This window comes from Streptomyces sp. P1-3 (assembly GCF_050613155.1).
GTDB lineage: Bacteria > Actinomycetota > Actinomycetes > Streptomycetales > Streptomycetaceae > Streptomyces.
Genome location: NZ_CP192512.1, coordinates 850,265 through 907,935, shown reverse-complemented (window position 1 = coordinate 907,935; position 57,671 = coordinate 850,265). Strand labels below are relative to the sequence as shown.

37 protein-coding genes (2 of these 37 running past the window's edge) are annotated in these 57,671 nt (G+C 72.7%); 14 read left to right on the top strand and 23 right to left on the bottom strand.

Features of this window, described 5'->3' with window-relative positions:
• The 4 genes in view from ACQUSR_RS03770 to ACQUSR_RS03755 are tightly spaced (at most 37 nt apart) and all read right to left on the bottom strand, a layout consistent with a single transcriptional unit that may run on beyond the window.
• On the bottom strand, nucleotides 1–792 hold the 5' portion of the coding sequence (locus ACQUSR_RS03770) for a DUF2797 domain-containing protein (RefSeq protein ID WP_431041091.1). It extends 108 nt beyond the left edge of the window; only the first 792 of its 900 coding nucleotides appear in the window; its start codon is at nucleotides 790–792; the stop codon falls past the left edge of the window.
• A 37-nt stretch (nucleotides 793–829) separates the two neighbouring features.
• On the bottom strand, nucleotides 830–1,111 hold the full coding sequence (locus ACQUSR_RS03765) for a DUF6332 family protein (RefSeq protein ID WP_431041090.1): 282 nt from the start codon (nucleotides 1,109–1,111) through the stop codon (nucleotides 830–832).
• Between the two features lie 3 nt (nucleotides 1,112–1,114).
• Complete coding sequence (locus ACQUSR_RS03760; protein WP_431041089.1) at nucleotides 1,115–1,627, bottom strand: DUF4442 domain-containing protein; 513 nt, start codon at nucleotides 1,625–1,627, stop codon at nucleotides 1,115–1,117.
• Between the two features lie 22 nt (nucleotides 1,628–1,649).
• Entirely contained in the window at nucleotides 1,650–2,435 is a 786-nt protein-coding gene (locus ACQUSR_RS03755) for a maleylpyruvate isomerase family mycothiol-dependent enzyme (protein WP_431041088.1), read from the bottom strand.
• A gap of 135 nt (nucleotides 2,436–2,570) precedes the next feature.
• Between ACQUSR_RS03755 and ACQUSR_RS03750 the strand changes: the two genes are divergently transcribed.
• Entirely contained in the window at nucleotides 2,571–3,788 is a 1,218-nt protein-coding gene (locus ACQUSR_RS03750) for an ROK family protein (protein ID WP_431041087.1), read from the top strand.
• A 75-nt stretch (nucleotides 3,789–3,863) separates the two neighbouring features.
• Entirely contained in the window at nucleotides 3,864–4,271 is a 408-nt protein-coding gene (locus ACQUSR_RS03745; protein WP_431041086.1) for a PPOX class F420-dependent oxidoreductase, read from the top strand.
• A gap of 24 nt (nucleotides 4,272–4,295) precedes the next feature.
• On the opposite strand, the gene ACQUSR_RS03740 is transcribed toward ACQUSR_RS03745, so the two are convergent.
• The 6 genes from ACQUSR_RS03740 to ACQUSR_RS03715 all read right to left on the bottom strand — a co-directional run bounded on the left by ACQUSR_RS03740 (nucleotide 4,296) and on the right by ACQUSR_RS03715 (nucleotide 8,067).
• Nucleotides 4,296–5,225 (bottom strand): phosphotriesterase family protein, encoded by a 930-nt coding sequence (locus ACQUSR_RS03740; RefSeq protein ID WP_431047355.1) that lies wholly within the window; start codon nucleotides 5,223–5,225, stop codon nucleotides 4,296–4,298.
• Nucleotides 5,219–5,803, bottom strand: coding sequence for a DUF4865 family protein (locus tag ACQUSR_RS03735; RefSeq protein ID WP_431041085.1), 585 nt, complete (start codon nucleotides 5,801–5,803; stop codon nucleotides 5,219–5,221). Before ACQUSR_RS03735 ends, ACQUSR_RS03740 begins: the two co-directional genes overlap by 7 nt.
• A 20-nt stretch (nucleotides 5,804–5,823) precedes the next feature.
• A complete protein-coding gene (locus ACQUSR_RS03730; RefSeq protein ID WP_431041084.1) occupies nucleotides 5,824–6,222 on the bottom strand; it encodes a (R)-mandelonitrile lyase in 399 nt (132 codons plus the stop codon).
• A 14-nt stretch (nucleotides 6,223–6,236) separates the two neighbouring features.
• Nucleotides 6,237–6,827: a TetR/AcrR family transcriptional regulator gene (locus ACQUSR_RS03725; protein ID WP_431041083.1), complete on the bottom strand. Its 591-nt coding sequence runs from the start codon at nucleotides 6,825–6,827 to the stop codon at nucleotides 6,237–6,239.
• A gap of 158 nt (nucleotides 6,828–6,985) precedes the next feature.
• Complete coding sequence (locus ACQUSR_RS03720; protein WP_431041082.1) at nucleotides 6,986–7,543, bottom strand: ATP-binding protein; 558 nt, start codon at nucleotides 7,541–7,543, stop codon at nucleotides 6,986–6,988.
• Nucleotides 7,544–7,731: 188 nt separating this feature from the next.
• Nucleotides 7,732–8,067, bottom strand: a complete 336-nt coding sequence (locus tag ACQUSR_RS03715) for a hypothetical protein (RefSeq protein WP_431041081.1) — start codon at nucleotides 8,065–8,067, stop codon at nucleotides 7,732–7,734.
• Between the two features lie 162 nt (nucleotides 8,068–8,229).
• On the opposite strand from ACQUSR_RS03715, the gene ACQUSR_RS03710 reads away from it, so the two are divergent.
• Nucleotides 8,230–9,360 carry a PLP-dependent cysteine synthase family protein gene (locus tag ACQUSR_RS03710; protein WP_431041080.1) on the top strand — a complete coding sequence of 377 codons (1,131 nt, stop codon included), beginning with the start codon at nucleotides 8,230–8,232 and terminating at the stop codon, nucleotides 9,358–9,360.
• Nucleotides 9,361–9,379: 19 nt separating this feature from the next.
• Here ACQUSR_RS03710 and ACQUSR_RS03705 read toward each other — a convergent pair whose 3' ends face one another.
• From ACQUSR_RS03705 to ACQUSR_RS03695, 3 genes are all read right to left on the bottom strand, one after another.
• Nucleotides 9,380–9,862 (bottom strand): SRPBCC family protein, encoded by a 483-nt coding sequence (locus tag ACQUSR_RS03705; protein WP_431041079.1) that lies wholly within the window; start codon nucleotides 9,860–9,862, stop codon nucleotides 9,380–9,382.
• 44 nt (nucleotides 9,863–9,906) lie between these two features.
• On the bottom strand, nucleotides 9,907–10,251 hold the full coding sequence (locus ACQUSR_RS03700; protein ID WP_431041078.1) for a hypothetical protein: 345 nt from the start codon (nucleotides 10,249–10,251) through the stop codon (nucleotides 9,907–9,909).
• A 90-nt stretch (nucleotides 10,252–10,341) separates the two neighbouring features.
• On the bottom strand, nucleotides 10,342–11,190 hold the full coding sequence (locus tag ACQUSR_RS03695; protein WP_431041077.1) for a DeoR/GlpR family DNA-binding transcription regulator: 849 nt from the start codon (nucleotides 11,188–11,190) through the stop codon (nucleotides 10,342–10,344).
• Between the two features lie 247 nt (nucleotides 11,191–11,437).
• Here ACQUSR_RS03695 and ACQUSR_RS03690 point away from each other — a divergent pair, with 247 nt between their 5' ends.
• Complete coding sequence (locus ACQUSR_RS03690) at nucleotides 11,438–13,867, top strand: hypothetical protein (RefSeq protein WP_431041076.1); 2,430 nt, start codon at nucleotides 11,438–11,440, stop codon at nucleotides 13,865–13,867.
• On the opposite strand, the gene ACQUSR_RS03685 is transcribed toward ACQUSR_RS03690, so the two are convergent.
• Nucleotides 13,837–16,257 carry a right-handed parallel beta-helix repeat-containing protein gene (locus ACQUSR_RS03685; protein ID WP_431041075.1) on the bottom strand — a complete coding sequence of 807 codons (2,421 nt, stop codon included), beginning with the start codon at nucleotides 16,255–16,257 and terminating at the stop codon, nucleotides 13,837–13,839. The genes ACQUSR_RS03690 and ACQUSR_RS03685 overlap by 31 nt on opposite strands.
• Nucleotides 16,258–16,377: 120 nt before the next feature.
• Nucleotides 16,378–17,001 carry an Rv1733c family protein gene (locus tag ACQUSR_RS03680; protein WP_431041074.1) on the bottom strand — a complete coding sequence of 208 codons (624 nt, stop codon included), beginning with the start codon at nucleotides 16,999–17,001 and terminating at the stop codon, nucleotides 16,378–16,380.
• A gap of 86 nt (nucleotides 17,002–17,087) precedes the next feature.
• On the opposite strand from ACQUSR_RS03680, the gene ACQUSR_RS03675 reads away from it, so the two are divergent.
• Nucleotides 17,088–17,264: a DUF6126 family protein gene (locus tag ACQUSR_RS03675; protein ID WP_431041073.1), complete on the top strand. Its 177-nt coding sequence runs from the start codon at nucleotides 17,088–17,090 to the stop codon at nucleotides 17,262–17,264.
• Nucleotides 17,265–17,321: 57 nt separating this feature from the next.
• On the opposite strand, the gene ACQUSR_RS03670 is transcribed toward ACQUSR_RS03675, so the two are convergent.
• Nucleotides 17,322–19,700 (bottom strand): phosphoketolase family protein, encoded by a 2,379-nt coding sequence (locus tag ACQUSR_RS03670; RefSeq protein WP_431041072.1) that lies wholly within the window; start codon nucleotides 19,698–19,700, stop codon nucleotides 17,322–17,324.
• 164 nt (nucleotides 19,701–19,864) lie between these two features.
• On the opposite strand from ACQUSR_RS03670, the gene ACQUSR_RS03665 reads away from it, so the two are divergent.
• Nucleotides 19,865–20,317, top strand: a complete 453-nt coding sequence (locus ACQUSR_RS03665) for a Crp/Fnr family transcriptional regulator (protein WP_431041071.1) — start codon at nucleotides 19,865–19,867, stop codon at nucleotides 20,315–20,317.
• A gap of 136 nt (nucleotides 20,318–20,453) precedes the next feature.
• On the opposite strand, the gene ACQUSR_RS03660 is transcribed toward ACQUSR_RS03665, so the two are convergent.
• Entirely contained in the window at nucleotides 20,454–20,945 is a 492-nt protein-coding gene (locus tag ACQUSR_RS03660) for a DUF6643 family protein (RefSeq protein ID WP_431041070.1), read from the bottom strand.
• Nucleotides 20,946–21,169: 224 nt separating this feature from the next.
• On the opposite strand from ACQUSR_RS03660, the gene ACQUSR_RS03655 reads away from it, so the two are divergent.
• The gene (locus ACQUSR_RS03655) at nucleotides 21,170–22,495 is read left to right on the top strand and encodes a TerD family protein (RefSeq protein ID WP_431041069.1); all 1,326 of its coding nucleotides are present in this window, start codon (nucleotides 21,170–21,172) and stop codon (nucleotides 22,493–22,495) included.
• A 39-nt stretch (nucleotides 22,496–22,534) separates the two neighbouring features.
• Here ACQUSR_RS03655 and ACQUSR_RS03650 read toward each other — a convergent pair whose 3' ends face one another.
• The gene (locus ACQUSR_RS03650) at nucleotides 22,535–23,701 is read right to left on the bottom strand and encodes a glycosyltransferase (protein ID WP_431047353.1); all 1,167 of its coding nucleotides are present in this window, start codon (nucleotides 23,699–23,701) and stop codon (nucleotides 22,535–22,537) included.
• A 192-nt stretch (nucleotides 23,702–23,893) separates the two neighbouring features.
• On the opposite strand from ACQUSR_RS03650, the gene ACQUSR_RS03645 reads away from it, so the two are divergent.
• Both ACQUSR_RS03645 and ACQUSR_RS03640 read left to right on the top strand, forming a co-directional pair.
• Complete coding sequence (locus ACQUSR_RS03645) at nucleotides 23,894–24,694, top strand: glutamate racemase (RefSeq protein ID WP_431047351.1); 801 nt, start codon at nucleotides 23,894–23,896, stop codon at nucleotides 24,692–24,694.
• Between the two features lie 13 nt (nucleotides 24,695–24,707).
• The gene (locus ACQUSR_RS03640) at nucleotides 24,708–25,271 is read left to right on the top strand and encodes a hypothetical protein (RefSeq protein WP_431041068.1); all 564 of its coding nucleotides are present in this window, start codon (nucleotides 24,708–24,710) and stop codon (nucleotides 25,269–25,271) included.
• A 117-nt stretch (nucleotides 25,272–25,388) separates the two neighbouring features.
• Here the strand turns inward: ACQUSR_RS03640 and ACQUSR_RS03635 are convergent, their stop codons facing one another.
• Nucleotides 25,389–26,402 carry an O-antigen ligase family protein gene (locus ACQUSR_RS03635; RefSeq protein ID WP_431041067.1) on the bottom strand — a complete coding sequence of 338 codons (1,014 nt, stop codon included), beginning with the start codon at nucleotides 26,400–26,402 and terminating at the stop codon, nucleotides 25,389–25,391.
• 193 nt (nucleotides 26,403–26,595) lie between these two features.
• On the opposite strand from ACQUSR_RS03635, the gene ACQUSR_RS03630 reads away from it, so the two are divergent.
• Nucleotides 26,596–27,075 (top strand): NUDIX hydrolase, encoded by a 480-nt coding sequence (locus ACQUSR_RS03630; protein ID WP_431041066.1) that lies wholly within the window; start codon nucleotides 26,596–26,598, stop codon nucleotides 27,073–27,075.
• A gap of 759 nt (nucleotides 27,076–27,834) precedes the next feature.
• Nucleotides 27,835–50,490 carry a non-ribosomal peptide synthase/polyketide synthase gene (locus ACQUSR_RS03625; protein WP_431041065.1) on the top strand — a complete coding sequence of 7,552 codons (22,656 nt, stop codon included), beginning with the start codon at nucleotides 27,835–27,837 and terminating at the stop codon, nucleotides 50,488–50,490.
• Between the two features lie 141 nt (nucleotides 50,491–50,631).
• On the opposite strand, the gene ACQUSR_RS03620 is transcribed toward ACQUSR_RS03625, so the two are convergent.
• Nucleotides 50,632–52,035 (bottom strand): S10 family serine carboxypeptidase-like protein, encoded by a 1,404-nt coding sequence (locus tag ACQUSR_RS03620; protein ID WP_431041064.1) that lies wholly within the window; start codon nucleotides 52,033–52,035, stop codon nucleotides 50,632–50,634.
• Nucleotides 52,036–52,061: 26 nt separating this feature from the next.
• On the bottom strand, nucleotides 52,062–53,282 hold the full coding sequence (locus ACQUSR_RS03615) for a phosphatidylserine decarboxylase (RefSeq protein ID WP_431041063.1): 1,221 nt from the start codon (nucleotides 53,280–53,282) through the stop codon (nucleotides 52,062–52,064).
• 238 nt (nucleotides 53,283–53,520) lie between these two features.
• Between ACQUSR_RS03615 and ACQUSR_RS03610 the strand changes: the two genes are divergently transcribed.
• Complete coding sequence (locus tag ACQUSR_RS03610) at nucleotides 53,521–53,943, top strand: hypothetical protein (protein ID WP_431041062.1); 423 nt, start codon at nucleotides 53,521–53,523, stop codon at nucleotides 53,941–53,943.
• Between the two features lie 77 nt (nucleotides 53,944–54,020).
• Here ACQUSR_RS03610 and ACQUSR_RS03605 read toward each other — a convergent pair whose 3' ends face one another.
• Together ACQUSR_RS03605 and ACQUSR_RS03600 are read right to left on the bottom strand one after the other, a co-directional pair.
• A complete protein-coding gene (locus ACQUSR_RS03605; protein WP_431041061.1) occupies nucleotides 54,021–55,298 on the bottom strand; it encodes a Tm-1-like ATP-binding domain-containing protein in 1,278 nt (425 codons plus the stop codon).
• 76 nt (nucleotides 55,299–55,374) lie between these two features.
• Nucleotides 55,375–56,295, bottom strand: a complete 921-nt coding sequence (locus ACQUSR_RS03600) for an aminoglycoside phosphotransferase family protein (RefSeq protein ID WP_431041060.1) — start codon at nucleotides 56,293–56,295, stop codon at nucleotides 55,375–55,377.
• Between the two features lie 117 nt (nucleotides 56,296–56,412).
• On the opposite strand from ACQUSR_RS03600, the gene ACQUSR_RS03595 reads away from it, so the two are divergent.
• Entirely contained in the window at nucleotides 56,413–56,997 is a 585-nt protein-coding gene (locus ACQUSR_RS03595) for a TetR-like C-terminal domain-containing protein (protein WP_431041059.1), read from the top strand.
• A 26-nt stretch (nucleotides 56,998–57,023) separates the two neighbouring features.
• On the top strand, nucleotides 57,024–57,671 hold the 5' portion of the coding sequence (locus tag ACQUSR_RS03590) for an alpha/beta fold hydrolase (RefSeq protein WP_431041058.1). 213 nt of this gene lie beyond the right edge of the window; the window shows 648 of its 861 coding nt (coding positions 1–648); its start codon is at nucleotides 57,024–57,026; its stop codon lies beyond the right edge, outside the window.

Genomic DNA, 57,671 nt, shown 5'->3' with positions numbered 1-57,671 from the left:
CAGCAGGAGCCCCCGTCCGTCCGCCGCGCGCAGATACACATCCGGCCCGGCCACCGCCTCGACCTCGCCCGCCACGGTGCGGCCCGCGGCGAGCGCGAGCACCCCGTGGGCCGGGGCCGCGCCACGCACCCGGTCGAGGTGGAAGGCCGCGTCGTGGTGCACCGGGGCGAACGGCGCCGCGGCCAACGACTCAGGCAGCCCGGGCAGCGCCCGCGCCATGCCGTACAGCGCGGCCAGTTCGGCGGCGCGCGCCTCCCGCTCCAAAGGATCCCGCCGCGCGGCGCGCTTGGCCGCGTACGGGAACCTGTCCGGCACGCCGAGCCCCGCACCCAGCACGGCCTCTGCCCGCCGCGCGGCCATCAGCGGTCCGCGGCCCAGGAGCGTGAAGGAGAGCGCGGCCTGCTCCAGCAGCCGGGCGCCCTCACGCTCGGCCGCCGTGATGCCCACCTTGATCAGGCCGGGGGCGAACCAGGCGAGATAGACGTCGTAAGGGCGCGGGTCGTCGGCGCGGGTGTCGGCCGCGACGGAGTACGAGCGGTCCAGCCGCGCACAGTCCGGGCACTGCGCGGAGACGGCGGAGGCGGACACCTCCGCGGCCACGGGGCACCGCGTGTGCCGCGCGCCCCGGGTCACCCCGGCGCACTCGCGCCGCGCCCCGGTGGTGAACGCCAGCGGGCGCCCCGCAGGCAGCGGGGAGGTGCGCTCGCCGCGTGTGCCGTGCCGCCAGACCAGGGCGGGCCCGGAGCGGTCCCAGCGCAGCCCGGCGCACCGCCATTCGGCCGCCGGGGTCATCGCCGTCCGACCACCGCGGTCATCGCCATCGATCGCGTCACGGGCGTCCGCTCACCGCGTGCCCGTCACCGGCCACCTGCCGCGTTGCTCCGAACCGCCGCAGGACGCCGACCACGCGCACGGCGAAACCGGCGCCGGCGACGAGCCCGGCGCCCCGCAACCAGGCGCCTTCCCAGGCACGGTCCAGCACTCCGAACAGCGCAGGGGAGGCGGCGGCGAGGAACAGGGCGCCCGCCAGCAACAACCCGGTGGCGACGGCGAATCCGATCTCCACGGTCACCGCGTCGCGCGCGGCCTGGTCACGGGTCCCCGCCCCCATACGTCAGCCCTTCGTGTGCTGCACGGGGCCGCCCCGCCGCGCGGTCCCGTTCTCCTTCGCCGGTTTGCGGCGCACGTACAGCTGCTTGCGCACGCGTGCCACCACCGTACCGTCGGCGGCGACCACCTCGTTCTCGAACCAGGGCAGAGCCTTGCCGCCGTCGGCGGTCGCCTCGCGGATCTCCCGCAGCCGCTCCTCGGTGAGCGTGAAGTCGGCGAACACGTCGCCGCGGCCCGGCGCGACGAAGTCGATCTCGCCCGCCTTGTCCCAGACGATGTAGTCCCGGCCGAGGCTGTTCATGGCCAGCAGCATCCAGAAGGGGTCGCCCATCGCGAAGAGCGAACCGCCGAAGTGGGTGCCCACGTAGTTGCGGTTGAAGCGGTGCATCCGCAACCGGACGCGCGCACTGCTCCAGTCCTCGGCCATGTGGACCACCCGTACGCCGGAGAAGAGGAAGGGCGGCCACAGGTTCATACCGCGGCGCAGGGTCTGCGGCGACAGCGTTCTACGCGACATGGCAGGACGCTAACACGGTTTGTTACCCGTCGGTAGCCTTGGCTTGATCCCGCGGGTGCGGGCCCTGCCCGAAGGTGATCGCCGAGGTCTCGCGCCACAGCCGGGCCACCGCCTCGTCGCCGGTCGTGGCGACGGTGCCGCGCGGCGGCCGGTTCCACAGGGCGAGGTACAGATCGGCGGCCGCGCCGCGCAGTTCGCAGTCGGCCGTACCGGTCTCGTCCCGTACCGTGCGGGGCACGTCGTCGGTCAGGCGGACGGTCCACACGTCCGAGGTGTCGGTGGTCCGCACCCGCAGGGTGTACGGCACCTCGGTCCGCACCCGGCTGCGGGGCCGGGAGTGGAAGCCGGCGAGCAGCTCGTCGATGCCGTCGGCCGCGAAGCCGGCGTCGAAGGGCGAGAGGTCCGCGCCCGCCGCGGTCTCGGCGTCCACCCGGTGGACGGCGGTCTCGTGGGCCTGCCGGCGGGCCCAGAAGGCGAGTGGCGAGGGGGCGGGCAGGAAGGCGAAGCAGTCGATGTCGGGCGGGGCGTCCTCGAGGGTCCGTACCAGCGCGCGGTGGCCCTCCTGGTACCAGTCCAGGAGCGCGTCGCCGTCCAACGCGGGCTCCTCGGGCGGTGGTACGCGCGCGGGCAGGCCCTCGGCCACGAACCGGGCGGCGAAACGGTGCACCACGCCGGTGTGCGCGACCAGGTCCCTGACCCGCCACTCGGGGCAGGAGGGTACCGGGGCGCCCGTCCCCGCCATCTGAGCGGCCTCGCCCAGCAACTGGCCCTCGTGTTCCAGCACTTCGATGAACTCGTCGGTCTTCATGGGCGGGAGTCTGCCAGCCTGCCGCCCCGGGGCCCGCGACCGTGCCCCGGCCGGCCGAACCCCACGCGGCGCGCGAGCGGGCGACAGGCGCCGCCCGTATTTTGTTCCACGTCGTCACAAAGTGAGAATGGGGACGTGACCCAGACACGGACAAAGCTGGAGCGGGGCCGCGGCGCCCTCGGCCCGGCGCTGGAGCTCGTACACACCGGCCGCGCGCCCACCCGCGCCGTGCTCACCGCGGAACTCGGCGTGACCCGCGCTACCGCCGGCGCCGTCGCCGCCGAACTGGAGGCGCTCGGCCTCATCCAGGTGGACGCGCGCCCCGGCGGCGCGGCCGGCGGCCAGGGCCGCCCCTCGCACCGGCTGGCCATCGCCCCGCGCGGCCCGGTCGCCCTCGCCGCGCAGGTGCACGCGGACGGCTTCCGCGCCGCGCTGGTCGGACTCGGCGGCCGGATCGTGGCCACCGCGCCCGGCTGCATGACGGTCTCCGCCGACCCCGCGCAGGTCCTCGACGCCGTCGTCGCGGCGGGCGCCGGGCTGCTCCGCGAGACCGGCCATCGCTGCGTGGGCGCGGGGCTGGCCGTGCCGTCCGCGGTCGCCCAGCCGGAGGGCACCGCGCTCAACCCGCTGCACGTGGCCTGGCCCGCGGGCGCGCCCGTCCGCGAGCTGTTCCGCCGCAGCCTCGACGCCGCCGGGCTCCCGCAGCCCGCGTTCGCGGGAAACGACGTCAACCTCGCCGCCCTCGCCGAGCACCGGCACGGTGCGGGGCGCGGCGCCCAGCACCTGCTGTGCGTCGCCACCGGCCACCGCGGTGTCGGCGGCGCGCTGGTCCTCGACGGGCGGCTGCACACCGGGAGCGCGGGCCTCGCGCTGGAGGTGGGCCATCTGACCGTCAACCCCGAGGGAGCGCCCTGCCATTGCGGCAGCCGCGGCTGCCTGGACATCGAGACCGACCCACTGGCCTTCCTCACCGCGGCCGGCCGTGAACCGGGCCCGGAGGAGTCGCTGCTCCAGCAGTCCCGCACGCTGCTGCGCGAGGCGTACCCGGACGCGGACCCGTCCGTACGCGCGGCGGCACACCAGCTCATCGACCGGCTCGGGCTGGGGCTCGCCGGGCTGGTCAACATCCTCAACCCGGACCGCATCATCCTGGGCGGCCTGCACCGCGAGCTGCTGGCGGCCGCCCCGGAGCGGCTGCGGGCGGTCGTGGCCGACCGCAGCCTGTGGGGACGCAGCGGCGGCGTCCCGATCCTGCCCTGCACCCTCGACCACAACAGCCTGGTGGGCGCGGCCGAGCTGGCCTGGCAGCCGGTCCTCGACGACCCGCTTGAGGCACTGGGCGCGGTGGTCTGAGGGGCCGGGGAACCGGCCGCGGCCTGTCGTGCGGTGCTCGACCGATGCTCGCGGATCGTGGGCCAGGCTGCCGGGATGATCCCCCACGAGATCGCCCGCAGCGCGTACGTCAGCCTGGTCACCTACCGCCGCGACGGCACCCCCGTTCCGACCCCGGTCTGGGCCGTGGCGGCCGACGACACCCTGCTCGTCTGGACAGGGGAGGACAGCTGGAAGATCAGACGGCTGCACAAGGACCCCCGGGTCACCGTCACCCCGTGCGGCCTGCGCGGCCGGGTCGTGCGCGGGGCGGTGGCGGTGCCCGCGACCGCGCGGGTGCTGGCGGACCCGGCCGACGTGGCCCGGGTGCACGCGGCGATGGCCCGCAAGTACCGGTGGCGCTTCCGGATGGTGGACCACGCCCACAAGCTGCTGTTCCGGGGCCGGCTCCGCCATGCCGGCATCGCCGTCACCTTCCGGCCAGCCGAGCGGCCCGCCGCCTGAGCCCATCCGGCCGTACGCGGCTCGTCAGTCGCCCTCCGGCCACTGGACAGCGAACGCGCGGGCCGGGTTGCCGACGAGGATCCGCTCCATCAGTTCCTCGCCCAGTCCGGCGGCGAGCCGCGGGCGCAGCCGTCGCAGGAGGTACGGCATGCCGGGGCCGCCGCCGCTCGCCGCCCGGGCCGCGGCGGTCGTGGTGTCGCCGCCCAGCAGCAGCCGGTCCGCGTACCCGGCGTCCGCGAGCGCGGCCAGGACCTCCGGCAGCCGCCAGTCCGTGGCGTGGTGGGCGCGTGACGGCCCGTCGAAGGCCAGGTACGCGCCCGCCTCGGCGAGCTGCCGATGGACGGCCAGGTCCGGCGAACGGTTCAGATGCCCCAGCAGCACCCGCCCCGGCGGCACCGCCAACTCCCCGCACAGCAGGTCGAGCACGTCCCAAGCGCCCGTACCCAGCTCCAGGTGCACCCCGATGGGCGCCCCCGTGCGGTGGTGGGCCCGCGCGGCGGCCGTCATCGTGTGCCGGGCGTGCCCGTCGAGGCCGTGGAAGCCGCCCGCCACCTTGATCAGGCCGGCCCGGGGCCCGTCCCCGCCGATGCCCCGCGTCAGCTCCTCGGTGAACAGGTCCGCGAGCCGGTCCCGTACGCCGTCGAGCAGCCGCGGCGGGTAGTTCGCCGCCTGGTGCAACCCGGTGGCCGCCACGACGTGGACGCCGGTGGCACGGGACAGCCCGGCGAGGGAGCCGGCGCCACGCCCCATGCCGTAGGGCGTCCACTGCACGACGGACCCGCCGCCCAGTCCGCGGAACGCGCGCAGCTCGGCGTCGGCCGCCGCCGCGTCGTCCAGTTCCTGCCCCGGGAGCAGCGGGCTGCGGAGGAACAGGTGGTCATGGGCGTCGCAGACGCCGAACTCGCCGGGCGGGATGTCACCGAGGACGGTGCGGATGGCGGCGGCGCTCACCAGTGCCGTCCCGCCGGCAGCGCGTCGAGACGCGGGGCGGACAGGTGCAGCACCTGGAAGCGGTCGCCCGCCGCCGGGGGCGCGCCGTCCCGCCAGAGGGTGAAGTGCAGCAGCTCCCAGTGGCGGGGGTCGATCGCCAGAGCCGTCGAGTGAACCCCCTCCACGCGGGCGCGTTCGCGGGTCTCCGCCAGCGCCCGCTCCACGGCGGTGGCCGGGTCGGCGCCGGGCGGGACCGGCTCGGCGCGGCGGGTGGCGGTGCGCGGCGCGCGGTCCGCGGCGGGGCCGCGCTCGAAGGCGAGCCCCTGCCAGTGCTCGACGGTGGGACGGCCGAAGTCCTCGACGACGCCGCGGAATCCGGCGCCCCACAGGAAGCGGTTCATGGCCTCGGTGGAGGCCCACAGATAGAACGGCGCGTAGGCGTTCACCGGCGAGCCGTCGACCCCCCGCTCGCGGATGCCGTACGCCTTCAGGCCGAGCCCGGGGAAGTCGTCCAGCAGATGGCCCCGCGTCGCCACCCGGCGGCGGATGATCTCCATGTCGTAGTCGGCGGGCAGGGTGATCCGGTACTGCATGGCATGCATGGGGCTGCTCCTGTCGGCGGTCATGCGGCCGGGTGGACGGTGTCGTCGACGAGCTCGGCCCAGTCGACGGTCGTGCCGTCCTCGGCGGCTTCCACGGCGGCGAGATGGGTCATGAAGGTGCGTGGCGCGGCGCCGTGCCAGTGCTTTTCGCCCGGCTCGATCCACACCGTGTCCCCGGCCCGGATCTCCTCGACCGGGCCGCCCTCGCGTTGCACGAGGCCCTGGCCCTCGGTGACGTGCAGGACCTGCCCGTGCGGGTGGCTGTGCCAGGCGGTGCGGGCGCCGGGGGCGAAGTGGACGCTGAACATCCGCAGCCGGGAGGGCGCGGCCGGGGCGGCGATCTGGTCGAGCCACACGGTGCCGGTGAAGTGCTCGGCGGGGCCGCGCACGCTCTCGGGACGGTTCCTGGTGATGTCCATGATGGGGACGCCCTCTACCGCTCGTCGGAAGTGTGGGCGGCGAGCAGGGCGAGCAGCCCGCGCACCGCGTGGTCGAAGGGCTCTGTCGTGCCCGAGGCGCGGGCCAGCACATAGCCGCCCTGCACGGTCGCCACGATCGTCGCGGCGGTCTGCCGCGGGTCGAGTCCGGCGGCGAACTCGCCGCTGTCCCGCCCTTCGGCGACGATCCCGGCGAGCCGCCCGCGCAGCCAGTCCAGCGTCTCCTCCACCGGCTGCCGCAGCTCCGGGTCGGCGATGACCTCCGGGTCCATCGTCAGCCGGCCCACCGGGCAGCCGCGCAGCACGTCGCGCTCGCGCAGCAGATAGCCGCGGATACGGGCGTACGCCCCCTCGCCGGGCGCGCCGAACGACGCCTCCGCGGCGGCGCGCATCTGCTCGGCGGTGCGCCGGATCGCGGCCAGCGCCAGCTCGGACTTGCCCGCGAAGTGGTGGTACATGCTGCCCTGCCCGGCGCCGGCGCGCTGCTGGATCGCCTTGGGGCTGGTGCCGACGTAGCCCCGCTCCCACAGCAGGTCCCGGGTGCTCTCGATCAGGCGTTCCGGAGTACTCATGAGGACACTGTACATACTAGTAGGTACAGAAGGCCACCGCGGGACGAGTGGGACGCGGAGTTCGGCCGCGCGGGCAGAGGCGGCGGCGTATGAACGGGCGGAAGGCCGGGCGCCTCCGGCTGGGTGACGGGCGGTCACGTTCCGGCCCGGCCGATGGCGCCCTTCGGATTCCGTCAGCCCGAGACGGTCGACCTGACCGCCGTGCGTTCGCGTGCGGCGGTCACCGGGCGTGTGCTGCCCCTGCGGTCGGGTGGGGCGGCCGCGCGGCGCTCGGCGGCGGTCGCGCGCCCCGCGCCGTGTGCCGTGAACGGGGACGTGCCGGCATTGAGGGCCCGCGGCGCGGCGAGCGTGAACCACACGACCTTCCCGCTGCCGTCGTCCCCGGCGTGCATGCCCCAGCTCTCGCTGACGGCGGCCACCATGGTCAGCCCGCGACCATGGGTGCTCACCGGATCCGCCTCGCACACCCGTGGCAGCCGCGGGTCCCGGTCGCGTACCGAGACCGTGAGCCGGTCCAGCATGAGGACGATCTCCACCGTGCACTGCTTGTCCGGCTCCGCGTGCCGGTGGACATTGGTCAGCAACTCGGTGACGCAGAGCGCCGCGGGGTCGATGAGTGCGTCGATGTGCCAGTAGCGCAGCTGCGCCGAGACGATTCTGCGGACCTGGCCGATCCGTGCCGGCAGAGCCTGCAACTCCACCGTGCAATGCCTGCTAGGAAGACTGATCACGGCTGCGACTCCCTGAAGAAGAGTTAGGGCTAGCCTGATTCAGATGCGGGCGATGAACGTGCGCGGCCGCGCGGGCGGCCGTGCACGACCGGAGGGCCGGTTCTCAGCGTCACCGCCGGTTAACCCTCAGTAATGCTGATACGCGTCAAGCGTCGGCCCACCCGCTCAGATGCGCAACTCGAAGGTGCTCAGTCCTTCCCGGTGCGGCCGCGTGCGCTGCGGATCGCGTCCAGGAACCGGCTGGCGGCGCCCCTCTCCGAGGGTGCGGCGGGGGCCGCCGCGTCCTGCTCCGCGAGGGTGAGGCGATAGCGCGTACCGTTGACCGTGGCCCGCGCCTGGTCCCCGTCGGTGAACCACGGCCTGCCGGCCCGAACCGACTGCACCGGGGCGCTGTCGATCTCCCGGCCGTTGCTGGTGAGCAGCTCCAGCCTGCCGTCCTTGATCAGGACCTGTCCGGCACGCGTGACGGAGCGCAGATTCTTCTCGATCCGCACTCCTCGGGCATCGAACTCGGTTTCCGCCACGTGGACCGCCTCCCCGAAACTCCCCAGCGGGCTCGCGCCCGCTCTCCCATTGTCCCTGTTGCGCAGTCTGCCCGTGACAGCGACTGGACACCAGTACCCACATATGATCGAGATGATCCGACTGTTTTCAGCCAGGTCGGAACGCGAGTACAGGGAAGCGGTATGAACGGCGTGGGCAGCACACAGCAGGCGATCATGGACACCATCGACGTGGACCGGAGCGACACCGCGTACCGGGACTGGCTGAAAGAAGCCGTCCGAAAGGTCCAGGCCGACGCCAATCGCTCGGCCGACACCCACCTGCTGCGGTTTCCGCTGCCGGAGCAGTGGGGCATCGACCTGTATCTGAAGGACGAGTCCACCCACCCCACCGGCAGCCTCAAGCACCGGCTGGCCCGCTCGCTGTTCCTGTACGGGCTGTGCAACGGGTGGATCAGGCCGGGCAAGCCCGTCATCGAGGCGTCCAGCGGCTCCACCGCGGTCTCCGAGGCGTACTTCGCCAAGCTGGTCGGGGTGCCGTTCATCGCCGTGATGCCGCGCACCACCAGCCGCGAGAAGTGCCGCCTGATCGAGTTCCACGGTGGCCGCTGCCACTTCGTGGACGACCCCCGGCGGATGTACGAGGTGTCCGCGGCGCTCGCGGCGGAGACGGGCGGCCACTACGTCGACCAGTTCACCTACGCCGAGCGGGCCACCGACTGGCGGGGCAACAACAACATCGCCGAGTCGATCTACCAGCAGCTGCGGCTGGAGCGGTTCCCCGAGCCGGCGTGGGTCGTGGCGACCGCGGGCACCGGTGGCACCTCCGCGACGATCGCCCGCTACGTCCACTACATGCAGTACGACACCCGCGTCTGCGTCGCGGACCCCGAGAACTCCTGCTTCTTCGACGGCTGGGTGAACGACGACCCGGACGCGACCAGTGACAGCGGCTCGCGGATCGAGGGCATCGGCCGGCCGCGCATGGAGCCGAGCTTCATACCCGGTGCGATCGACCGGATGATGAAGGTGCCGGACGCGGCGAGCGTCGCGGCGGTGCGCGCGCTGGAGGGCGCCATCGGCCGCAAGGCGGGCGGCTCGACCGGCACGGGGCTGTGGAGCGCGCTGCGGATCGTCGCCGAGATGGTGGCTCAGGAGCGTACCGGCAGCGTGGTCACGCTGCTGTGCGACCCGGGCGACCGCTACCTGGACAAGTACTACTCCGATGCCTGGCTGGCGGAGCAGGGGCTGGACATCACGCCGTACGCGGCGGCGATCGACGGCTTCCTGATGACGGGGAAGTGGGCGGGCTGACCGCGTCGCGCGGCGCGCGCTAGCGTCCGGCGGACGCCACGCGGCGGTCCAGGGCCCGCATCGCGCGCCGGAACGCGCGCCCGACGCCCGCCCGGCCCAGCGTCATCGCCCACCGAAGCGGCGCCGGGGCGTCCACCGCGAGGGTGTACCGGACCCGGGTGCCGGCGCCGTTGCCCGACGGCGTCAGCCGCCACTCCTCCAGCAGGGCCCGCAGCCCGGGGGCGTTGGTCGCGTCCACCCGGTAGGCGTACCGCTCGGCGGGCTCGGCCGCCAGGATCGTCTCGGTGAACCGGGTGCCGCCCCGCAGCTGGACCTCCCGGCCCCGCCCGCCGTCCACCGGGCGTGCCTCGGTGACGGCGGCGAACCACCGCGGCCAGTCCGCGGTGGTTCGCAGTTGGTCGAAGACGGCGTCGGGGGCGGCCGCGACCTCGGCATGGAAGACCAGCCGTAATGGCGCGGCCCCGAGGAAGCCGAGCCCGACGGTGCGCAGGCGGCGTGTCATGGCCGCACCATAGCTGACACGCCGTCAAGTCCGCAGGGGGCTGCCTACCGGGTCAGCGGCGCCAGGTTGATGCCCCACTTGGCGAGCTCCCTCGGGCTCTGGGTGAGGAACGAGTCCCCGCAGTGGTTGATCCTGCCGTTGAGCGGCGTGGCGATGTGGTCGTCGCCGACGGATCCGTGACGCGGAAGGGGGAGGAGGTGCTTGGGCAGGTTGGTGGAGTCACCGCCGCTGCCTCCGCCGTGGTTGGTGACGGAACAGTTGTTCTCGAACGACACGTTCGGGGGGCCGTCGGACATTGCGGTCGCGCCGGCGACGGGTGCGACGCCGAGCGCCACACCCGCTGCCGCCGCGGTGACGGCCACAAAGCTTGCGATCTCACGTGTTGGCATGCCAGGTGAACGACGCAGAGCGCCAGAGGGTTCGCCCCGGTTCGTCCGTTCGGGCAGCTGTCCCGACCGGCGAAACGCTCTCGGCGCCCGCTATGGCTGCCCGTCGTCCGACCGCTCGCCCGCCACGATCAACTCCGACAGGTGCTCCGCGATCTCCGCCCGCTCCCGCGCGGGCAGGCCCGCGTCCGTCACCAGCGCGTCCACCTGGTCCAGTGAGGCGAACGAACTCAGGCCCACCGTGCCCCACTTGGTGTGGTCCGCCACCACCACGACCCGCCGTGCGGACCGCACGAAATGGCGATTGGTCTCCGCCTCCGCCAGGTTCGGCGTCGACAGCCCCGCCTCGACCGATATCCCGTGCACCCCGAGGAACAGCACATCGAAGTGCAGAGAACGGATCGCCGCGTCCGCCACCGGACCCACCAGGGTGTCCGACGGCGTCCGCACCCCGCCCGTCAGCACCACCGTCGCCGCCCCCGGGCGCGCCGTGCCCGCGCCGCCGCCCGCGGCGGACCGCTGTGCCGCGTAGAACACGTCGGCGACCCGGACCGAGTTCGTCACGACCGTCAGGTCCGGCACCTCCACCAGCCGCTGGGCCAGCGCGTACGCGGTCGTCCCGCCCGCCAGGGCGATCGCGCTGCCGGGCGCCGCCATCGCCGCCGCCGCCCGCGCGATGTCCTCCTTCGCGCTCAGCTCCAGCGCCGACTTCGCCTCGAACCCGGGCTCGTAGGTGCTCGCCTCCGCCACCGGCACCGCGCCGCCGTGCACCTTCTCCACGACACCCAGCCGGGCGAGGGCGTCCAGATCGCGACGGACCGTCATGTCCGACACGTTCAGCTTGCGCGTGAGTTCGTTGACCCGCACCCCGCCGCGCCGCCTGACCTCGTCGAGGATCAGAGCACGCCGCTGCTCCGCGAGGAGGTTCTGGTTGTCACTCACGGTGTTCCCACCTTGCTTCCGATCAGCCACCCGCCCAGGTGCGCTCATCTTCCCACGCGCCGGTGACAGGCGGCCGGGTGAGCGCACAGGGTTACGATTTCGGTTCACCCGCCCGTGTCGCGCCACGGCCGGGCCGCGAGGCGGGGATGCTTCAGGGGGATGTCTCAAGGGGGGCGCCGGCGGGCGCGGCGGCCGGCACCGTGCGGCACGCGCGCGACGAGCACGAACACCGGGATCGGGGGCGACGGTGGCGACGAGAACGCGGGACAACGGCACGGCGCGAGACCGAGGGGAGCCGGCAGGGGATCCGGACAGGAGTCCGGGCACGCGGCCGGACAACGGGCCGGAGCGGGAGCAGGACGGGCAGCGGCCGCGGCTGGAGCTGGAGCTGCTGGTCCACGGAGTCGGCGGCGCGACTCCTCAGGAGATGCTGACCGACCCGCGCACCCTCCGGGTCACCGGCGACGGGACCGCGGGTGTCCACCGCAGGATCGAGGACGGCGACGCCGAGGAGCGCCCCGGCGACTACCGCCGCGAGCCGGTCCGTGAGGCGTACTGCTGGTCCAACCTCACCTCCGGCAACGGCGCCCGCGCCCTGTGGCTGCTCCTGCTGCCCTTCATGGTCGCCAACCTCGCCCACTGGATGCGGCCGCCCGCTCCCCGCCGCAACCGGACCGTACGCGCCTACGGCGTCCTCGTCCGGCTCGTCGGGCTCAGCCTGACCGTGGTGCTGATCGCCGCGGCCTGCGAGGTGGCCCTGGACCTGATCGCCTGGCAGTGCGCCGGCACCGGCTCGTGCGCCCAGGACCGGCCCTGGCTCGGCTTCATGTCCGCCGGGCACGACGGCTGGTGGAGCCAGCCCGGCCGCCGGCTCGCCCTCGCCGCCCTGCTGCCCCTCGCGCTGACCGGGCTGCTGTGGTACCTGTCCAACCGCACCTGGACCGCCTACGAGTCGCAGCCGCCGCTCGGGCTCCCCGCCGAGGAGACCGACCCGGAGTCCGGCGACCGCCCGGCGCTTCGGCTGCCCGGCTTCTGGTACGGCCGCCGGCTCGTCGCCCGGCTGCGCGCCGCCCACACCGCCGCGGGCTTCCTCACCGTCGCGGTCGCCGCCGCCACGCCCGCCGCCCGCTACGACCACGCACCGGGCGGCAGCGCGGCTCTGGACCTCTTCAGCTGGGTGCTGGCCGCGCTGCTGGCCGCCGGCGCGCTGGTCGTGGTCTACGTGGTGTGCAGCCGCGGCCGCAGCGAGAACAGGCTGGACGAGCACCTCGACCGGGTCACCGTCACCGCGCTGCCGGGCGCCGCGCTGGCCGTCCTCGCGCTGTCGCTGCTGTACGCGGGCTGGTCCCGGCCGGACTGGACCTCGGCCGGTCGGCAGCTGCCCGGCGACCAGACCTTCGGCCTCATCGTCCTCGTCCAGGGTGCCCTGGTGACCGGCATCGCGGTGTGCGCGCTGCTGCTGCACCGCGCCACCCCCACCCCGCGTACCCCGCTGTACGGGCTCGGCGGTGCGGCCGTGGCCATGTTCGCCTGTGCCCTGGGCGCGCTGCTGACCGGGGGCGTCACCCAGCGGGTGGCCGACTGGCTGGACGGCTCGGCGGTGCCCGGCACGGGGGAGGCGCCGATGCCGGGCCCGCCGGTCGTCCTGTCCTGGCAGGCCGCGGCCGTCCCGGTACTGCTGCTCCTGCTGCTGCTCCAGACCACCGTCTTCACCTTCCGCATGTGGCGGGTGCGCGGCCGGCTGATCCGCACCGTGCCGGACGGCTACCCGGGGGAGCGGCCCGACGGCGTCCGCACCCGCCGGATCGCCGGGACCATCGCCCGCGCCGGAATCACCGACGAAGCGCCCGCCATGGTCGGCCCCCTCGCCCTGTTCGCGCTGGTGCTCGGCGCGGGCTCCGTCGCCGCCGCCTGGGCCACCGACGAGGTCCCCGGCCGGGCCTGCGACGGCACCAACGCGGTGCTCGACGGCGCCGCGCAGACCGCGCAGGCGCTCGGCTCCTGGCTGGTGGGGCTGGCGTTCCTGACCTTCGTCGCCTGGGGGCGGCGCGCCTACCGCAACCCGTCGGCCCGCCGCACCATCGGCATCTTGTGGGACGTCGGCACGTTCTGGCCGCGCGCCGCGCACCCCTTCGCACCGCCCTGCTACGCCGAGCGGGCCGTCCCCGACCTCACCTGGCGGATGCGGACCTGGACCCAGCGCACCGGCGGCAGGCTGGTCATCTCCGGCCACTCCCAGGGCAGCGTGCTGGCGGCGGCGGCCGTCTGGCAGCTGGACCGCAAGACCCGCCGCCAGGTCGCCCTGCTCACCTACGGCTCCCCTCTGGAGCGGCTGTACGGGCGCTGGTTCCCCGCCTACTTCGGCCCCGGCCCGCTGCTCGCCCTGCACGGCGAGGTGCGCTGCTGGCGCAACCTGTGGCGGTACACCGACCCCATCGGCGGCCCGATCCGGCTGCCCGACGAGGCCGGGGCCGAGGTGGACCGCGGAGCCCTGAAGGACCCGCTCGCCTACGGCCGTACCCCCGAACACCCGCTGCCCGCCGCCATCCTGGGGCACAGCGACTACCAGGCCGACCCGGTCTTCGAGGAGGAGCGGGCCGGACTGCTGGCCCGGCTGCCGGACGAGGCCGGGCGCCAGGTCCCCGCTCAGGGGAGCGCCGGCAGGTCCTCCGGGTAGAGCAGGGTCAGTTCGTCGGTGCTCGGGTCGGCCAGCTGGGCGACCCGGCCCGCGTGCCGCTCGACCATCCCCTCGAAGGTCTGCCGGGCGGTGCGTCCGTTGCCGAACGCCGGCCCCTTGGGCACCGCCGTGAAGTACTCCAGCAGCGCCTCCGCCGCGCCCTCCCCGATCCGGTACTCCTGCTCCTCCGCCTGCTGCTCCACGATCCGCAGCAGCTCCTCTGGGGTGTAGTCGCCGAAGGTGATGGTGCGGGAGAAACGCGACGCCACACCGGGGTTGACGGTCAGGAACCGCTCCATCTCCGCGGTGTATCCGGCGACGATGACGACGACCGCCTCACGGTGGTCCTCCATCAGCTTCACCAGCGTGTCGATGGCCTCCCGGCCGAAGTCCCGGCCCGCGTCCTCCGGGGAGAGGGCGTACGCCTCGTCGATGAACAGCACCCCGCCGCGCGCCCGCTCGAACGCCTCCTGGGTGCGGATCGCGGTGGAGCCGATGTGCTCGCCCACCAGGTCGACCCGGGAGACCTCCACCAGGTGGCCGCGCTCCAGCACCCCGAGGGCGGCCAGGATCTCGCCGTACAGGCGCGCCACCGTGGTCTTGCCGGTGCCCGGGGAGCCGGTGAAGACCAGATGGCGGCGGACCGACGCGGCCTTCAGCCCGGCCCGCTGCCGCCTGCGGCCCACCTCGATCATGTCGGTCAGCGCCCGCACCTCGCGCTTGACGCTCTCCAGTCCGACCAGCGCGTCCAGCGCCGCGAGCACCTCCTTGGACTCCCGGGCCGGGGCCGCGGGTGCCGAAGGCTCGGATGCCTGGGCGGTCGGGGCGGACCGCGGCGCCGGGATGCCGCCCAGCAGCCCGGCGGTCGCCGGGGCCGACTGCGTCGCGGTGGCCGGGACCGGCGCCCCGGGATCCGGCGTCGCGCTCTCGTCGCTGGTGCAGTCCTCGCTGACCGGCCCGGGCTCGGCGAACTCGTAGCCGCCGCGGGCACAGCGCTCGGTACGGCAGCGGGTCAGCGTCGTACGGCAGCCGTCGATGATGTGGAAGCCGTAGCCGCCGCTGCCCGTCACCCGGCAGTCGTGGAACGTGCCCCGGCCCTCGGCGGAGACGTAGAACCCGGCCTCGGTGGGGGAGCTGACCGTGGTCCGCTCCACCGTCGGGTCGGCGCCCTTGGTGACGATCACCCCGGTCGCCGTCCCGTCGATGGTGCAGCCCGCCAGCGTGCCGCCGCTGCCGTGGTCCCGGAACCACGCGCCGGTCGCGGCCTCCCGGATCCGGCAGTCGTCCAACTGGGCCGTCGCCCCGTCGCTCACCGACACCGCCGTGTTGCGCACCTGGGAGATGTCGCTGTCCACCACGTCGGCACGCGATCCGCGGTCCAGGACGAACAGGGCGTCCGGCACGTCACGCACCCGGCAGGCGTCGAGCACGGCCGTCGCGCCGTCGCTCACCCACACCGCCGGATAGTCGCCGGTGCTGTCATGTATCGCGCACTGGTTGGCGTCCACCCGCGTGCCCGGGTCCCACACCGACAGGCCGTTGCGCCCGAACCGGCGGACCGTGGAGCGGGTGAGCGTCAGTACCGAACGCGACCGCAGGTCCACCGCGTTCTCCGGGATGTCGTGGATGTCGCAGTCGGCGAGCGTGAGGACGGCGTCGGTGTCGAGGCTGACCCCGTCGGAGGCGGTGCGGTGCACCTGGCAGTCCGTCAGGTGTCCTGCGGCGCGCGCCGAGACCGCCACACCCGCGCCCCGGATCTCGTACACCTCGCAGCCGACCGCCTCCAGCGTGCTGCCCTCACCGGTGACCGCGAGACCGGCCCCGGAGGTGTGGTGGACCTTGCAGCGCTCCAGCCGCGGGCGGCCGCCGCCGCGCACCGCGACCCCGGACTGCCCGGCGGCCACCACCTCGCACTCCTCGAACACCCCGCCCGCGCCGTCCAGGACGCTCACGCCCACCCCGGCCGGGTTGTCGACGGTGGTGCGGCGCACCGTCGGCCGGGCGCCGCCGCGCACCTCGATGCCCACCGCCGAGCGGGTGGCCACCCGCACATCGCTGATCTCCGGCGCCCCCTCCTCGACCAGCAGCGCGGGCGAGGCCGCGTCCTGCCCCTCGATGTGCAGATCCCGCACGGTCGCGGAGGCGCGGATGGTCAGCGCCACCCCGTCGACCGGGGCGATCCGCACCGCGCCGCGGGCGCCCTCCGGGCCGCGCAGCGTCACCGCCCGGCCGATCACCAGGTTCTCGCGGTACGTACCCGGAGCGATCGACAGCACGTCCCCCTCCCCGGCGGCCTCCAGCGCCGCGGCGAGGGAGGCGTACTCTCCTGTGCGGCGCCGCCAGCGCGACGTTCCGGTGTGCGTCACCTGGACGACCGAGCCCTGTGCCATGGTGCTGCTGTGCCCCCACCTCGTGCGTGTGCCGACCGCGTACGGCGGCGCTGCGAAGGCCCCACCGTGGTGCTGTGAAGGCCCCACCGTAGCGTGCGCGGTGGAGGGCGAGTTGAGGGGTCAGCTCCCGGCGCCCGCTCTGCCCCAGTCCTGCCCGGCCCGTTCCCACGCGCTGTCCCACCGGGCGTACCGCCGATGCGTCAGCCGGCGTACGACCAGCCGCCGCGCGCCCTCGACCAGACCGGCCGTGAGGGCCGCCGCGCCCACCCCGGCGAGCACGGCGTGCGTGGTGGCCGTCGCGCCGTCCAGCGGGCGGCCGACCGGCGAGCCGTGACCGTCGGTCCACAGCGGGATGCGGTCGCCCGGGGCGGCTCCGGTGGGCGGCGCGTGCACGGTCCCGGTGCGCGTCCTGCCGTCCGGACCGGTCCAGCGGGCGAGCACCCGGCGGTGGGCGTCCCGCGCCGACGAGGTCTCCGGGTCGGGGTCGACCGGCGGCTGCGCCAGCACCGTGACCACGGTCGCCGTCACCTCGTGCCGCCGGGCCCGCTGCTCGCGCACCGCGTCGCTGAGCGCGTCATGGGCGACCGCACCGGTCAGCCAGCCGACGGCGGGGGCGGCGCACAGGATCAGCAGCGCGGCGGCCAGCGCCGCGCACGCCTCGGCCAGATCGGTCACGCGGCGCAGCGGATTGTGCCGCCACTGCCAGAGCCCCCGAACCGTTCGCACCCTGCCGCACCCCCTCATCCGTTCGTGAGTACCTCATATACCGCGTCAGGCGCGGGGACCGGTGTACGGACGGCGAAATCCGGACCCCGCGTACACTCGTCCGTATGACTGACGAGCCCGCCAAGACACCGCGCGCCGGGGATGAGGGCGGTGGCGCCGGAACCGAGGAGTACAAGGAGCGCGCCGTCGCCTGGCGCGTGTTCGTGTACGTGGTGGCCGGGCATGTCTTCGCGGGCTTCCTGTGGCTGCTGTTCTACCTGGGTGCCAACGCCCCGAAGTAGCGCCCGCCCCGAAGTAGCCCCGCCGGAAGCGGTGCCCGCCCGAAGCGGGCCGCGGGCTCAGCCCGGCCAGGTCCACTCCACCACCTCCGGCAGATCCGTGCCGTGCCGGCGGATCCAGCCGTGGTGCCGGCGCCGGACGTCCGCCATCGCCTGGCGGACCCCCGCGGCGCCCACCGCGAGCCCCGGCACCCGGTCGATGACGTCCATCACCAGCCGGTACCGGTCGAGATCGTTGCGTACGACCATGTCGAAGGGCGTGGTCGTGGTGCCCGACTCCTGGTAGCCGCGCACATGCAGCTCCGGGTGCACGGCCCTGCGGTACGTCAGCCGGTGGATCAGCCACGGATAGCCGTGGTACGCGAAGACGACCGGGCGGTCGCGGGTGAAGACCGCGTCGAACTCCCCGTCCGTCATCCCGTGCGGATGCGCCTCGCGCGGCATCAGACGCGTCATGTCGACCACGTTCACCACCCGGACCGCCAGCTCCGGCAGGTGCCGGCGCAGCAGCGCGGCGGCGGCCAGCGTCTCCTGGGTCGGCACGTCGCCGGCGCAGGCCAGCACCGCGTCCGGTCCGGTGCCCGGCTCTTCCGTCCCCGCCCACTCCCACACCCCCACGCCGCGCGCGCAGTGGTCGCGCGCCTGGTCGAGGTCCAGCCAGTCGAAGGCGGGCTGCTTGCCCGCGACGACGACGTTCACCACGTCGCGGGTGCGCAGCACATGGTCGGCGACGCACAGCAGGGTGTTGGCGTCCGGCGGCAGATACACCCGCACCACGTCCGGGTTCTTGCTGAGGACGTGGTCGATGAAGCCGGGGTCCTGGTGGGAGAAGCCGTTGTGGTCCTGCCGCCACACATGCGAGGTCAGCAGGTAGTTGAGCCCGGCGACCGGCACCCGCCAGGGCACCGTGCGCGCGGTGCCGACCCACTTCACGTACTGCGCCGCCATACTGTCCACGATGTGCGCGAACGCCTCGTAGCACGAGAACAGCCCGTGCCGCCCGGTGAGCACGTAGCCCTCCAGCCAGCCCTGGCACAGATGCTCCGACAGCACCTCCATGACCCGGCCGTCCGGCGCCAGGTCCCGGTCGGTGGCGACGCGCTCGGCCTGCCACGCCTTGCCGGTCGCCTGGTACAGGTCCTGGAGCCGGTTCGACGCGGTCTCGTCAGGGCCCACCACCCGGAAGTCACGGCGCTCGGCGGTGTCCGCCATCACCTGGCGCAGCAGGCCGCCGAGCACCCGCGTCGGCTCGTGCAGCGTGGTGCCGGGCCGGTCGACGGGCACCGCGAACCGGGCCGGATCCGGCAGCGGCAGCTCCCGCAGCAGCCGGCCGCCGTTCGCGTGCGGGTTGGCGCCCAGCCTGCGGTCCCCCTCGGGGACGCAGGCCAGCACCGCGGGCCGCGGATGGCCGCCCTCGTCGAAGAGTTCCTGCGGCAGGTACGAGCGCAGCCACCGGTCGAGCTGCCGCAGATGCCCGGGGTCCTCGCGGACGGCGTCGATCGGCACCTGATGGGCGCGCCAGGTGCCCGCCACCGGCTCGCCGTCGACCTCCTCGGGCCCGGTCCAGCCTTTGGGCGTCCGCAGCACGATCAGCGGCCAGTGCGGGCGCCGCCGGTCGCCTTCCTCGCGGGCGGCGCGCCGGATGGCGGCGATCCGGTCCACCGCGAGGTCCAGGGCGGCGGCCATGTCGCGGTGGACGTGCGCGGGATCGCTGTCCAGCCGGCCCGTGACGTACAGCGGCTCATGGCCGTAGCCGCGCAGCAGGGTGTCGAGCTCCTCGTCCCCGAGCCGCGCCAGGACCGCCGGGTTGGCGATCTTGTACCCGTTGAGGTGGAGGATGGGCAGCACGGCGCCGTCGTGCACCGGGTCCTGGAACTTGTTCGCGTGCCAGGAGGCGGCCAGCGGCCCGGTCTCCGCCTCCCCGTCGCCGATCACGCAGGTCACCAGCAGGTCCGGGTTGTCCAGCGCCGCGCCGTAGGCGTGCGCCAGGCAGTGGCCCAGCTCGCCGCCCTCCTGGAAGGAGCCGGGCACCTCGGGGGAGGTGTGGCTGGGTACCCCGCCCGGCGTGGAGAACTGCCGGAACAGCCGCGTCAGACCCGCCAGATCGCGGCCGCAGTCCGGGTTCAGCTCGCCGTACGTGCCCTCCAGCCACGCGCCGGCGAGCACCGCGGGCCCGCCGTGCCCGGGGCCCCACACGCACACGGTGTCCTGGTCGCGCTCGCGAATCACGCGGTTGAGGTGTGTATAGACCAGGTTCAGCCCCGGACAGGTGCCCCAGTGGCCCAGCAGCCGCGGCTTGATGTGCTCCGGCCGCAGCGGCTCGGTGAGCAGCGGATTGCCGCGGAGGTAGAGCTGGCCGGCGGCGAGGTAGTTCAGCGCGCGCCAGTGCGCGTCGAGCTCCTCCACCGCGCTGTCGGTGAGCGTGGATCGCGTCTGCACCGTTACGTCCCTTGTGTACGTCCCCTGTGCGTGTCGCCGTGCGGCTGTGCGCGTCGTCGTGCGGCATGCGTGCGGCCCTGCGACCGACCATGCCACAGCCCCCGCCGATGGGCGCGACGAGACGCCGATGGGCGCGACGGGAGCCGACGCGGCACCCTGAGGACATGAGTGGACTTCTCAGCGGGCTGTCCGGCGAGCACCGCGACCGGCTGCTGGCGCTCGCGCACGACGCGTCCTTCCCCTCCGGCGCGCGGATCTTCGAGGAGGGCGGCAGGGCCGACCGCTTCTGGATCGTGCGCACCGGATCGGTCACCCTCGACATGAAGGTGCCGGGGCGCCGACCGGTGATCGTCGAGACGCTCGGCCCCGGCGAGCTGGTCGGCTGGTCGTGGCTGTTCCCACCGGGCGGCTGGCATCTGGGCGCGGAGGCCCTCAGCCCGGTGCGCGCGCAGGAGTTCGACGCGGCCGCGGTCCGGCAGCTCTGCAAGGACGACACCGCCCTGGGCTACGAGCTCGTGCTGGCCTGCGCGCAGGCCATGGGCCAGCGGCTGCAGAGCGCCCGCAACCGCGCCCTTGACCTGCACGGAGGTCCCTACAACAGCGGGGGGCCGCACTGACCGGCCCGGGCGGCCCGGGACGCGGGGCGCCATGACGACGCGCCCGGCGGGCGCGGCGGTCTCCCGCCGCGCCCGCCGGGCGCGTCGCTGGTCTGTTCGGCCGTGGCGGCGCCCCCCGCGGCGCCCCCGGTGGTGGTCAGTAGCCCTGGTTCGGGTACTGCTGACGCCCGTACTGGTCCTGATACGGGGCGGGGGCCGGGCGCGGCGCGGCGGGCCGCGGCATGGCCGGGCGCATCGCCTCGTACCCCGTCGGTCCCCCGAGGCCCGGCCGCGGCTGCTGCATCGGGGCCTGGGCGCCCGGATAGCCGCGCGGGCCCGTCGACTGCGGCGGGATGTACGGCGCCGGGGGATGCTGCAGCCCGGTGTGCTGCGGCATGCCGCCCTGCGCCGGGTAGCCGTGCGGCGGGGTGTGCTGCGGGGACGGCGCGGCCGGCAGCGCCGGCAGCGCCGCGGGGAGCGCCGGCGAGGCAGGCGAGAAGAAGCCGCTCGCGTCGTATGGCGAGGGGACCCGGATGGGCGCGATCTGCGGTGTCCCCCGCTCCGCGACGAGGCTGTCGTAGATGGGAGTGTCCGGAAAGGACGGCGAGGAGTAGTAGCCGCCGCCGTAGGTGCTGCGGGGGGAGCTCATAGTCCATAAGTTAAGCCCACGATGTGCTGGTTGTGGAGTCGGATAAGCGGGTTGTTTCACGGGTTCCATGCGCCCGGCGATCCCCAATCACAGCGAACCTGGGAAAATCGGTCGTCAGGGTACGTTGAGATCGTGTAAAGAGCGCGTTCTTGGCGGGTTACCGGAGGTTGGAATCCGGGCACGGACCCGCGGGACACACCACGGATGAGAGGCAGGGGGAAGGGATGGCGATGCGCAAGGGCGCCAATGTTCAGGTGCCGGCGTCGGCGGTGCGGGTCGAGATCGGCTGGCGGGGAGGGCCGGGCGTGCCGGACGTGGACGCCTCGGCACTGCTGCTGGCCTCGGGCAAGGTCCGCTCCGACGCGGACTTCGTCTTCTACAACCAGGCGACGCACACCTCCGGTGCGGTACGGCACGAGGGCAAGCGCACGGCGGGCGGCGAGGTGACCGACACGCTCTTCGCCGACCTGGACCGGGTGGAGCCCGCCATCGACACCGTGGTGCTCGCGGCCTCGGCCGACGGCGGCGCCTTCGGCCAGGTGCCCGGCCTGTGCGTACGGGTGCTGGACGCGGCCGGCGGCACCGAACTCGCACGCTTCGACAGCGAGGACGCCACGGTCGAGACGGCCTTCGTCCTCGGCGAGCTGTACCGCAGGCAGGGGGCGTGGAAGTTCCGCGCCGTCGGCCAGGGCTACGGCACCGGGCTCGCGGGCCTCGCGACCGACTTCGGCATCTCAGTCGACGAGCCGCAGCAGCAGCCCACGCAGGCCGCCGCCCAGCCGGCCGCCCCACCCGCACCGCCCGCCGCCCCGGCCCCCGCCGCGCCCGCGCCGGTCCCGCCGCCGCCCGCCGCCGCCCCGCGGGTCCCCGCCGCGGCCGCGCCGCCCGCGCAGCCCGCCGCGTCCGCTCCCGTACGGCTGACCAAAGTCACCCTGACGAAGGAGTCCCCGACCGTCTCGCTCACCAAGCAGGGCGGCACCTCGGGCGCCATGCGGGTCAATCTCAACTGGCAGGTGCACAAGCAGTTCCAGGGCTGGCAGCACAAGCTCGGCAAGGCGCTGGCCCTGCACGGCGACCTCGACCTGGACCTGGGCGCGTTCTTCGAGCTGGCCGACGGCAGCAAGGGCGTGGTGCAGGCCCTCGGCAACTCCTTCGGCTCGCTGCACCAGCCGCCGTTCATCCACCTGGACGCCGACGACCGCACCGGCGCCCGCGCCGACGGCGAGAACCTCACCATCAACCTCGACCACCGGCACGTCTTCCGCCGCGTCCTGGTCTTCGTCACGATCTACGAAGGCGCCCGCAGCTTCGCCAACCTCCACGCCACGGTCACCCTCACCCCGCAGAGCGGCGCCCCGATCGACTTCTCGCTGGACGAGTGCACCGTGCCGTCCAACGTCTGCGCGCTCGCCCTCATCACCAACACCGGGGGCGACCTCGTCGTCCAGCGCGAGGCGCGCTACCTGGTGCCGGAGCGCGGCGTCAGCCCGCAGCGCACGCTCGACCACGCCTACGGCTGGGGGATGAACTGGACACCGGGCCGCAAATGAGTCGAACAGCGGCAGAGTAAGCGCGCGTCAGGTGCCGGGTCACGGCGCGGCCTTGGGAGCGGGGTACGTACGCCCCTTCCAGGCCGCGCCGCGCCCCGCGTAGTGCCGCATCGCCGAATCCACCGTCATCAGCAGATACAGGGTGGCGGTCAGCGGCAGCAGGGGAGCCAGCCAGAGGGTCTGCCGGTAGTAGCGCAGCATCGGCGTATACGTGGCGGCCATCACCGCCCAGGCCGCGCCGCCCACCGCCAGCAGCGCCCCGTTCCCCGTCAGCGCCCCGGTGCAGGCGGCGACCGGCGGCACGAGGTACACCACCGCGAGCCCCGCGACCGTCGCCACCAGCAGCAGCGGGTTGTGCCGCAGCTGGGCGTAGGCGCTGCGCGACACCATCCGCCACAGCCCGCCCAGCCGCGGATACGGCCGTACGCTGTCGACCCGGTCGGCCAGCCCCAGCCAGATACGGGTCCCCGTGCCCGTCCGCTTCACGGCGCGCGCCAGCGCCACGTCGTCGATGACCGCCTGCCGGATCGCCTCCGGGATCCGCGCGCGCTCGGCCGCCTCCCGGCGCAGCAGGACGCAGCCGCCCGCCGCGGCCGCCGTCCGCGCCCCGGCCCGGTTCACCCACCGGAAGGGGTAGAGCTGGGCGAAGAAGTACACGAAGGCGGGAACGATCAGCCGCTCCCAGAACGTCGCCACCCGCAGCCGCGCCATCTGCGACACCAGGTCCGGCCCCGCCGGATGCGCGGCGCGCACCAGCTCCCGCAGACTGTCCGGCTCGTGTGCGATGTCCGCGTCCGTGAGCAGCAGATACGCGGCGTGGGTACGGGCCCGGGCCAGCGCGATGCCATGCCGCACCGCCCACAGCTTCCCCGTCCAGCCCGGCTCCGGTTCGCCGGGGCAGGCCACCGTCAGCGGCAGCCCGCCGTACTTGTCCGCGAGCGCACGCGCCAGCTCACCCGTGCCGTCGGTGCTCCCGTCGTCCACGAGGAAGACCTCGGCCTGGCCCGGATAGTCCTGTGTGAGCACCGACGGCAGGCTGCGGGGCAGCACCTCGGCCTCGTCCCGCGCCGGTACCACCACCGCCACCGCGGGCCACTCGTCCGGATCGGCCCGGCGCGGCAGCCGGACGTCCGTACGCCAGAAGAATCCTTGTCCCAGCAGCAGCCAGCCCCAGGCGAGCAGGGCCCCGACGGCGATCCACAGCAGCGTGCTCACCCGCCGCAGTCTGCCGGACCGGACCCCTCGCCGCCGCCGGGCGCGCACCGGCGATCGACTAGAGTGTTCCGGGCCCGTGCCCTGGCCCAGCACACCCCTGGCGCACCGATCCAGGCGGACGCCCACGGCATCCGGGCGGCGGACCGGAACGACAGCGACAACGACAGGGCAGGCGGAACCTCGGTGAAGATCGCGCTCATGGACTCCGGACTCGGGCTGCTCGCGGCGGCCGCCGCGGTGCAGCGGATGCGGCCCGACGCCGATCTCGTGCTCTCCTCCGACCCCGACGGCATACCGTGGGGACCGCGCACCACCGAGGACGTCACCGCCCGCGCGCTCGCCTGCGCCCGCGCCGCCGCCGCGCACGCCCCGGACGCGCTGATCGTCGCCTGCAACACCGCCTCCGTGCAGGCCCTGCCCACCCTCCGGGCCGAGCTGGAGCCCGCGCTGCCGGTGATCGGGAACGTACCGGCGATCAAGCCCGCCGCGGCGGCCGGCGGCCCCATCGCCATCTGGGCCACCCCCGCCACCACGGGCAGCCCGTACCAGCACGGGCTGATCCGAGACTTCGCGGACGGCGTACGGGTCACCGAGGTGGCCTGCCCGGGGCTGGCCGACGCGGTGCAGTGGGCGGACGACGACGCGATCGACGCGGCGGTGGCCGACGCCGCGGCCCGTACCCCGCGCGACGTGCGGGCCGTCGTCCTCGGCTGCACCCACTACGAACTCGTCGTCGAACGCATCCGCGCCGCCGTGCAGCCCGCCGGGGCGCCCCCGATCGCCTTCTACGGGTCGGCCGACGCCGTGGCCGCCCAGGCGCTGCGCCGGATCGGGGCGGACCCGGCCCCCGCCGCGGCCCCGACCGGCACGCTCACCGTGCTGCTCAGCGGCCGTGACGCCACGCTGCCCGCGGAGGCGCTGAGCTACCCGGAGGGCCGCGGCCTCGCCGGTGGAACGGCTCCACGCCTCGTCGCTGGAACCTAGGTACGCTCCTGGTATGAGGGACCACCGCGAGGACCTGATCCAGGGCGCGGCCGACCTGCCGCCGCCCGTGTGGACCGGCCGCGCGACCAACCGCGCGCAGTGGTTCTTCGCCACCCTGGGCGCCGCCTGCCTGGCCCTCGGTATCGATCTGGCCGTCGACACCTCCTGGGTGACCTCCGGTCTCGGCCCGCTGCTGATGTCGGTGATCGGCTGTGTCGCCGCCGGGCTGCTGATGCTCTTCGGCACCCTCGCCTTCGTCCATGTAGCGGTACGGATCGACAGCGACGCGATGGAGGTGCGCTGCGGCTACGCCGGCCTGCCGCGCCGCCGCATCCCGCTCAAGTCCGTGGTGAGCGCCGAGTTCGCGCCGCGCGTCACTCCTCGCCAGTGGGGCGGCTGGGGCATCCGCTGGCGGCCCGAGAAGGGCACCGCCGTCGTCGTACGCCAGGGCGAGGGAGTGGTGCTGCGGCTCGGCGACGGGCGTCTCTTCACGGTCACGGTGGACGACGCGGAGGCGGCGGTGCGCGTCGTACGCGCCCACCTGAGGCTCCTGGCCCGCCGCACGTCGCAGGCGTAGCGCCGCTTCGCCCACGGGCCGTCCGAGACGGACGGAGACCGGCGGAGACCGGAGAGCGGGAGACCAACGGCGAGACGAGAGTCGGAGACCAACGGAGACCTGAGAGTCGGAGACCGGCTAAGAGAGGCCGTCGGTCCGCACACGCGCCGTAGCCAGCCCCGCCAGCAGCCCCGCCCCCGCCGTGACCTGCGGAAAGCTCAGCGCATTGCCGAGTGTCGCCGCCGCGGCCAGCGCAGTCAGCGCCGCCCCGGCGGTCAGTACGACCTGCGTGGAGCGGGGCGAGAGCCACAGCGCGTACAGCAGCCAGCCGAAGGCGGCGGCCAGCAGGGCCACCCCCGGGACGCCCTGTTCGGCCGCCTGCTGGAGTGGGGCCGAGTGCGGCTTGCCGTCCGGCTCCGCGGACTCCAGTGCCACTGGGGTCAGTTCGCTGAACAGATCCGGGCCCGCCCCGCGCACCGGGTGCTCCTCGGCGATACGGGCCGCGTCCTGCCAGAGCCGGATCCGGTGCTCGGTGAGCTGCCCCCGCAACGCGCCGCCGAGCCCGGACGGCAGGGCGTTCTGCGCCACCGCCCAGCAGCCGCCGACCGCCACCGCCGCGACCAGTGCGAGCCCGGCGAGACCGAGCAGCCGGCGCGGCATCCGGCCCGCCGCCAGCGAGCACAGCAGCACCCCGGCCGCCGCCCCGCAGGCAGGCACCGAGCCGATCGCGAGAGCGGTGCCCGCGACACCGGCGGCCAGCAGCCAGAGGCTCAGCCGCAGCGCGGGTCGCCGGGCCGCCCAGGCCGCGCAGCACGCGGCCCCCGCGGCGAGGATCAGCTGAGCGGCGTCCGCCCCGGAGCGGCCGGCCGGACCGCCGTCCACGCCGGTGATCCAGGTGGTCGAGGTGAGCCCGAGCCCCGCCAGCGCGGCGGCCGCCGCCGCGGTGACGGGCATCAGCGCACCGGCCATGCGCCCGCACGCGTACCCGGCGGCCACCGCCAGCACGGCCAGCAGCACGCCCTCGGGACGGGCGGCCCGCCCGGCGGCGCTCACCAGCGCCCAGACGGCGCAGCCGCCGAGGATAAGGACGCCCGCGGTGTCGGACGCGCCGCCGCGCATCCGTACGGCAGGGCGAACGGCCTGTGACGCCATCCCGTCGAATCCCCCGAGTTGTGACGGGCGCCGCGCCACGGAGTGCCGGATGCCGGACGTCGTGCGCGGGCGAGGACTGCCGGACACCGTAGCGGCTGCGACCCGAACTGTGGAGGAGTTGTGCGGAAACGTCGGCCCTGATGTGCGAATCGGTCGTCCCGAGGAGATCGTCCCGGGCGGCTACCCTCGCCCTATGCCTACCCCTGACTTCATTCGCGAGCTTCGTGCCGATATCGGCACGAAGCTGCTGCCGCTGCCCGGCGTGAGCGCCATCGTCCTCGACGACGAGGGCCGGGTGCTCCTCGGCCGCCGGTCCGACACCGGCCGCTGGGCCATCATCGGCGGGATCCCGGAGCCGGGGGAGCAGCCCGCCGCGGCCATCGTGCGCGAGGTGTACGAGGAGACGGCCGTCCGGTGTGTGCCGGAGCGGGTCATCCTCGTGCAGGCCCTCGAGCCGATCGTCTATCCCAACGGCGACGTGTGCCAGTTCATGGATGTCTGCTTCCTGTGCCGTGCGGTGGGCGGCGAGGCGCGCGTCAACGACGATGAGTCGCTTGACGTCGGCTGGTTCGAACCGGACGCGTTGCCGGACCTGGAGGACTTCGCCCTCAATCGAATCAAGCAGGCCGCGGCGGGCGGCCCGACGTGGTTCGAGGGCATCGGCCGGGCCTGAGAGCGAGTTACTCAAGGCGCACACCTGACCCAGCTGGGCCGCGCCCCGGATCACCGTCCACTCCGTCGACACCGCGACCGTGAACGCGCCGTGGGCCATCTCCGACCGAATGAACGCACCGACTCGCCACTGCCTTTAGCGAGTCCGACGCTCCTTTGGGCTGCTCCCAATCCTCCCGCCTGAGGGAGAACCGCACGGCATTCCTGGCATGCGCATCGCCAAACGTTTCCGAACAGCGATTGGACTGCGCGCACTGGACCAGCCCCGCGGCTATGGCGGAGTGGTTTGCCTACTCGCTGTGGCGCGAGGCCGAGCAGGCAATGCAGCGGACTGCTGCGCCGAGCGGCACTCAGAAAGTGTGCATGTCAGGTGGGCTGGTGTTGTGCACGTCCGGCTGTACTCGTGGTGGCGGGCCATTGTCGGCCCTTCGGCGCGCTCACATGGATGATCTTGGCGTGATGTCGGCTCTGGCGCCGTGGCCCCGGCTCGGGTAATCGCGGCGAATTCTTTAAGGATTGCTCGCTGCGCCCCAAGGCTTCCGACTTCGCGCTCCACGCCCTGCCCGCCGGGCCCGGTTTTCGATTCCAGTTAAATCTGGCTGATTCCTTGCCGGTTGATTCGTGGCTGAGCCAAAAGCCTCTGTCCCGTTGCCCGGACAAAGTCCGTGATTATGTGTGGGAGCCGAGATTCGAGTAAGGAGTACTGAGGTCGCCCTCCCCTCGGGCGGCCAGCAATCCAAAGAGAGATGGAGTTTCCGGAATGTCAGATTCCGTGTCGGCCGCGGAAATGCCGATGACGACGTTCTCCGAGCTGTTCGACCGGCAAGTGGCCGCGTCGCCCGACGCGGTTGCCGTGGTGTTCGGCACGGAACAACTGACGTATCGGGAGCTGGACGCCTGGGCGAACCGGCTGGCGCGGCTGCTCGTCCGGCGCGGTGTGGGCCGCGAGTCGATCGTCGGTGTCGCGCTGCGGCGATCGCCGCGCTTCTGGGCCGCGGCGCTCGCGGTGCTCAAGGCGGGCGGTGCGTACCTGCCGCTGGACCCGGAGTATCCCGAGGAGCGGCTCGCCTTCATGGTGGCGGACTCCGGGACCGGGCTCGTCCTGGCGGACACCGCGACCGCAGGGCGGCTTCCCCGGCTCTCCGTGCCCGTCCTGTGCCTCGACGAGGGGGAGCTCGACACGGCCCTCGCCGCGGCGGACGCCTCCCCGCTGACCGAGGCGGACCGGCCCCGTCCCACGGCGGCCAACAGCGCGTATGTCATCTACACGTCGGGCTCCACGGGCCGCCCCAAGGGCGTCACCGTCACCCACACCGGCTTGGCCGCCCTGCGCGCGACGCACCGCGAACGCTTCGACGTCACGCCCGACGCGCGGATCCTGCACTTCGCCTCACCCAGTTTCGACGCGGCGGTGTGGGAGGCGCTCATGGCCCTCACCAACGGCGCCACCCTGGTCGTGCCCGAGCAGGCACGCCTCGTCGGCGACGACCTCGCCCGACTGCTCGCCGAAAGCCGCGTCACGCACGCCACGCTGCCGCCGGCGGTGGTTACCACGCTCCCCGCCGACGCCCCCCAGAACCTCACCGACCTCAGGGTCCTCATCGTCGCCGGTGAGGCCTGCCCGCCCCGCCTGGCGGCCCACTGGGCCCCCGGCCGCCGTTTCATCAACGCCTACGGCCCCACCGAGACCACCGTCTGCGCCACCCTCGGCGCGCCCCTGACCGCCGACCGGGTCCCGATCGGCACTCCCGTCGCCGGTTCCCGCGTCTACGTGCTCGACGAGCGCCTCGAACGGGTGGGACCGGGCACGGCCGGGGAGTTGTACGTGGCGGGCCCGAGCCTGGCCCGCGGCTATCTGAACCGGGCCTCCTTGACCGCGGAGCGGTTCCTCGCCGACCCGTTCGGGGCCGCCGGCGCACTGATGTACCGCACCGGGGACGTGGTGCGCTGGGGCGACGACGGTCAGCTGGAGTACCTGGGCCGCTCCGACGACCAGGTGAAGGTCCGGGGCCTGCGAATCGAGACCGGGGAGATCGAGGCGGCCCTGGCGGCCCACCCCCGGGTGGCGCACGCCGTCGTCACCACGTACGACGGGCGCGACGCGGGCGAGGAGCACGGCAGCCGGGGCACGCAGGTCATCGGATACGTGGTGCCTGCCGAGGCGTACGCGCAGGAGCAGACAGGACGTGGCACCGGGCATCTGGCTCTCGACGCGGGGTTCGGGCCGGGTGAGCTGCGGGCGTTCGTGGCCGCGCGGCTGCCGGAGTTCATGGTTCCGGCGCGGGTCCTGGTCCTCGACCGGCTGCCGCTGACAACGAACGGGAAGGTGGACAAGGCGGCGCTTCCCCAGCCGGTGTTCCAGGGGACCGTCTACCGGGCGCCGCAGTCGGCGACCGAGGGGGCGCTGGCGCTCCTGTTCACCGAGGTCCTCGCGGTCGACCGGGTTGGCGTCGACGACGACTTCTTCACGCTGGGCGGCGACAGCATCCAGTCCCTTCAACTGGTCTCGCGGGCGCGCGCCCAGGGTGTGGAGATCAGCTCCCGGCAGGTCTTCGAGTGCCGTACGGTGGCCCGCCTCGCGGAGGCGGCCACCGCTCAGGGAGACGCGGCACCGGTCCTCCAAGAGCTGGAAGGCGATGGCACGGGCTGGATGCCGCTGCTTCCTGTGGCGAGCTGGCTCAAGGACCGGGGCCCGGGCTTCGACCGGTTCCTGCAGACGATGGTCCTCGATCTGCCCCAGGACATCGACGAGGAAGGCTTGACCAGGACGCTCGCCGCGGTGATCGACCGTCATGACCTGCTGCGGTGCCGCCTGATGGACGAGGACGACGGCGGTCTGGTGGTCGCCGGACCCGGCACGGTGGACGCGGCGTGCCTGGTGCGCCGCGTCGTGTGTGACGGCGACTGGGCGCAGCGGGCCGACGCGTGGCGGACGCTCGTCCTCGGCGAGCTGGACGGGGCCGCGGGCCGGTTGGACCCGCACACGGGCGTGGTCGCCCAGTTCGTGTGGTTCGACGCCGGGCCGGAGGCGGCCGGGCGGCTGCTGGTCGTCCTGCACCACTTGATCGTCGACGGCGTGTCCTGGCGCGTCCTCCTGCCGGACCTCGCGGCTGCCTGGAGTCAGGTCCGCGAGGGGCGCACCCCGCGGCTGCCCGAGGTGGGCACGTCGGTGCGGCGCTGGGCGCACGCCCTGGTCGAGGAGGCCGCGAGCCCCGGCCGGGTGGCCGAGCTCGGCCTGTGGCGGTCCGTCGTGGACGGTCCCGACCCGCTGCTCGGCACGCGCCTCCTGGACCCGGCCGTGGATGTACGGGCCACGGTGCGGGAGACGCGCGTCGAGCTGCCTGTGGAGGTGACCGAGGCGGTCCTGAGCGAGCTGCCGGCCGCATTCCGTGGTGAGGTCAACGACGGGCTCCTTGCCGCGCTCGCGCTTGCGCTGGTGCAGTGGCGGCGTACGCGGGGTGTGCGGGAGTCGTCCGCGCTGATCCGTCTGGAGGGCCACGGCCGGGAGGAGGCCGCGGCGCCGGGCGCCGATCTGGCCCGTACGGTGGGCTGGTTCACCAGCGTCTTCCCCGTGCGTCTGGACCTCGCCGACACCGATCTGGCCGATGCCTTCGCGGGTGGCGCGGCGGCCGGGCGTGCGGTGAAGGCGGTCAAGGAGCAGCTGCGCGCGATCCCGGACAAGGGCATCGGCTACGGCCTGCTGCGCCACCTCAACCCGGACACCGCGCTGTCCCTGGCCCCCCACCCCAGCGGCCAGGTCTCCTTCAATTACCTCGGGCGTTTCTCCGCGTCCGCGGACATGCCCGCCGAGCTGCGGGGCCTGGGCTTCACCCAGGCCCACGACGTGGCCGAGCTGGCGGTCCTGGACGCCGCCCACGACCCCCGCATGCCCGCCCTGGCCGAACTCGACATCAACGCCGCCGTCACCGACACCGCCCAAGGCCCTTGCCTGAGCGCCCTGTTCGCCGCCCCCGAGGGCGTGCTCGCCCCCGATGACGTCCGCGAACTGGCCGATCTGTGGTGCCAGGCCCTGGGCGCCCTCGCCCGCCACGTCGCCCACGGCGGCACGGGCGGGCTGACGCCGTCCGACGCCCCGCTGGTCACCGTCACGCAGACCGACATCGACCGCTGGGAGGAGCGCTACCCCGGCCTGTCCGACATCTGGCCCACCTCGCCCGTGCAGTCCGGCATTCTCTTCCACAGCCAGCTGCACGCCGCCGGGGAAGACCCGTCCGGGGCCGCCGACAGCGGCAGCGGCTCCTTCGACACCTACCAGGAGCAGTACACGCTGCACCTGTTCGGCCCCGTGGAGGCCGAGCGGATGCGAGCGGCGGGGCAGGCGCTCCTCGACCGGCATCCGGCGCTGCGCACCGCCTTCGTCCCGGACGGCGACGGCCACCTGGTCCAGCTCGTCGTCGACGGCGCGCGGCTGCCGTACGCGTACACCGATCTCGGCCACCTCACCGGCGCGGCCCAGGACGAGGCATTCGAGGAGCTCCTGGCCGCCGATCTGGAAGCGCACTTCGATCCGGCGGACCCGCCGATGCTGCGCCTGCACCTGGTGCGCCTCGGCGAGGAGCGCTTCGAGCTGATCGTGGCTTCGCATCACGTCCTGTTCGACGGCTGGTCGGTACCGGTCCTGGTGGGCGACCTGCTGCGCTGCTACGGCGACGGGGCCGCGAGCGGACAGCCGCGCGTCCGCGGTTTCGGTGACTTCCTGGCCTGGCTGGCCGAGCGGGACACCGACGCGTCGGCGCGCGCCTGGCGCCAGGAGCTCAGCGGCCTGGAGGAGCCAACGCTGCTCGCCCCCGCCACCGGGGCCGGCGGCAGTCTCGGCATCGGCCAGGCCGACGTGCCCCTGACTGACGAGCAGGCCCGTGACCTCGCGCGCACGGCCGCCGAGCTGGGGCTGACCCTCAACACCCTCATCCAGGGCGCCTGGGCGCTGCTCCTCGCACAGGTGACGGGCCGTCAGGACGTGGTGTTCGGCTCAGGCGTCGCCGGGCGGCCGCCCGAGCTGCCCGGCGTGGACTCGATCATCGGCATGTTCCTCAACACCCTTCCCGTACGGGTGCGCTGCGCGCCGTCGGACACGCTCGCCGACCTCCTCACCGGCCTTCAGGACCGCCAGGGCGCGCTGCAGGAGCACCACCACCACGCGCTCAGCGACCTGCACCACCTGGCGGGCCACACAGCCTTGTTCGACACCGTCATCGGCTTCGAGTCCTTCCCCATGGACCGGGCGGCCATCGCCGAGGCGAGCGCCGCGGCCGGGATCTCCGTCACCGGCATCCGCGCCTTCACCCCCAGCCACTATCCGCTGGCCGTCTTCGTCTACCCCGACGGCCCGCACCCCCGCCTGAACATCCAGTTCCAGCGGCACGCCTTCGATCAGACCGCCGCCGACGACTACGCCACGCGCTTCGCCCGCATCCTGACGCGGATCGTCGAGGACCCGCGGGCCCAGGTCGGGCACGTCGACGTGCTCACGCCCGCCGAACGCCGACAGCTCCTCACCGACTTCAACGACACCGCCGCGCCCGCCGTGGAACGCACCATGGCCGAGCTCTTCGCCGAGCAGGTCGCGGCGGGCCCGGACCGGCTCGCGGTGGTCTCCGGTGAACGGGAGCTGACGTACCGGGAGCTGGACGCGCGCGCGAACCGGCTCGCACGGCTTCTCACCGCACGCGGGGTGGCGCGGGACTCGGTGGTGGGCCTGGCCCTGCCCCGCTCGGCCGACCAGGTCGTGACCGTGCTCGCCATCCTCAAGGCGGGCGGCTGCTACCTGCCCCTGGACCCCGAATACCCCGCCGAGCGCCTGGCGTTCATGCTGCGCGACTCCGCACCGGTCCTGGTGGTGACCCACGCCCGGATCGCGGCGGACCTTCCGGACGGCGCCTGCCCGTACCTGGTCCTCGACGCACCCGACACCCACGCCGCCCTGGCCCACGTTTCCGCCGAACCCGTGGAAACCGCCGCCCAGGCTCACGTCGACCAGCTCGCCTACGTGATGTACACCTCCGGCTCCACCGGCACGCCCAAGGGAGTCGCCGTCACCCAGCGTGGCGTCGTACGGCTGATCTCCGACAGCGGCCACCGTGAAGGCGCGCACCAGCGGGTCCTCACGCAGTGCCCGCAGGCCTTCGACGCCAACACCTACGAGCTGTGGTTCCCGCTCCTCAAGGGCGGCACGCTCGTCATCGCCCCGCCGGGACGGATGGACGCCGCGACCCTGGCGCGGCTGGTCACCGAGCACCGGCTGACCGCGGTGATGGCCTCCGCGGGCATGTTCAAGGTGGTCGCCGAGGAGATGCCGGAAGCCTTCGCGGGCCTGCGTGAGGTGTGGTCGGGCGGTGATGTGGTGCCCCGCACCGCCTTCGAGCGCATCCTCGCCACCTGCCCGGACATCCGCGTGATCAACGGCTACGGGCCGACCGAGGCGACCATGGCCACCACGATCCACCCCGTGACCGTTCCCGAGGAGATCGGTGTGACGGGGGAGATCGGCCCGCCGATGGACGGCACCCGCCTGTACGTCCTGGACTCCGCGCTCCGCCCGGTCCTGCCGGGCGTACCCGGCGAGCTGTACATCGCCGGCGACCGCCTCGCCCGCGGCTACCTCGGCCGCTACGGCCTGACCGCCGAACGCTTCGTGCCCTGCCCCTTCGGCGCACCGGGCGAGCGCATGTACCGCACCGGAGATGTGGCCGCCTGGACTCCGGAGGGCCGTCTGGTCTTCCAGGGCCGGGTGGACACCCAGGTCAAGATCCGCGGCTTCAGGGTCGAGCCGGGTGAGGTCGAGGCGGTGCTCGCGGAGCATCCCGGTGTCGCGCACGCGGTGGTGACGTTCGGCGAGGACCAGACGGGCGAGCGGCGCCTGGTGGGCTACGTGGTGCCACACCCGGACGGCGCGGATCACGCCGCGGACGCCTCGCGGCAGGTCGGCCAGTGGGAGGAGATCTACGACCAGGTCTACTCGGCCGCGAACACGGTGTGGGGCGAGGACTTCACCGGCTGGGACTCCAGCTACACGGGGCGGCCACTGCCGTTGCACGAGATGCGGGAGTGGCGCGACGCCGCGGTGGAGCAGATCGCCTGCTGGGGCCCGCGCCGGGTCCTGGAGCTCGGCGTCGGCTCCGGCCTGCTGATGGCACACCTCCTTGCCGACGTGGCGGAGTACTGGGCGATGGATCTGTCCTCGCAGGTCATCGAGCGGCTCGGGCGAGAGGTCGCGCAGGCCGGACACGCGGACAAGGTCACCCTGCGCCACCAGATGGCGGACGACGTGTCGGGGCTGCCGCGCGGGCACTTCGACACCGTGGTCCTGAACTCGGTGGTGCAGTACTTCCCCGACGCCGACTACCTGGACCGGGTCCTCGCGCAGGCCTTCGAGCTGCTTGCGCCCGGCGGGCGGATCGTGGTCGGCGACGTGCGCAACGCGGCCACTTTGAGCCTGTTCCGCGTCGGAGTGCAACGGGCTCAGCACCCGGACGCGGCACCGTCGGTGGCTCGGGCCGCGGTGGCCCGCTCGATGCTGATGGAGCCCGAACTGGTCCTGGACCCGGACTGGTTCACGCACTGGGCCGAGCGGCACGGCGCGGCCGGGGCCGACATCCGGCTGAAGCCGGGCCGCGCGCACAACGAACTGACCCGCCACCGCTACGAGGTCACCCTTCACAAGACCCCGGTCGAGCCGGTGGCGGCCGACGGGACACCGACCCTGCGGTGGGGCCGCCAGGTCGGCGACCTCACCGCCCTGCGCGAACGCTGCCGGGCCCACGGCGACACTCCCGTGCGGGTGGCGGGCATCCCCAACGCCCGGCTCACCGGCGAGGCCGAGGCCGCCGCCGCGATGTCCGTGGCCGGCGCTCCCGCCGCGACGGGCGCTGCCGTGGACCCGCAGGAGCTGCGCGACTGGGCGGCCGAGCACGGCTACAGCGTCGTCCTGACATGGTCGGCCACGGCCCCCGCATGCTTCGACGCCGTCGTGTTCCCCGATGGACGAGAGGTGGCCGGCCGCGTCGTGTCCGGCGGATACGCCGCCGCCGACCGCGCCGACCGCATGCCGGCCAGTGACCCCGCCGCCGCAAGCCGGATCGGTGCTCTCGTCGGGTCCCTGCGTGAGTACCTCGCCGAGCGGATGCCCGCACACATGGTGCCTGCCTCCGTGGTGGCCATCGCCGAGGTGCCGCTGAACGCCAGCGGCAAGCTGGACCGCAAGGCGCTGCCCGCCCCGGACTTCGCGGCGGTGGCCACGGGCCGGGCCCCGCGCACGCCGCAGGAAGAGCTGCTGTGCGGCCTGTTCGCCGAGGTCCTCGGCCTGGACCGGGTCGGCATCGACGACAACTTCTTCGACCTCGGCGGCCACTCGCTCCTCGCCACCCGCCTGGTCAGCCGCGTACGCGCGGTCCTCGGCGTCGAGCTGCCCATCCGCGTCGTCTTCAGCGCCCCGACGGTCGTGGAACTGGCCGACCACCTGGGGCGGGGCGACCGGGCGCGCCTCCCGCTCACCCGCGTCAGCCCGCGCCCCGAGCGGGTGCCGCTGTCCTTCGCCCAGCGCCGCCTGTGGTTCATCGACCGCTTCGAAGGACCCTCCTCCACCTACAACGCGCCGTTCCCCCTGCATCTGCGCGGTGAACTGGACGCGGTGGCGCTCGCCGATGCCATGCGGGACGTGGTGGCACGCCACGAGAGCCTGCGGACCGTCTTCACCCAGGACGAGGACGGAGTGCCCTTCCAGACCGTGCTGCCCCTCGACCGGGCCCAGCTGGACATGCCGGTCGTGGACGTGGAGTCCGGGGACGTCCACTCGGCCATCGACAGGGTCGCCGCACACCGCTTCGACCTGTCCGCCGAGATACCGATCAAGGCCGTGCTCCTGCGCCTGAGTGCACACGAGCACGTGTTGGTGTGGCTGGTGCACCACATCGCGTGCGACGGCGCCTCCATGGCCCCGATGGCCCGCGACCTCGCCACCGCCTACACCGCCCGCCTGGCGGGCCAGGCTCCGCGCTGGACGGAGTTGCCCGCGCAGTACGTCGACTACACGCTGTGGCAGCGTGACCTGCTCGGCGACGAGGACGACCCGGACAGCCTCCAGTCCGCCCAGGTCGCCTACTGGCGCGAGGAGCTGGCCGAGATTCCGCAGCCGCTGGAGCTGCCCACCGACCGCCCCCGCCCGGCGGAGGCCAGCTACCGCGGCGACTCCCTGGAATTCACCCTCGACGCGCAGCTGATGGCCACCGTCGACGAGCTCGCCCGCACGCACGGGGCGACCTCCTCGATGGTCCTGGAGTCGGCTCTGGCCGTCCTGCTGCACGGCCTCGGCGGCGGTGACGACATCACCATCGGCTCGCCGATCGCCAACCGCACCGACGAGGGCCTCACCGACCTGGTCGGCTTCTTCGTCAACACCTGGGTCCTGCGCACCCGTCTGCACGGCAACCCGACGTTCACGGACGTGCTGGACCAGGTGCGAGCCAAGTCCCTGGCCGCCTACGACCACCAGGACGTGCCCTTCGAACGGCTCGTGGAAGTACTCAACCCCGAGCGCTCGACCGCGTACGCACCACTGTTCCAGGTGATGTTCGCCTGGCAGAACAACAGCCGCGAGGACTTCGCGCTACCCGGCCTGGAGGTGGAGCTGGAGTGGCTGCACAGCCGCTCGTCGAAGTTCGACCTGTTCTTCAACCTGGTCGAGGAGCCCGGTGAGGGCGTGGTCGGCCACCTGGAATACGCCACGGACCTGTTCGACCGCGACACCGTCCAGCGGCTCGCCGACCGGTTCACCCGGCTGGTCCGGGGGTTCGTCGCCGACCCGCGGCAGCGCGTCGGCGGCGTGGAGATCGTCGAGCCGGACGAGCGGGAGCTCGTGCTGTCCGGATTCAACGACACGGCCGCCGAGACTCCCGACGTGACCATTCCGGGCCTGTTCGCGCGCCATGCAGTGGCCACGCCGGACGCGGTCGCCCTGGTGTGCGGCGAGGAGGAGTTCTCGTACGCGGATCTGGACGAGCGGTCGAACCGGCTCGCGCGGGTCCTGGCCGCGCGGGGTGTGGGCCGGGACTCGGTCGTGGGTCTGGCACTGCCGCGCTCGGCGGACCAGATCGTGACCCTCCTGGCGATCCTGAAGGCGGGAGGCGGCTATCTGCCGGTGGACCCGGAGTATCCGGCCGAGCGTCTGGCATTCGTGCTGGGCGACGCGGCCCCGGTGCTGGTGGTCACCAACGCGGAGATCGCGGCGGGTCTGCCGGACAGCGGCTGCCCGTACCTCGTCCTCGACGAGCCCGGCTCCGTGGCGGCCCTCTCCCAGGCCTCGGACGAGCCTTTGGGGCTCGCCGGTCACGCGGAGCAGTTGGCGTATGTGATGTACACCTCCGGCTCCACGGGTACGCCGAAGGGCGTCGGCGTCACTCACCAGGGCGTGGTCGACCTCGCCCTGGACCACCGCTTCGCAGGTGACGCCCATGGGCGGGTGCTGCACCACTCGGCGCAGGCCTTCGACGCCTCCACCTACGAACTGTGGATTCCGCTGCTGCGCGGCGGAACCATCGTGCTGGCCCCGCCCGGCCGCCTGGACGCCACCACACTGGCCCACCTCGTCGAGGAACACCGGGTGACCGCAGCCTTCCTGTCATCGGGCCTGTTCAAGGTGATCGCCGAGGTGGGGCCGCAGGCCTTTACGGGCCTGAAGGAGATCTGGAGCGGCGGAGACGTCATGTCCCCCACAGCAGTACGGGAGACCTTCCGTGCCTGCCCGGCCATCCAGGTCGTGAACGCGTACGGGCCCACGGAGATCACCATGGCCGCCACCTGCGAACCCATAACCCAGGCCGATGCGGTCGCCGAGGCGGTCCCGATCGGGCAGCCCATGGACAACATGCGCGCCTACGTCCTGGACACCACCTTGCGGCCAGTGCCGCCCGGCGTGCCCGGCGAGCTCTACCTGGCCGGGACGGGCCTGGCCCGCGGCTACCTCGGCCGCCTGGGCCTCACCGCGGAGCGCTTCGTGGCCAGCCCCTACGGCACGCCCGGCGAGCGCATGTACCGCACCGGCGACATCGCGGCCTGGACCCCCGACGGCCACCTCGACTTCCGGGGCCGCGCCGACACCCAGGTCAAGATCCGCGGCTTCCGTATCGAACCCGCCGAGATCGAGACGGCCCTGACCCGCCACGACGCGATCGCCCAGGCACTGGTGGTCGCCCACCCCGGCGCCGACTCCGTCAACCAGCTCGTCGCCTACGTCGTACCCACCGACCCCACCACCGACGGACCGACCCCGGCGGAGCTGCGCACCTTCCTGGCGGACCGCCTGCCCTCACACATGGTGCCCGCCTCCATGGTGACCATCCCTGAGCTGCCGCTGACGGCGAACGGGAAGCTGGACCGCAAGGCGCTGCCCGCCCCGGACTTCGCGGCGGTGGCGACGGGCCGGGCTCCGCGCACGCCGCAGGAAGAGTTGCTGTGCGGCCTGTTCGCCGAGGTCCTCGGCCTGGACCGGGTCGGCGTCGACGACAACTTCTTCGACCTGGGCGGCCACTCGCTCCTCGCGACGCGTCTGGTCAGCCGGGTGCGGGCGGTGCTCGGCGTGGAGCTGCCCATCCGCATGGTGTTCACCGCCCCGACGGTCGTGGAACTGGTGGAACACCTGGGGCGGGGAGAGCGGGTACGCCCGCCGCTCACGCGCGTCTGCCCGCGCCCCGAGCGGGTGCCGCTGTCCTTCGCCCAGCGCCGCCTGTGGTTCATCGACCGGTTCGAAGGGCTCTCGGCCACCTACAACGCGCCGTTCCCGCTGCGGTTGACGGGTGAGCTCGACGCCGACGCGCTGCTCGATGCGGTGCGGGATGTGCTGGCGCGCCACGAGAGCCTGCGGACCGTCTTCGCCGAGGACGAGGACGGCGTGCCCTTCCAGCGGGTCCTGTCCGCGCACGAGGCCCACTTGGACGTTCCGGTCCTGGATGTCGATCCGGCCGGACTGGAACGCGCGATCGTGGACTTCATGTCCCACCGCTTCGACCTGTCCGCCGAGATCCCGGTCAAGGCGGTGCTCCTGCGCCTGGACACGCAGGACCACGTGTTGGTGTGGCTGGTGCATCACATCGCGTGCGACGGCGCCTCCATGGCACCGCTCGCCCGCGATCTCACCACCGCCTATACCGCCCGCCTCGCGGACGGCTCCCCGCAGTGGACGGAACTGCCCGCCCAGTACGTCGACTACACGCTGTGGCAGCGCGACCTGCTCGGCGACGCCAACGACCCCGACAGCCTCCAGTCCGCCCAGGTCGCCTACTGGCGCGAAGAACTCGCCGACATCCCCCAGCCCCTCCAGCTGCCCACCGACCGCCCCCGCCCGGCGGAGGCCAGTCACCGCGGCGACTCCCTGGAATTCACCCTCGACGCGCAGCTGATGGCCACCGTCGACGAGCTCGCCCGCACGCACGGGGCGACCTCCTCGATGGTCCTGGAGTCGGCTCTGGCCGTCCTGCTGCACGGCCTCGGCGGCGGTGACGACATCACCATCGGCTCGCCGATCGCCAACCGCACCGACGAGGGCCTCACCGACCTGGTCGGCTTCTTCGTCAACACCTGGGTCCTCCGCACCCGCCTCCACGGCAACCCGACGTTCACCGACGTACTCGACCAGGTCCGCGCCAAATCCCTGGCCGCCTACGACCACCAGGACGTCCCCTTCGAACGACTCGTGGAAGCACTCAACCCCGAGCGCTCCACGGCCTACGCACCACTGTTCCAAGTGATGTTCGCCTGGCAGAACAACAGCCGCCAGGACTTCGCACTGCCCGGCCTGGACGTCGCACTGGAGTGGCCGCACAGCCAGTCGTCGAAGTTCGACCTCACCTTCAACTTGGTGGAGGAGTCCGCACACGGCGAAGTCGTGGGCTCGGTGGAGTACGCCACCGACCTCTTCGACGACACCACGGTCCGGAAGCTGGCGGACCGATATGTCCGTCTGCTGCGACAGCTCACCGCCGACCCCCGGCGACGGATCGGGTCGGTGGAGCTGCTCGAGACGGACGAGCGTGAGCTGGTGCTCCGGGGCTTCAACGACACGGCGAAGCCGGCCGTGCAGCGCACCATGGCGGAGGTCTTCGCGGAGCACGTCGCGGCGGGTCCGGACCGGCTCGCGGTCGTGTCCGCCGAGCAGGAGCTGACATACCGGGAGCTGGACGCGCGCGCCAACCGGCTCGCGCGCGTGCTCACCGCACACGGCGTGCGGCGGGACTCGGTGGTGGGCCTGGCCCTGCCCCGCTCGGCCGACCAGGTCGTGGCCGTCATCGCCATCCTCAAGGCGGGCGGCTGCTATCTGCCTCTGGACCCCGAATATCCCGCCGAGCGCCTGGCGTACATGCTGCGCGACTCCGCACCACCCCTGGTGGTCACCGACACCGAGAACGCGACGAGTCTGCCGGAGGACGTCTGTCCGTCCCTCGTCCTGGACGAGCCGGACACCGAAGCCGCGCTCGCCCGGGAGTCGGCCGAGCCGCTCACCATCGCCGGGCACCCCGACCAGCTGGCGTACGTGATGTACACCTCCGGCTCCACCGGCAGGCCCAAGGGCGTCGGCGTCACCCAGCGTGGCGTCGTACGGCTCAGCTCGGAGAGCGGGTACCGCGACGGCGCTCACGAGCGTGTGCTCACGCAGTGCGCCCAGGCCTTCGACTGCAACACGTACGAGCAGTGGTTCCCCCTCCTCAAGGGCGGCACTCTCGTGATCGCGCCGCCCGGACACGTGGACACCGCCACCCTGGCGCGCCTTGTGGCCGAGCACCGGCTGACCGCAGTGATGTCGTCGTCGGGCATATTCCGAGTGATCGCCGAGGAGCTGCCGGAAGCCTTCGCGGGCCTGCGCGACACCTTGACCGGCGGCGAGGTCGTGCCGCGCTCCGCCTACGAGAACATCCTCGCGGCCTGCCCGGGCACCCGTGTGATCAACGGCTACGGGCCGACCGAGGCAACGATGGCCTGCACCTTCCACTGGGTCACGGCCCACGAGGAGATCGGCGTACTCGGCGAAATCGGCCGGCCGATGGACAACACCCGGATCTACCTCCTGGACTCCGCGCTCCGCCCGGTCCTGCCCGGCGTACCCGGCGAGCTGTACATCGCCGGAGACCGCCTGGCCCGTGGCTATCTCGGGCGCTTCGACCTGACCGCCGAACGCTTCGTGGCCTGCCCCTACGGCGCACCCGGCGAACGCATGTACCGCACCGGCGACATAGCCACCTGGACACCGGAGGGCAGCCTGGTCTACCACGGCCGCGCCGACACCCAGGTCAAGATCCGCGGCTTCCGCATCGAACCCGGCGAGGTCGAGGCGGCCCTGACGCGGCACGACGCCGTCGCCCAGGCCGTGGTGATCGCCCGCGACAGCGCGGAGTTCGGCAAGCAGCTCATCGCCTACACGGTCCTCACCGACGCGGAGAACGGACCCGAACCCGCCGACCTGCGCTCCTTCGCGGCAGGGCAGCTGCCGGACCACATGGTGCCGTCCGCGTTCGTGTCCCTGGCAAGCATCCCGCTGAGCCCGAGCGGCAAGGTGGACCACAGGGCGCTGCCGGAACCCGAGTTCACCAGCGCCAAGCCCTACCGCACTCCCCGCACCCGCCAGGAGGAGATCCTGGCAGGCGTCTTCGCCGACGTGCTCGGCGCCGACGTCGTCGGTATCGACGACAGCTTCTTCGACCTGGGCGGCCACTCGCTCCTCGCCACCCGCCTGGTCAGCCGCATCCGTGCGGCCCTCGGGGTGGAGCTGCCCATCCGCACCGTCTTCGCCGCGCCCACCGTGGCCGCGCTGGCCGAACGCCTCGACCAGGGAGAGCGGGTACGGCCGCCGCTGACCCGGGTCGAGCCGCGGCCGGAACGCGCGCCGCTGTCATACGCGCAGCGCCGCCTGTGGTTCATCGACCGGTTCGAAGGGCCCTCTGCCACGTACAACGCGCCGTTCCCGCTGCGGCTGAGCGGGGAGCTGGACGCGGTGGCGCTCGCCGATGCCATGCGGGACGTGGTGGCGCGCCACGAGAGCCTGCGGACCGTCTTCGCCGAGGACGAGGACGGCGTGCCCTTCCAGCGGGTCCTGTCCGCGCACGAGGCCCACTTGGACGTTCCGGTCCTGGATGTCGAACCCGGCGGGGTGCAGGCGGCCATCGCGGAGTTCGCTGCGCACCGCTTCGACCTGGCCGGGGAGATACCCGTCAAGGCGGCACTGCTGCGCCTGAGCGCACACGAGCACGTGCTGGTGTGGCTGGTGCACCACATCGCGTGCGACGGCGCGTCGATGGCACCGATGGCGCGTGACCTCAACACCGCCTACACCGCACGCCTCGCGGGCGGATCCCCGCGGTGGACGGAACTGCCCGCCCAGTACGTCGACTACACGCTGTGGCAGCGCGACCTCCTCGGCGACGACAACGACCCCGACAGCCTCCTGTCCACCCAGGTCGCGTACTGGCGCGAAGAGCTGACCGACATCCCCCAGCCCCTCCAACTGCCCACCGACCGCCCCCGCCCGCGGCGGGCCAGCCACCGCGGCGCCGCCGTCGAGTTCTCCGTCGACGGCCGGGTCATGAGCGCCGTGGCCGACCTCGCCCGAGCGCACGGGGCGACGGAGTCGATGGTCCTGGAGTCGGCTCTGGTCGTGCTGTTGCACGGCCTCGGCGGCGGTGACGACATCACGATCGGCTCGCCGATCGCCAACCGCACCGACGAGGGCCTCACCGACCTGGTCGGCTTCTTCGTCAACACCTGGGTCCTGCGCACCCGCCTGGAGGGCAACCCGACCTTCGCGGACGTGCTCGACCACGTACGCGCCCAGTCGCTGGCCGCCTACGACCACCAGGACGTGCCCTTCGAACGGCTCGTCGAGGAGCTCAATCCGGAGCGGTCGACCGCGTACGCGCCGCTGTTCCAGGTGATGTTCGCCTGGCAGAACTTCGACCTCGACGGCTTCGACCTGCCCGGGCTGCGTGTGGAGTTCGAGCGTACGCGCAGCGCGTCGGCGAAGTTCGACCTGACCTTCAACATGGTCGACCTGCCCGAGCTGGGCGGCGTGGTCGGCTCGCTGGAGTACGCCACCGACCTCTTCGACGACACCACGGTCCGTAAGCTGGCAGACCGGTACGTCCGCCTCCTTGACCGGCTCACCGCCGACCCGCGCCGGCACGTGCGCGGTGTCGAGCTCGTCGAGCCGGACGAGCGGGAGCTCGTGCTGTCCGGCTTCAACGACACCGCCGCCGAGACCCCTGAGCTGACGGTCGCCGAGCTGTTCGCGCGACAGGCGGCGGCCACTCCCGAGGCCACGGCACTGATCTGCGAGGACCAGGAGTGGTCGTACGCGGAGCTGGCCGCCCGGGCCGAGCGGCTGGCTGGTGAGCTGGCCGGTCGCGGGGTGGGACCGGAGACGGTCGTGGGGCTCGCGCTGCCGCGCTCGGCGGATCTGGTCGTGGCGATGCTGGGGATCTGGCAGGCGGGCGGCGCGTATCTGCCGATCGACCCGAAGTACCCCAGCTCCAGGCTGGACTTCATCCTGGCGGACGCCCGCCCCGCGCTGGTCCTGACGGACGCGGGCGCGGCCGGTGCGCTCCCGGGCGGCACCGATGTACCGCGCCTGCTCGTCGAGGACCTGGACCTGGACGCCCTCGACACCCCGGCGCAGGACCGCGAGTCCGGGGTGGTGCGGCCGCTGAACGCCGCTTACGTGATGTACACCTCCGGTTCGACCGGTACTCCGAAGGGCGTGACGGTGACCCACCGGGACGTCGTCAACGGCGTGCTGCGGCTCGCCGAGGCGGTGGAGATCCACGCGGGCACGCGGATGCTGGCGGGCACATCGGTGAACTTCGACGTGTCGGTGTTCGAGATCGTCACCACCCTCGCGGCCGGAGGCACCGTCGAACTGGTCCGGGACGTCCTCGTGATCGGTGAGCGCGGCGGCTGGGACGGTGGCGTGATCAGCACCGTGCCCTCGGTGTTCGCCGAACTGGTGGATCAGATCGGCGGCAAGATCCAAGCCGATGCCGTCGTCTTCGCCGGTGAAGCGCTGCCCGCCCCGCTGGTGCGGTCGGTCCGCGAGGCCATGCCCGGAGTGCGCGTCGTCAACGCCTACGGCCAGACGGAATCGTTCTACGCCACCACCTTCGCCGCCGACCCGGAGGTCACCGGCGGCGCGAGTGCCCCGATCGGCACCCCCCTGGGCAATATGCGCACCTACGTCCTCGGCTCCGGGCTCGCCCCCGTACCCGTCGGTGTCGTGGGCGAGCTGTACGTCGCGGGCAACGTGGCCCGCGGCTACCACGGGCAGGCGCCGCTGACCGCCGAACGCTTCCTCCCGGACCCCTTCGGCCCTCCAGGGTCACGGATGTACCGCACCGGTGACCTGGCCCGCTGGACCCCCCAGGGACACCTGGAATACGTGGGCCGCGACGACGCACAGGTCAAGGTGCGCGGCTTCCGCATCGAACCGGGCGAGATCGAGGCGGCGCTCACCGCACACCCGGGCGTGGCGCAGGCGGTCGTCGTCACCCGGGACCTCCGCGGCAGCAGGCAACTGGTCGGCTACGTGGTGCCCACCCTCGACGACGCGGGCATCAGCGCCGGTGTCCCCGTCAAGGAGCTGCGCGGGTTCGTGGCCGGACGGCTGCCGGAGTTCATGGTGCCGTCGGTGTTGGTGACGCTGGACCGGCTGCCCCTGGCCCCGAACGGCAAGCTGGACCACTCGGCGCTGCCCGAGCCGGAGTTCACCGGCGGCACGTACCAGGCACCGCGCACGGCCGCCGAGGAGGTCCTTGCCGCCGTGTACGCCGAGGTCCTGAGCCTCGACCGGGTCGGCGTCGACGACGACTTCTTCGCCATCGGCGGCGACAGCATCCGCTCCATCCAGGTCGTCTCGCGCGCCCGTGCGCTTGGCGTCGCCGTCACCCCGCGGCAGATCTTCGAGTGCCGCACCGTCGCCGAACTCGCCGACCGCGCCGAGCGCACCACGCACGGCGGCCCCGTACTCGAGGAGCTGGAAGGCGGCGGTGTCGGCTGGATGCCGCTCCTTCCCATCGGCCACTACCTGCTGGAACTCGCGGAACAGGGCGGCGGCTTCGGCCGGTTCGCGATGTCCATGGAGGTCGAGCTTCCGCAAGGCATCGACGAGCGGGGGCTCGCCGCGACCCTGGGCGCGATCCTCGACCACCACGACATCCTGCGCTGCCGGCTCGTGGTCTCCGAGGACGGCGCGGCGCGCCTGCACGTCGCCGCGCCAGGATCGGTGGACCCGTCCACGCTGATCCACCGGGTCGCCTGCGACGGCCGCTGGGAGGAGGCCGCCTGGCGCGACCGCGCGGCCGACGAGCTCGACCGGGCCACCGGCCGCCTCGACCCGGCGGCCGGGGTCATGGCCCAGTTCGTCTGGTGCGACCCGGGCCCGCACACCCCCGGACGCCTGATCCTCGTCCTGCACCACTTCCTCGTCGACGGCGTGTCCTGGCGCATCCTCCTGCCCGACCTCGCCACCGCCTGGAACGACATCCGGGACGGCCGGACACCCCGGCTCGCCCCGGTCGCCACCTCCGTACGACGGTGGTCCCACGCCCTCGCCGAGGAGGCCACAAGCCCACAGCGCACCGCCGAGCTCGACCACTGGCGGTCTGTCGTGTCCGGCCCCGACCCCGACCTCGGCTCCCGGGCCTTCGACCCCGCAGTCGACGTGTGCGCCACGGTGGAGCACGTGTCCGTGGAACTGCCGGTCGCGGCCACCGAGGCGCTCCTGACCACCGTGCCCGCCGCCTTCCGCACCGGCGTCAACGACGGTCTCCTCACCGCCTTCGGGCTCGCGCTCGCGAAGTGGCGGCGGGCGCGCGGCGTCGACGAGTCCTCGGCGCTGATCCGCCTCGAGGGGCACGGCCGGGAGGAGTCCGCGGCGCCGGGGGCCGACCTGTCCCGCACCGTGGGCTGGTTCACCAGCATGTTCCCGGTGCGCGTGGACGTGGGCGGCTTCGACCTGGAGGACGCCTTCAGCGGTGGCCGGGCCGTCGGCCAGGTCGTCAAGGCCGTCAAGGAACAGCTCCACGCCGTCCCGGACAGGGGCATCGGCTACGGGCTGCTGCGCCACCTCAACCCTGAGACCGCCGAGGTCCTCAGGACGTCCTCGGGCGGCCAGATCTCCTTCAACTACCTGGGCCGGTTCTCCGCGGACGACACGCCCGAGGAAATGCGCGGCCACGGCTGGACGCCGGCCGACGGCAACGGTCTGGTGGGCGCCGATCTCGACGCGGACATGCCCGCGATGGCGACGGTCGAGGTCACCTCGCTGGTCTCCGACACCGCGCAGGGCCCACGGCTCCACGCGCAGATCCGCTTCCCGAACGGGCTGCTCGCACGCGACGAGGCGCGCGAGCTGATCGAGCTGTGGCGCACGGCGCTCGAAAACCTCGCCCGGCACGCCGCCGCCCCCGGGTCGGGCGGCCTCACTCCGTCCGACGTGCCCCTGGTACGGGTGAGCCAGCGCGACCTGGACCGGTGGCACGATCTGTACCCCGGCGCACTGGCCGACGTGTGGCCGGTGACGGCGACACAGTCGGGCATCCTCTTCCACGGCATGCTCGCGGAGTCGTCGTTCGACGCCTACCACACGCAGCTCGCCTTCCGCCTGTCCGGGAATGTCGACCCGGAGCGCATGCGGACGGCCGGGCAAGCCCTCCTCGACCGGCACGCCGCACTCCGGACCGCCTTCGTCACGAGCGCGGCCGGAGAGCAGGTGCAGCTCGTACTCGACCAGGTGGAACTGCCCTGGCAAGCCGTGGACTTGAGCGAACTCGGCGACGCCGAACGGGACGCGGCCTTCGAGCGGCTGCTCGCCGCCGACCAGGCCGCCCACTTCGAGCCGGACACGCCGCCGCTGCTGCGCATCACCCTGATCCGCATGGGCCCGGACCACACGGAACTGGTCTTCACCGCCAACCACGCCCTGTACGACGGCTGGTCGATACCCCACCTGCTACGGGAACTGCTGCGGCTGTACGGCTCGGGCGGGGACCCCTCGGCACTGCCCCGAGTACGCCCCTACCGCGACTTCCTGCTCTGGCTGTCCCAGCAGGACCACGAGGCGGCGGCCCGCGCCTGGGCACAGGAGCTGGAGGGCGTCGAGGAGCCGACGCTCCTCGCCACCTCGGCCGGGTCCGCCACCACAGAGTCGGAGGGTCTGGGCCAGATCGAGGTGCCGCTGCCGGCCCCGGCCGCCCGGGAGCTCTCCCGCAGGGCGAACGAGCTGGGCATCACCCTCAGCACCCTGCTGCAGGGAGCCTGGGGCATGCTCCTCGGCCATCTGACAGGGCGCCAGGACGTGGTGCTCGGCACGACAGTCTCCGGCCGGCCGCCGCAGGTGCCGGGCGTCGACGAGATGGTCGGCCTGTTCATCAACACCCTGCCGGTGCGCGTCACCTGCGCGCCCGACACCACGCTCGCGCAGACCCTGGTCTCCCTCCAGCAGCGCCAGACACCGCTGCTCGACCACCATCACCACAGCCTCAGTCAGATCCACGAGGCCATGGGGCTCGCGGCGCTGTTCGACACCATGGTCGTCCTGGAGTCGTACCCGGTGGACCAGGCGGGGCTCGCGGAAGCACACGAGGCGGCCGGTGCCGCCCTCACCGGTGTGCGCGCGACCACCGGCACCCACTACCCGCTCGCGGTGGTCGCCGCCGCGGAGCCGCACCTGCACGCGGAGCTCCAGTACCAGGAGAACCTGTTCTCGAAGGCGGCGGCGGAGCGGATCGCCGCCCGGTTCGGGCGTCTGCTCGAACGGGCCGCCGCCGACCCGCACATTCCTGTGGCCCGCCTGGACCTGCTGGACGAGACGGAACGCGACCTGGTTCTGGAGCGGTTCAACGACACCGGCCGGGAGCGGGCCGGGCGCGGCATCGCTGAGGCGTTCCAGGAGCAGGTGACCGCCGGCCCGGAACGGGTCGCGGTGGTCTCCGGGGAGCAGGAGGTGACATACCGGGATCTGGACGAGCGGTCGAACCGGCTCGCGCGGGTCCTGGCCGCGCGGGGTGTGGGCCGGGACTCGGTCGTGGGTCTGGCACTGCCGCGCTCGGCGGACCAGATCGTGACCCTCCTGGCGATCCTGAAGGCGGGAGGCGGCTATCTGCCGGTGGACCCGGAGTATCCGGCCGAGCGTCTGGCATTCGTGCTGGGCGACGCGGCCCCGGTGCTGGTGGTCACCAACGCGGAGATCGCGGCGGGTCTGCCGGACAGCGGCTGCCCGTACCTCGTCCTCGACGAGCCCGGCTCCGTGGCGGCCCTCTCCCAGGCCTCGGACGAGCCTTTGGGGCTCGCCGGTCACGCGGAGCAGTTGGCGTATGTGATGTACACCTCCGGCTCCACGGGTACGCCGAAGGGCGTCGGCGTCACTCACCAGGGCGTGGTCGACCTCGCCCTGGACCACCGCTTCGCAGGTGACGCCCATGGGCGGGTGCTGCACCACTCGGCGCAGGCCTTCGACGCCTCCACCTACGAACTGTGGATTCCGCTGCTGCGCGGCGGAACCATCGTGCTGGCCCCGCCCGGCCGCCTGGACGCCACCACACTGGCCCACCTCGTCGAGGAACACCGGGTGACCGCAGCCTTCCTGTCATCGGGCCTGTTCAAGGTGATCGCCGAGGTGGGGCCGCAGGCCTTTACGGGCCTGAAGGAGATCTGGAGCGGCGGAGACGTCATGTCCCCCACAGCAGTACGGGAGACCTTCCGTGCCTGCCCGGCCATCCAGGTCGTGAACGCGTACGGGCCCACGGAGATCACCATGGCCGCCACCTGCGAACCCATAACCCAGGCCGATGCGGTCGCCGAGGCGGTCCCGATCGGGCAGCCCATGGACAACATGCGCGCCTACGTCCTGGACACCACCTTGCGGCCAGTGCCGCCCGGCGTGCCCGGCGAGCTCTACCTGGCCGGGACGGGCCTGGCCCGCGGCTACCTCGGCCGCCTGGGCCTCACCGCGGAGCGCTTCGTGGCCAGCCCCTACGGCACGCCCGGCGAGCGCATGTACCGCACCGGCGACATCGCGGCCTGGACCCCCGACGGCCACCTCGACTTCCGGGGCCGCGCCGACACCCAGGTCAAGATCCGCGGCTTCCGTATCGAACCCGCCGAGATCGAGACGGCCCTGACCCGCCACGACGCGATCGCCCAGGCACTGGTGGTCGCCCACCCCGGCGCCGACTCCGTCAACCAGCTCGTCGCCTACGTCGTACCCACCGACCCCACCACCGACGGACCGACCCCGGCGGAGCTGCGCACCTTTGTGGCAGACCGATTGCCCGCGCACATGGTGCCGTCGGCGTATCTGTCCCTCGCGTGCTTCCCGCTGACCCCGAACGGAAAGGTGGACCACAAGGCGCTGCCTCAGCCCGAATTCGCCGTCGCGGCTCCCTACCGCGCTCCCCGCACCCCCCAGGAGACGCTCCTGGCGGGCGTCTTCGCCGGTGTGCTCGGCGTCGACCAGGTCGGCATCGACGACAACTTCTTCGACCTGGGCGGCCACTCGCTCCTCGCCACCCGCCTGGTCAGCCGCATCCGCGCGGTACTCATGGTGGACGTGCCGATGCGGGTGGTGTTCCAGTCCCCGACCGTGGCGGAACTGGCCCGGCACCTCACCGCGGGAGCCGAGCCCACGGGCCACACCGACCCGTTCGGAGTGGTTCTGCCGCTGCGGAGCGGCGGCAGCGGCACGCCCGTCTGGTTCATCCACCCGGGCCTGGGGCTGTGCTGGCCCTACTTGGGCATGGCCGCCCAGCTGGGCGGCCGGCCGGTCTACGGCATCCAGGCCAGGGGCTTCGACGGGGCGCCGCTGCCGGAGTCCATGGAAGCCATGGTCACCGACTATGTGGAGCAGATCCTCAGCGTCCAGCCGGACGGGCCCTTCCATCTGATCGGGCATTCCATCGGCGGCACCATCGGGCAGGCCGTCGCCGTGGAACTCCAGCGCCGTGGCCACGAGGTGCCGTTGCTGGCGATCCTCGACTCCGTCCCCAGCCACTGGTTCGCCCGACAGGCGGTGCCCGACACGTCCGAGGCGCGCGACGGCATCAGGGACTACCTGTTGTCCTCGGGCGCCGACGACGACGCCGACCGCGAACGGCTCGTCGAGAACGGCGCCACGATCCTGGTCGAACACGTCCGCATGACACGGGAGTCCATCCAGCCCCGGGGTTACCGCGGGGTCACGCTGTTCTTCAACGCGGCCCTCAACAGCGACGAGTCGTACGCACCGCTCTGGGAGCCCCATGTCGAGGGGCCGGTGCACGCGTACGACATCCAGGCCACGCACATCGGCCTGCACGAGCCGAAGCCCGGCGCCGAGATCTGCGAGATCATCAACCGCCACCTGAAGGAGGAGCCGGTCACCGACCACTGACACGCCCTCGGGCGGGGCCGAGCCGCTGCACCACGGCGACGGCCCCGCCCGAGGAGGTTCGACCCGGCCATCACGACCGGCGGCCCAGGTGGCCCGGGCCGGCCGGGAGCGAGCGGGTGAACCGGCTCCCCGCGGGTGCGTTCACCCCTTCCGCGGGCCGCCGTTGCCGTTGCGCTGCTTGAGCGGCTGCTGCGGGTCGTAGCCGGGGAAGGGGCGATCGAAGAGCCAGTTGTAGAGCATCTCGCGGCAGATCCGCGGCTGGTACGCCGGCACCTGGTGTCCGGAGTCGGGCAGGCTGACCTGCGTCAGGTTCCCGTGGCGGCGGACGAATCCCTTCGGATTGCCCTGCGCCTGCGTCCAGATCAGCCGGGGAGCGTTGCGCCACTCCGCGTGCTCGTGCTCGCCCTTGTGCTTCATGAGGTCGTCCAGGATCTCCTCGGTGCTCTGGTACCCGCAGGCGGTGTCGAAGTTCCCGGTGTAGAGCAGGGCCTTGTAGCCCTTGTCGATGATCTTGGTGTACAGCCCGGAGCAGTCCGCCATGTTGTCCTTCACCAGCCACTCGGCGACCGGACCCGCGTTGTCGGCGCACTGCCAGGGGACGTCCGTGGCGACGTGCAGGGACTTCTTCAGCTCCTCGCTGTCCAGATAGGCGCGCAGTGCCCCCATGGGGAGATCGTCCCAGCGCCGCACGTCGTAGAGGTCAAAGTTCCCCCCGTACGCCAGGGTCCTGGCCACCAGGTCGTTGCCGAGCTTGGTGGCCTCCTCCATGCGTCCCTCGTGGAGGGCGGTCTGGAAGTCGGCGTAGTGGTCGTAAAGGGAGTTCTTCTGGCTGATGCCGAGGAACCCGGTCATGTAGACGTAGTCGACCATGGCGCGGAGCGACAGCTCGGGCTTGATCCAGCCGTTGCCGACGGATATCCCCTGAAGGTTGAGGCGCCGTCCGCCCGCGTTCCGGTGGTTCTGCTGGTGGATCTCCAGGGCGATGGCCGGCACGTACTTGCCGGCGTAGCTCTCACCGCAGACATACAGCGGGCATTGCGCGTACTCCGGGTGCAGATCGAAGAACTTCTGCAGGCCCTCCCAGAACATCCGGCTGAGGGTGGGCTCGTCCTGGACGTACTCCCCGACGTCTGAGTAGCTGTATCCGGTGCCGACGGGCTGGTCCCAGAAGACGACGTGTGCCTCTTGATTCCAGGTGTCGGGGTTCACCGAAACCGTCCCGGCGGCGTCGTCCGCGATGGACAGCGGCCCGTTCTCCAGGAACAGCCCCAGCAGCGAGGAGGCGCCGGGCCCGCCGTTGAGCCAGATCAGCAGCGGCGTCCGGCTGATGAGTTCCTGCTGGTCGTGGACCGCGACGTTGGGGTTGCAGGTCTGACTCTCGAAGAACCAGTAGAACAGGTGGTTCTCGGTCCCCGGATGCTCCGTGCTGTCGATGTGCACGTGCCCGGCGTAGGAGCGCGCCTTCTTGGTGTCCTTGGTGCAGAAATCGATGCGCTGGGTGTTGAGGATGTTCGCCGGAATCGAGGTGACGAGGTCTGAGGACATGGTTCACCTTCCGTTCGGCAGCGGGATCAGGGAGCCAGGGGGCGGCGCCGCCGGGACTGCGTGTGAGAGGAGGAGCGGGTGAACAGCCCGGCCGTCCGCTCCGGGTCCTCCAGGACCCCGATGCGCTGCCCCTGGAGCAGTTGCAGCGCGGGGAACCGGCCGGGTTCGAACAGCAGGATGTTCAGCGACCCGCCGTATTCGAAGTTCCCGATCTCGTCGCCCTTTTCCACCGGGACCGGCTCCTTGAGGTCCTTGAACTTGGGGAGGAATTTCACGGAGGCGATCGAGTTGAGGCCGACGGGCACCAGCCCGACGTACCCTTCGCCATCTCGATGTCCATTACGGGGATCCAGGTATTCCGTCCGGATGATCACGTATCCCCGGCGGAAGTGATCGAACATCTCGTAGTCGTAGCCGTAGCCGACGTTCCCCTTGTCGAGCAGGTCGGGGAAGTCCCGCATCCCGTAGTACACGCCGCCGATGTCGTCGCGGGCCTCCACCACCTCACCGCTCACCGGGGCGTGGTACCGGTGGTAGCTGTCGGGCATCAGGATGCACGACACCGCCGTACCGCCGATGAACCTCTCGGCATAGCTGGAGTTGCCGAGCAGCTGCGCGACGTTCATGGTCACCGTCTTGACCGGGATCGGCGTGGTCTCGGTCAGCTCATCGACGATCATGTTGATGACGCAGTCGGCCGGGGCGACGACCACGCTGTCGTCGTCCTCGGCGTCGATCGGCCGCCTCTCTTTCTTGACCTCCCGGATGAAGAACTCATTGAAGGTCTGCCAGTCAGCGGGCTCGTAGTCGGCCATGCGCTTCGGCCCGAGCTCTTCGACCCACTTGTTGATGAGTTCCTTCGCCTGCGGCCCCGACGCGTCCATCTGCATGCCTTGCAGGTGCGTGAAGTCGGCGGTCATCTTGAGCCCCGGGCCGCAGGTCACGAAGACCATGCCGTAGTCGTTCTCGTAGTTGAGCCAGCTGAACTTCTCGATGTAGTCCAGCCCGTTGTTGACGCCCGGCTGCCATGCGTACCATTTCCTGAAGAAGTCACACAGGAACTGGATGTCCTTGTGCTTCCAGTCGCAGCGCACGTCTTCCGGCGTGTCATCCGGGTACGGCACCACGTTCTTGACCGCCGCGTCGTACATGGTCTTGAAACCCTCGTGGTCGGTTTCGTACCACCTTTTGATCTTCTTGAGAAACTCTTCGAGGCTCTCCGAATACGATTCGTCGCCGTGCATCATTTCCCTGTCTCCTTCCGCTTTCGCGTGAGGTGCTCGGGGTGCCGGTCACGTGCGGCGCCGCCCAATGTGCCGCGCTCCCGTGCCCGGGCGCGAGGGCGCGAAATGGCCACCAACGGCACGCGTACCAGGAGCCCCCTGCTCCTCCAGCGGCCTGCCCGTCGGCTCGGCGATACCGCATCGCAGTGCACACCGGGCATAGGGGAGAATGTCTCCTGATTAGCTACGCACCAGGAGATTCATGCACAAGCGCCTGCCCCTGCTTGCCCTCTGCCTCACGGCCGTCGCTCTCGGCACCACGTCGTGCGGCACGTCCGGTGACGCCGACGACAGCCGCCCCAGAGCCTCGGCACCACCGTCCGGCGCCGCTGCCTCCGCCTCCGCGGGTGCGTCACCGGTCCCTCAAGGGCGCGGTCTGACAGGGCTGCTGCCCAAGTTCTTCCTCAAGACCCTGCGGGACAACTACCCGGACCTCGACCACATCAGCGATGACGTACTCGTCGCTCACGGCGACGCGTTCTGCACGATCCGGGGCGCGGCCCTCGGCGAGCAGTTCAAGAAGTCCATGCGCCAACTCGGCACCACCAAGGAGCAGACATCCCGCATCATGGGCGCCGCACACGGCCTGTGCCGGGACAAGGACGACCAGCTGTTCCAGGACTGACGCGGTGCGCGCTCCGAGGGGGAGTCGTCGGGCACAGTCTGTAACGCGCCCGACGGCCAGATCCCCGGCGGCCCAGCTCATCGACGCCTGGGTCGGCCTCGATCCGGGCCCGGGCCCGGGGAGTTGATCATGTGGTGCAGACGGTCGGCGGCGATGCGGCCGAACCGGGGGTCGTTGATGTGCGTGTCCTGCTCGATGACGTCGACCGGGCTGCCGTCGAGGCCTCGTCGCAGGGCGGTGAAGAGCGCCTCGTCCGCCGCCGGGTCGTGGTACGGGCCGTCAGGTGCGCCGAGCGTGGAGAGTCCGCGCAGCGGTACGCATACCGCCGTGGGCCCGGTTGCCGCCCGCAGTTTCGCGGCGACCCGGCGGCCGAGTTCCGCGCATTCGGTCTCCGTCGTCCGGACGACCGTGATCGACGGGTTGTGCACGCGTACGTCACGGTCGGCGTACCGCTCGGGGACGGAGTCGGGCGGGCCGAACTTGACCATGTCCAGGGCGCCGAGGCTGACGACCTGCGGGACCCCGGCCCGGCCCGCCGCGGTGAGCCGGTCGGGCCCGGCGGTGAGGATGCCGCCCAGCATGTCGTCGGCCAGTTCACTCAGGGTCAGGTCCAGGACCCCGGCGAGGTGGCCTTGTTCCGCCATGGCCTCCAGCGAGCGCCCGCCGGAGCCGGACACGTGGAAGACCAGGACCTCGTAGCCGAGCTCGGTCAGCCGTTCGCGTGCCGCGTCGGTGCCCGCGGTGGTCACGCCCGCCATCGACGCCGCGACCACGGGCCGGTCACCCCCACCCAGGTCGCCCGGGAGCAGGGCGCGGGGCGCGGCGGCGAAGCCGTGCGCCATGGCGGCGACGGCGTCGACCGCGTTGGCCAGGACCGGCTGGAGGACGTGGTTGAGTCCCGCGATGTCCACGACGCTGTACATCATGGTGACGTCGGCGGAGCCGACGTACCGGGCGACGTCGCCGGAGGCCATCGAGGACACCATGACCTTGGGCACGCCCAGCGGCAGCCCGCGCATCGCGGCGGTGGCGATGGACGTACCGCTGCTTCCGCCGAGCGCCAGCACACCGTGCAGCCGCCCCTCCTCGTACAGACGGCGGACGACCTCCGCGGCCCCCCGCGCCATGGCGGTCACCGCCGCGCCGCGGTCACCCGCCCGCCGTAACCGTTCCACCTCGGCGCCCGCCGCGCGTGCCACCTCCGCCCTCGGGACATCGGGTGGGGTACGGGGAGCGCCCAGGACGCCGGTGTCGACCAGCACGACCTCCACGCCGCGCCGACGCAGCCGGTCTCGCAGCCACCCGTACTCCACACCCTTGGTGTCCAACGTTCCCACCAGTACGACAATCGTCATGCACGGCACTCTGTCCGCCGGTACCGGACTCTGAACATGAGCCCTGCTCAAGTGGGCGCGCCGTCGGCCGACGTGCTCAGCGGTGCAGGAGAGCCTCGGCGATGGCGACCTGGGCCGGTTCCAGTGCGGTCTTGCCGTCCTCGATGTCCCACAACGCGTTCTGCAGGGCGCGACCGAGCGTCCAGCCGATCGCCCGCTGCCGGTCCAGGCCGATGACCTCGGTCAGCAGGTCGAAGCGGCGGAGCACCGCACGGGGCACGTCGCCGGTGGCCACCACCGCCTCCCACCGGTTGTCCAGCGTCGGCAGCAGCTCGAAGCCGGGGTCGCCGGCCAGCGGTTCGGGGTCGATGGCCAGCCAGGGTTCCCGCTGCCCGGCGAGGACGTTGTCGTAGTGCAGGTCCCAGTGCAGCAGGCGGTCGCCGGGTTCGCCGGTCAGCTCGGCCACGGCGGCCGCGCAGGTGCGGAGCAGCCTGCGCTCGGCCGGGTCGCGCAGTGCGGGTACGGCGCGTGGCACCTGGTCGAGCATGGCGGCGGCGATGTCCGCCAGGTGCCGCAGGCCCCGTGGCGCAGGCACGGCGACCAGGCGCGCCATCAGCTCGGCGAGGATCTGCATGGCGGCGCTGTCGTCGGCCACCGACGACAGCGGCCGGGTGGCGTCCAGCCGTTCCAGCAGCATCGTTCCGGTGTCCGGGTCGTGGTCGAGGAGCCGCACCACGCCGTTGCCGCCCCACTCCCGCAGGCCGAGCGCCGCACCGGCGTTGTCCTGGGTGACCTGCTGGAGTTTCAGCACCGCCGGCGTACCGTCAGCGCGGGTCACCGGCAGCACGAGCGAGGCCATGCCGTGCCCCGCGGGGCCGTCCGGCCGCAGTGTCCAGCGGTCCAGGAAGTCCGCGGCCAGTCCTGGCAGCGCGGCGATCCAGGCGCGGCCCGACGCGTTGTTCCGGCTGTACGACGCGGCGAACGCGTCGGGTACGTCGACGGGAATCGACGTGTTCATGTCGAGCATCTCCTTCGTGGGTTCCGGTCGGGGGATCGATCTTGCCGCCGCGAGCCACGCCTGGATATATTCGGCTGCAACCTAGAGGGTCTAGGTTTCGTCCGGAGGTGGTGACGCATGGTCCGCGCTGGCCTGACGGCGGAACGGGTCGTGGCGGCGGCGGCCGATCTCGCGGACGAGGTCGGGTTCGGCAACGTCACCTTGTCCGCGCTGGCGCGGAGCTTCGGCGTCAAGGACGCCAGCCTGTACTCGCACGTGAAGAACATCCGCGACCTGCGGACCCGGGTCGCGGTGCGGGCCACGGCCGAGTTCACCGAGCGCATCGGCACGGCGGTGGCGGGTCGGGCGGGCAAGGACGCCATGGTCGCCTTCGCCCACGCCTACCGCCAGTTCGTACTCGACCACCCCGGGCGGTACGAGGCGACCCGGTTCCCGGTCGACCCCGCGGTCGCCGCCGGGTCCGCTGGACATCGCCGCGCCATCGAGCTCACGTACGCGATGCTGCGCGGCTACGGGCTCCGCGAGCCGGACCTCACCGACGCGGGACGGCTGCTGCGCAGCACCTTCCACGGCTACGCCGAGCTCGAGGCCGGGGGCGGCTTCGGGCACCCGCGCTCCGTACAGGCGTCCTGGGAGCAGGCCGTCGAGGCCCTGCACGTGGCGCTGGAGCACTGGCCGTCCGCACCTGAACAGAACTCATAAGCCAGACAGAAAGACGGGGGAGAGCGATGTCCGCACAGGCACCGTTCCACGAGCACCAACCGAGGACCGGCACCCTGAAGGTGCCCGGCGCGACCCTCCACTACGAGGTGCGCGGCACCGGCCCGGTGCTGCTGCTGATACCGGGCGGCTCCGCCGACGCCGCCGTGTACGACCCGATCGCGGCCGATCTCGCCGACCGGTACACGGTCGTCTCCTACGATCCGCGCGGCCTCTCGCGCAGCCCGCTCGACGGCCCCGGCGAGGACCGGCGGGTGGCGGCGCACAGCGACGACGCGCACCGCCTGCTCGCCCATGTGGCGCCGGACGGCGAGCCCGCGTACGTCTTCGGCACCAGTTCGAGCGCCATCGTCGCGCTGGACCTGCTGACCCGGCATCCGGAGCAGGTGGGCCTCGTCGTCGCGCACGAACCGCAGACGTGGAACCTGCTGCCCGACGGCGCGCGGATGCGGGCGCTCTTCGCCGACGTCCGCGACACGTTCCGCAAGGAGGGGATCGGCCCGGCGGTGGCGCTCATGCAGGCCGAGTTCGGTGGCGGTGGGGGAGAGGAGCGCCCCCACAAGCCCGAACCACACCCCATACCAGCCGATCTGATGGCCCGTATGCAGGCCAACATGCCCGTCTTCCTGGAGCATGTGCTGCCCGTGTTCACCGGG

What these genes read in the sequence shown, in the direction of transcription:
- ACQUSR_RS03765 (WP_431041090.1), bottom strand. Translation starts at nt 1,111, where the DNA reads ATGGGGGCGGGGACCCGTGACCAGGCCGCGCGCGACGCGGTGACCGTG.
- ACQUSR_RS03760 (WP_431041089.1), bottom strand. Translation starts at nt 1,627, where the DNA reads ATGTCGCGTAGAACGCTGTCGCCGCAGACCCTGCGCCGCGGTATGAAC.
- ACQUSR_RS03755 (WP_431041088.1), bottom strand. Translation starts at nt 2,435, where the DNA reads ATGAAGACCGACGAGTTCATCGAAGTGCTGGAACACGAGGGCCAGTTG.
- ACQUSR_RS03745 (WP_431041086.1), top strand. Translation starts at nt 3,864, where the DNA reads ATGATCCCCCACGAGATCGCCCGCAGCGCGTACGTCAGCCTGGTCACC.
- ACQUSR_RS03735 (WP_431041085.1), bottom strand. Translation starts at nt 5,803, where the DNA reads ATGCATGCCATGCAGTACCGGATCACCCTGCCCGCCGACTACGACATG.
- ACQUSR_RS03730 (WP_431041084.1), bottom strand. Translation starts at nt 6,222, where the DNA reads ATGGACATCACCAGGAACCGTCCCGAGAGCGTGCGCGGCCCCGCCGAG.
- ACQUSR_RS03725 (WP_431041083.1), bottom strand. Translation starts at nt 6,827, where the DNA reads ATGTACAGTGTCCTCATGAGTACTCCGGAACGCCTGATCGAGAGCACC.
- ACQUSR_RS03710 (WP_431041080.1), top strand. Translation starts at nt 8,230, where the DNA reads ATGAACGGCGTGGGCAGCACACAGCAGGCGATCATGGACACCATCGAC.
- ACQUSR_RS03705 (WP_431041079.1), bottom strand. Translation starts at nt 9,862, where the DNA reads ATGACACGCCGCCTGCGCACCGTCGGGCTCGGCTTCCTCGGGGCCGCG.
- ACQUSR_RS03700 (WP_431041078.1), bottom strand. Translation starts at nt 10,251, where the DNA reads ATGCCAACACGTGAGATCGCAAGCTTTGTGGCCGTCACCGCGGCGGCA.
- ACQUSR_RS03685 (WP_431041075.1), bottom strand. Translation starts at nt 16,257, where the DNA reads ATGGCACAGGGCTCGGTCGTCCAGGTGACGCACACCGGAACGTCGCGC.
- ACQUSR_RS03680 (WP_431041074.1), bottom strand. Translation starts at nt 17,001, where the DNA reads ATGAGGGGGTGCGGCAGGGTGCGAACGGTTCGGGGGCTCTGGCAGTGG.
- ACQUSR_RS03675 (WP_431041073.1), top strand. Translation starts at nt 17,088, where the DNA reads ATGACTGACGAGCCCGCCAAGACACCGCGCGCCGGGGATGAGGGCGGT.
- ACQUSR_RS03665 (WP_431041071.1), top strand. Translation starts at nt 19,865, where the DNA reads ATGAGTGGACTTCTCAGCGGGCTGTCCGGCGAGCACCGCGACCGGCTG.
- ACQUSR_RS03660 (WP_431041070.1), bottom strand. Translation starts at nt 20,945, where the DNA reads ATGAGCTCCCCCCGCAGCACCTACGGCGGCGGCTACTACTCCTCGCCG.
- ACQUSR_RS03655 (WP_431041069.1), top strand. Translation starts at nt 21,170, where the DNA reads ATGGCGATGCGCAAGGGCGCCAATGTTCAGGTGCCGGCGTCGGCGGTG.
- ACQUSR_RS03640 (WP_431041068.1), top strand. Translation starts at nt 24,708, where the DNA reads ATGAGGGACCACCGCGAGGACCTGATCCAGGGCGCGGCCGACCTGCCG.
- ACQUSR_RS03635 (WP_431041067.1), bottom strand. Translation starts at nt 26,402, where the DNA reads ATGGCGTCACAGGCCGTTCGCCCTGCCGTACGGATGCGCGGCGGCGCG.
- ACQUSR_RS03630 (WP_431041066.1), top strand. Translation starts at nt 26,596, where the DNA reads ATGCCTACCCCTGACTTCATTCGCGAGCTTCGTGCCGATATCGGCACG.
- ACQUSR_RS03625 (WP_431041065.1), top strand. Translation starts at nt 27,835, where the DNA reads ATGTCAGATTCCGTGTCGGCCGCGGAAATGCCGATGACGACGTTCTCC.
- ACQUSR_RS03620 (WP_431041064.1), bottom strand. Translation starts at nt 52,035, where the DNA reads ATGTCCTCAGACCTCGTCACCTCGATTCCGGCGAACATCCTCAACACC.
- ACQUSR_RS03615 (WP_431041063.1), bottom strand. Translation starts at nt 53,282, where the DNA reads ATGATGCACGGCGACGAATCGTATTCGGAGAGCCTCGAAGAGTTTCTC.
- ACQUSR_RS03610 (WP_431041062.1), top strand. Translation starts at nt 53,521, where the DNA reads ATGCACAAGCGCCTGCCCCTGCTTGCCCTCTGCCTCACGGCCGTCGCT.
- ACQUSR_RS03605 (WP_431041061.1), bottom strand. Translation starts at nt 55,298, where the DNA reads ATGACGATTGTCGTACTGGTGGGAACGTTGGACACCAAGGGTGTGGAG.
- ACQUSR_RS03600 (WP_431041060.1), bottom strand. Translation starts at nt 56,295, where the DNA reads ATGAACACGTCGATTCCCGTCGACGTACCCGACGCGTTCGCCGCGTCG.
- ACQUSR_RS03595 (WP_431041059.1), top strand. Translation starts at nt 56,413, where the DNA reads ATGGTCCGCGCTGGCCTGACGGCGGAACGGGTCGTGGCGGCGGCGGCC.